The organism is Clostridium sp., assembly GCF_036781005.1.
Classification (GTDB): Bacteria; Bacillota; Clostridia; order Clostridiales; family Clostridiaceae; genus Clostridium_B.
In genome coordinates this window covers 1-57,671 of record NZ_DAIQBT010000013.1, presented here as the reverse complement: position 1 = coordinate 57,671, position 57,671 = coordinate 1, and the positions used below count along the sequence as shown (strand labels likewise).

The window sequence follows — 57,671 nt, the reverse complement described above, 5'->3', positions numbered from 1 at the left end:
ACAGGGGGCAGGATTTTTTATATATTATTTTAAAAGGAGAGATAAATATGGATTTTAAATATGCTCGTAGAATGGAGGGCTTAAATGCCTCTGAAATTAGAGAACTTTTAAAGATTACTCAACAACCGGAAGTTATATCCTTCGCAGGAGGGCTTCCAGCACCGGAACTTTTTCCAATTGATGAGATAAAAGAAGCAAACAGACTCGTACTTGAAGAGGATGGAAAAAACGCACTTCAATATTCAACTACAGAAGGATATGATCCTTTAAGAAAATGGGCTGCAGATAGAATGAATAAAATGTTGGGCACTTCCTTTGATTATGAAAATATATTGATTACACATGGTTCACAGCAGGCATTGGATCTTTCAGGAAAAGTCTTTTTAGATGAAGGAGATGTTGTACTATGTGAAAGTCCTACATACCTTGCGGCAATTAGCGCTTTTAAGGCATATGGATGTGGGTTTGTCGAAGTACCTACGGATGAAGATGGTATGGTTATAAGTGAACTTGAAAGAATACTTAAAACTACTGAAAGAGTTAAACTAATATACGTTATTCCTAATTTTCAAAATCCTACAGGGAGAACCTGGAGTATTGAAAAACGTAAGGAATTATCTGAACTTGCTACAAAGTACAATGTAATTGTTATTGAGGATAACCCTTATGGAGAGCTTCGTTATGAAGGGGAACAATTACCATCTGCAAAATCATTTGATAAAAGTGGAAATGTATTATGTCTTGGCACTTTTTCAAAAATATTTTGTCCAGGCTATAGAATTGGATGGATTGCAGGAGATAAGGAGATTATAAAAAAGTATGTATTGGTAAAACAGTCTACTGACCTTCAATGTAACACTATTGCCCAAAGGGATATTGCAAAGTATCTTGAATTATATGATATTGATAAGCATATAGAGGAAATTCTTAAGGTTTATAAGAAAAGACGTGACCTAGCTATAAATACAATAGAAGCAGAATTTCCAAAAGAAGTTACATTTACAAGACCTCATGGTGGATTGTTTATGTGGGTTGAACTTCCAGAAGAAATAAATGCAAGAGATGTACTTAAAAAGTGTCTTGAAAAGAATGTTGCATTTGTTCCGGGGGGTTCCTTCTTTCCAAATGGTGGAAAAGAAAATAATTTCAGAATCAACTATTCAAGTATGTCAGAGGATAAGATTGTTCAAGGAATAAAGTGTATAGGTGAAGTTTTAAAGGAATTTATTAATGGGTAACTTGTTAGGTTAGTTCTTCAATTGTAGGAGTGCTGATATACCTGGACTTTAATTTCTTTGCAAGCTATTTGTTAATATGTTAATATATAAAATATATTTTTGCTGAAGAATATTTTTATCCAAACGCTACCATTGCTAATACTCCCATCTTCTTCAAAGTGGGAGATAAGCACTGTTACACGCCTGGATAAGTTCTTCTTATAATATCGTTAAGATTTTAACATTTGAAAATAAGTTAAATGATCAAAATAGAGACGGAGGTACTTTAAATGGGTTTTAAATCAGATATACAAATAGCACAGGAGTGCAGTATGGAAAATATAAAAGATATTGCAGGGAAATTAAATATTTCTGAAGATGATATTGAATTATATGGAAAGTATAAAGCTAAAATTGACTACAATCTTTTAAAAACCACTAAAGGCAAAAATGGGAAACTTATATTATGTACAGCCATAAATCCAACACCCGCGGGAGAGGGTAAGACTACTACATCAATTGGGGTGGCAGATGCCCTGTCAAGGCTTGGTAAATCTGTAGTTGTTGCATTAAGAGAGCCTTCCATGGGACCTGTATTTGGAATAAAGGGAGGAGCTGCTGGTGGGGGATATGCCCAGGTAGTACCTATGGAAGATATAAATTTACATTTTACAGGGGACATACATGCCATGACTGCTGCTAATAATTTACTGGCAGCTCTCATAGACAATCATATATATCAGGGAAATAAACTAAACATAGATTCTAGAAGAATTGCATGGAAAAGATGTATGGATATGAATGATAGGCAGCTTAGATTTGTAGTGGACGGATTAGGAGGAAAGGTAAATGGAATACCACGGGAAGATGGTTTTGATATAACTGTTGCCTCAGAAATAATGGCTATATTTTGTCTGTCAACAGACATAAATGATTTAAAAGAGAGGATTTCAAAGATAATTGTGGGATATGATAGAGAGGGAAATCCTGTAACTGCCCATGACCTAAAAGCTGAAGGAGCCATGGCAGCACTGCTTAAAGATGCGTTGAAGCCTAATTTGGTTCAGACGCTGGAGGGAACGCCGGCTTTTGTACATGGAGGACCCTTTGCCAACATAGCTCATGGATGTAATTCTATAATGGCGACTAGAATGGCAATGCATTTTGGAGATTATGTAGTTACAGAGGCAGGCTTTGGTGCGGATCTGGGTGCAGAAAAATTTCTGGATATCAAATGCAGAATGGCAGGATTGAAGCCGGATGCGGTAATAATAGTTGCTACGGTAAGGGCGCTTAAATATAATGGGGGAATGGCAAAGACAGAATTAAATAATGAAAACTTGGCAGCGCTTGAAAAAGGTATTCCTAATTTGTTAAAACACGTAGAAAATATAACTAAGGTATTTAAGTTGCCTGCAGTGGTGGCACTAAATGTATTTCCTACAGATACAGAAGCTGAACTTAAACTGGTAGAAGAAAAGTGCAGAGAATTTGGAGTGAATGTAAGGTTATCGGAAGTTTGGGCAAAAGGTGGAGAAGGTGGAATAGAATTGGCAAAAGAAGTTTTAAGGCTTATAGATGAAGGAAAAAATGATTTTAATTTTGCCTATGATGAAAAATTGCCAATCAGAGATAAAATAAGAGCTATAGCCCAAAAGATATATGGTGCAGATGATGTTACTTTTACCAATCAGGCAGAAAAGGAAATAGATGAACTTGAAAAATTAGGTTTTGGAAAAACACCAGTTTGTATAGCTAAAACGCAATATTCCCTTACAGATGATCAAAATAAACTTGGAAGACCAGAGGGATTTACAATTACAGTAAGACAGGTAAGTGTTTCTGCAGGGGCAGGTTTTGTAGTGGCTTTAACTGGTTCAATAATGAAAATGCCGGGGCTTCCTAGGGTTCCAGCTGCGGAAAAAATAGATGTGGATGAAAATGGAATAATAAGTGGGCTGTTTTAAATAGCTGGAGAGGAAATATTATGAATTTAAAAGGTAAAAGTTGTGTGGATTTTGTGGAAGTATTAGGTTCAAAGGATGCAGTTCCGGGAGGAGGAAGCGTTTCTGCACTTGCAGGGTCTTTAGGGGCTGCCCTGGGAAGTATGGTATGCAATCTTACTTTAGGAAAGAAGAAATATGCAGAATATGAGGAAAAATTAGAATTTATATTACAAAAGACTTATAAACTGCAGAGGGAACTTTTAAACATGGTGGATGAAGATGCAAAATGTTTTCTTCCTCTTTCCCAAGCTTATGGAATGCCAAAAAATACAAAAGAGGAAAAGGCCATAAAAGAAAAGGTTTTACAAAAATGTTTGAAAGATGCCTGCGGGGTACCTGTAAATATTATTAAAAAAGCGTATGATACCATTAAGCTTCATGAAATTTTGGTAGACGGTTGTTCCGAACTTGTAATAAGCGATATAGGGGTAGGAGTTCAATGTTTAAGGGCAGCAATAGTTGGCGCTAAGCTTAATGTAATAATAAATTTATCTTCTATAAATGATAAAGAGTATGTTTATAGGGTAAAATCTGAAATAGAACCCTTAGTTAGAGAAGGTATTGAAATAGCAGATAGGGTATATGGAAAAGTAGTTGAGATACTTTCTGTGTAGCAATATATCTAAATGCAATAGCGGTAATATATTTTGAGTATAAAGGAGAACGTAAGTATGGGTCTAGTAATTAAAGGCAAGCCTGTGGCAGATGCCATAAGTGAAGCTTTAATTAAAGAAGTGGATGATTTAAAAATACAGGGTATTATTCCTAAACTGGTTATAGTAAGAGTTGGAGCCAAAGCAAGTGACCTTGCTTATGAGAGGGGAATATTGAAAAGGTGTTATGCAGTTGGAGTAGAAACTTGTGTAAAAGAATTTCCAGAGTATATATCACAAAGAGAATTTATAAGGGAATTAAGAGGATTAAATGAAGATAGAAGTGTAAATGCCATAATGGTATTCAGACCTTTGCCTGAGCATTTGGATGAAAATATCATAAAGTATGTAATTACACCTGAAAAAGATATAGATTGCTTTAATCCTATAAATCTGGCTAAGGTTATGGCAGGGGAAGGCACTGGTTTTGCACCTTGTACGCCAAGTGCAGTGATGGAAATACTCAGATTCTATAATATTCCTGTAGAGGGTAAGATGTCTGTGGTAGTTGGAAGAAGTATGGTAGTTGGGAAGCCAATGTCTATGATGCTTTTGAATAAAAATTCTACAGTTACAATTTGTCATTCAAAAACCTCTCACCTAGATAAAATTTGTTTCCAGGCGGATATATTGATTATATGCATTGGAAAGGCTGAATTCATAGATTCAAAATATATTAAGGAGGGAGCTGTAGTTATAGATGTAGGGATAAATGTGGATGAATATGGGAATTTTTGTGGGGATGTGAACATAAAAAGTTGTCAATGGAAAGATATAATAGTGACACCTGTTCCGGGAGGAGTGGGGGCAGTTACCTCATCCATATTGGCACAACATGTTGTAAGAGCATGTAAAGGGCAAAATAATTTGTAATAATTAATTATATATGATAAGGAGAGTCGTATTTTAAGATATAATAATCTTAAATGGACTCTTTTTTTATGATATCCATCCTTGGGATAAATTTAGGATGACTGGAGGTTTTGTGTTTGGGAAAGTATGATCTTGTGATAATAGGAGGGGGACCGGCAGGATTGGCCGCAGCCACGGCTGCTAAAGAAGAAGGTGTAGATAATATTTTGATACTTGAAAGGGAAAATCAGCTTGGGGGAAAATTGAATCAATGTATACACAGTGGCTTTGGATTTACTACATTAGGTGAGGAACTGACAGGACCGGAGTATGTAGGAAAGTTCATAGAAAAAGTGGAAAATTTAAATATATCATATAAATTAAATACTATGGTACTTAATTTAACCAGAAATAAAATAATAACTGCTGTCAATGAGGAAGAAGGTATTAGCGAAATAAAGGCAAGAGCCATAATTTTATCTATGGGATGTAAAGAAAGTCCTTGGGGTATTATGAATATATCCAGCAGTAAATGTGCAGGTGTACTTACAGCGGGATTGGCTCAAAGATTTATAAACATAGAAGGCCACATGCCGGGAAAGGAAGTTGTAATACTTGGCTCTGGGAATATAGCTCTTATAGTTGCACGAAGAATAATTTTAGAAGGTGGAAAGGTGAAGGCAGTTGTGGAGCCGTTAAATTACTGCAGTGGACTTAAAAAGAATATAGTGCAGTGCCTTTATGATTTTAAGATTCCTTTAAAGTTGAATCATACTATAGTGGATATAAAAGGAAAAAACAGAGTGGAAGGGGTAACTATTTCTCAGATAGATAGACATAAAAAAATTGTTAAAGATAGTGAGGAGCATATATTCTGTGATACGGTAGTTTTATCTGCAGGACTATTTCCTGAAAATGAACTATTGAGAAAGGCAGGAGTGAAAGTATCCAATATAACTGGAGGACCTTTGGTGGATGAAAGTCTGGCTACAATTGTAGATGGGATATTTACCTGTGGAAATGTACTCTATATTCACGATATAGTTGATAATATTGTTTTGGAAAGTATAAATGCAGGTAAAAATGCAGCAGCTTATATAAAAGGTAAAAAATTTAATGGTAGTAAAATAAAAATTTTGCCTCTTCAAGGTATTAAGTATACTATTCCTCAATATATAAATGTGGAAAATGTAGCTGAGAGCATAAATATTATGGTTGCTGTAACAAATGTATTTAGAGACAAATTCATATCCCTGTATTTTGATGGTGTGAGGAAGATGCATATTAAAAAGAAAATACTTACTCCTTCAGAATTGGAACAGGTTAAGTTTACTAAAGAATTATTAGAAAATCATTCTGGATGCAGACAAATAAGTATAAGCATACAAAAGGATTGATGTAACTTTTATATTAGGAGGATATTTTATGTACAAAGATCTATTGGAAAAATTGATAAAGGAGTTTGGTGATTTTACACAGTTGAAACTTGAAAATATACCGGATATAGATTTATATATGGATCAGGTTACAACTCTTATGGAAGAAAAATTAGCACATTTAAAGAGAACAGAAGGAGAAAGCACTCTCACTAAGACTATGATAAATAATTATACTAAATCGGGAATACTTATGCCTCCTAAAAAGAAAAAATATTCTAAACAACATATTATATTGATAGTATTGACATATTATTTAAAACAGATTTTATCTATAGGGGATATACAAAAATTATTTTCTCCTATAGTAACTTCTATAATAAAAGGGGAAGATCGCAGGGAGGAGTTGAATGGAATATATAAACATTTCCTAAAAATTGAAGAAAGTGAAATAGAAAATTTTATAAAGAATTTTCAACATGAAATTGAAGTAGAAAATATTCTTGAAATTGAAGGGAATGATGAGAAACTAAATGCTGAAAGTAAGTTTCAGTTAGAGGGTGAGAAGGATATAATTCATCTTATACTAGTTGTAATTATGTTGGTTGTAAAGGCAAATATAGAAAAGAGGATGGCTGAAAAGATAATTGATAATTTTTTTACAAAGTAAAAATATACATAAATTTATTTATAAGTTTTAAAATAAATTTATGTATATTTCATCATTATTTAAATAATTTATTAAAGCATTTTTTACATAGTATGGTTTTACCTTTATTGGCAGATATTATATCATATTTGGATACTTTTTTTCCACAGATTTCACAGTGACATTTTATATATTCGCTACTGTAATTTAACACTTTCACTGGTTTTCTCAGCTTGTTTTTTTTATTAGGGGGAGGAGAATAATTTATAGGTTCTTTTAATACAGGATTTTCTGAAATTTTATACTCTATGTTATATAAACTTTCTCCAAATAGTTCTAATTCAAAGCGAGGATTGTCCTTATCATAGAATTCTTCTATAATTATTTTTCTTATTTGTGCATCATTTACTATTAATCCACTTTTTTCAATCCCATCAAATATACTTTTGGTTATATTATTTGTATCTGGATGTCTTTTTTTGCTTTTATAATATACCTTAAGTACTGCTATTAGAGATTCAGACAACACAAGTCCAGGATTTTGATTTCTACATTCGTAGGCTATCTGCTCCTCATACAGAGCATATCTATCATGATATTTACCTGAGTTATAGGGTAGTATAGCTCTTCCACGTATATTGAATAATTTAAAATTTGATTTTGATATGGGGGAACCACTGATAATTACTTTTGCGTAGGGGTTATTCATTTTTTTATCTCCAGTATTTATAGATTAAATATTTTTTATTAAAAGATCGTATTGTTTAAATATATCATAATTTTAGCTTTCATAGGATATTTTAATCTATTATCTTGTATTTTTAATAAACTAATACTAAAATAAGTACAGTTAAATAACATTTAAGAAAGGTATAAAATTATGGATAAAGATTTAAAAATACTTGCCATTGAAAGCAGCTGTGATGAAACTTCTGCCGCTGTGGTGCTTAATGGAAGATGGGTATTGTCCAATATAATATCTTCACAGATAGATATTCATAAAAAATTCGGAGGAGTAGTACCTGAAGTAGCCTCCAGAAAGCATATAGAAGTTATAAGTGTAGTAGTAGAACAGGCTTTGGAGGAGGCTAAAATAACACTGAAAGATATAGATGCTATAGGAGTTACTTATGGACCCGGCCTTGTGGGAGCGCTTCTTGTGGGGCTGCAATATGCAAAGGCATTATCCTATGCTTTAGAAAAACCTTTAATAGGGGTTAATCACATAGAAGGACATATAAGTGCTAATTTTATACAATATAAGGATTTAAAGCCGCCTTTTGTATGTCTTGTAGTATCCGGAGGCCATACCTATTTAGTGCATATGAAAGATTACGGGAAATTTGAGGTATTGGGACAGACAAGAGATGATGCTGCAGGAGAAGCGTACGATAAAATTGCAAGAGCCTTAGGTCTTGGGTATCCTGGAGGACCTAAAATTGACAGTATAGCAAAAGAAGGAAATCCAGATGCTATTAAATTTCCAAGAGCAAATTTTCATGATAATAAATCCTTGGATTTTTCTTTTAGTGGTTTAAAATCTTCAGTACTTAACTATTTGAATCAAAAAGATATGAAAAAAGAAGATATAAATAAGGCAGATGTAGCTGCTTCTTTTCAAAAAGCTGTAGTTAGTTTTTTAGTAGACAATTCATTAAAGGCATGTAAATTTAAAAATGCAAATAAAATAGCAGTGGCAGGAGGGGTAGCCTCAAATACTTGTCTTAGGGAAACCTTTAAAAGGGAGGCAATTAAAAACAAAGTAGATGTTTTATTTCCTGAACCGGTACTTTGTACCGATAATGCAGCTATGATAGGCAGTGCAGCTTACTTTGAATATATGAAAGGAAATAGAAGTCCCTTAAATTTAAATGCAATTCCAAATTTAAAGCTGGGGGAAAGATAATATATACTTTTGAGTCAAATTCCACTTAAATCTTTGAATCACTTTATCGAAATAATTCAAAAAAATGTAACATATGTGACACTAAATTAAAGGGCATATATGTTATTATTATTACTATATTTACATATAATATAGAGTAGCATAATTATTATATATAATACACTATTTACAAAAGCAATTTTAAGATATATAATAATTTGTGTTGAGATTGATTTTTTATATAAAAAAAAGTTGCAAATATTACTTTGTTTTATAACTTTAGTTTATGATAAATAACCATATAAGTATGTTTACACATACTATCATGTGTATAACACAGGGATATTTTAGGATAATTAGTTATACTTAATATATGCAAGGATAAAAACAATAAAATTCAATTGAAATAATTTTAATACTTATATATAATAGTACTATATTGTTTGAATTTAATACTAGTTGTTAATAAATATGCAAACTATATTTTTTATAAAAGGGGATGATTGATTTGGCAAATAAATTTAAAAGAGTTTTAGTGGCCAATAGAGGAGAAATCGCTATAAGAATATTTAGGGCATGTGAAGAATTAGGTATAACTACCGTTGCGATATATTCAAAGGAAGATAAAAGAGCCCTCTTTAGAACTAAAGCAGATGAATCTTATCTATTAAGTAGTGACAAAGGCCCTATTGAGGCATATTTAGATATTGATGAAATAATAGATATAGCCTTAAAGAAAAAGATTGATGCAATACATCCAGGCTATGGTTTTTTAGCGGAAAATCCTGAACTGGCAAAAAAATGTGAACAAGCAGGTATTGAATTTATAGGACCTACTTCGTCTATGATGGAAATGCTTGGAGACAAGATAAAATCCAAAATTGCTGCTAAAAAAGCAGGAGTTCCCACAATACCTGGAATACAGGAACCTATAAGAACAGAAGAACAAGCTGTTGAATTTGCAAGATATTGTGGATATCCTGTTATGGTTAAAGCAGCTGCTGGCGGCGGCGGCAGGGGAATGAGAATAGTAAGGGAAGAAAAGGATCTTTTAGAATCTTATAATAGTGCCAAAAGTGAATCTATGAAGGCCTTTGGTTCAGAAGATATATTTATTGAAAAATATATTGAAAGTCCAAAACATATAGAAGTTCAGATTCTCGGGGACAAACATGGCAATGTAGTTCATTTATATGAAAGGGATTGTTCCATACAAAGAAGGCATCAGAAAGTAATAGAATTTACACCTTCTATAGCATTATCAGATGAAAAAAGAAAAGAGATATGTGAAGATGCCTTAAAGATTGCAAGAAGTGTAGGATATAGAAGTGCAGGTACTTTGGAGTTTTTGGTGGATAAACATAATAACCATTATTTTATAGAAATGAATACTAGAATTCAAGTTGAACACACAGTAACTGAAATGGTTACAGGAATAGATTTAGTTCAAAGTCAGATATTGGTTGCAGAAGGATATGAATTGGATTCCAAAGAGATAGGGATAAAGTCTCAAGATGATATAAAGATGAATGGCTATGCTATTCAATGTAGAATTACCACAGAGGATCCATTAAATAATTTTGCTCCAGATACTGGAAGAATTGATATGTATAGGACTGGTTCCGGTTTTGGTATAAGACTTGACGGAGGTAATGGATTTACAGGAGCCGTCATAAGTCCTTATTATGACAGTTTGCTTGTAAAAAATATATCCTGGGCAAGGACTTTTGAAGATGCCATAAGAAAATCAATACGTTCTATAAAAGAAACTATTATATCTGGAGTGAAAACCAACAGTGACTTCTTAATCAATGTTTTAAAACATGAAAGATTTATAAAAGGAGAATGTGATACTAATTTTATTGCAGATACTCCAGAACTCTTTAATATAACTCCAAAACTTGATCCAGAACTTAGTATAATGAAGTATATAGGAGAAAAAGTAGTAAATGAAACTCGTGGTAAAAAGCCTTCCTTCAATGTACCTGTAGTTCCTAAGGTGGACGAAAGTCTCAGACCAAAAGGTACAAAGCAGATATTGGATGAACAAGGATCACAGGGGTTGGTTAATTGGATAAAGTCTCAAAATAAACTTTTGGTTACGGATACTACTATGAGGGATGCCCATCAATCACTTATGGCAACCAGGGTTAGAACTAGGGATATGGAAAAAATAGCAGCAGCTCAATCTGTTTTAGCCGGAGATATATTTTCTATGGAAATGTGGGGAGGAGCAACTTTCGATGTAGCATATAGATTCTTGAAAGAATGTCCATGGGAAAGAGTTGAAAAACTCAGAGAAAAAATACCTAATGTATTATTCCAGATGCTTTTAAGAGGAGCTAATGCAGTGGGATATAAAAATTATCCAGACAATGTTATAAGAGACTATATAACAGAATCTGCAAAAGTGGGTATTGATGTATTTAGGATATTTGACTCCTTGAATTGGCTCAAGGGAATGGAAGTTGCAATAGATCAGGTATTAAAAGAAGGCAAAATAGCAGAAGCATGCATGTGTTATACAGGAGATATACTAGACAGCAGCAGAGGAAAATATACTCTTAAATATTATGTAAATTTAGCTAAAGAAATAGAAAAGACAGGAACTCATATTTTAGGTATAAAAGATATGTCTGGATTGTTGAAACCTTATGCAGCATATGAGCTTATAAAAGCACTTAAAGACGAGATATCAATACCAGTACATCTTCATACTCATGATACCACAGGTAATGGAGTTGCAACTGTACTTATGGCTACTCAAGCAGGTGTTGACATAGCGGATCTTGCATTTAACAGTATGTCAGGTCTTACCAGCCAACCAGCGTTGAATTCTGTGGTTGCGGCACTTAAAAATACAGAAAGAGATACAGGGCTGGATGCAGACAATCTCCAGAAAATAGCTAATTACTGGGAAGATGTCAGACCCGTATATAGTCAATTTGAATCAGGACTTAAGTCAAGTACTGCAGAAATATACAAGTATGAAATTCCAGGAGGACAGTATTCCAACTTGAAACCACAAGTTGAAAGTTTTGGACTTGGAGATAGATTTGAAGATATAAAGGAAATGTATAAAAAGGTAAATACTTTAGTAGGAGATATAGTTAAGGTTACACCTTCTTCTAAAATGGTAGGAGATTTGGCTATATTTATGGTGCAAAACAATTTAGATGAAAATACTATATATGAAAAAGGAAAGACTTTGAATTTCCCTGATTCTACAGTTTCATATTTCCAGGGAATGATGGGTCAACCTATGGGAGGATTTCCAAAAGAATTACAAAAGCTAGTATTGAAGGGAGAAAAACCTTTAGAGGGGAGACCAGGGGAATTCCTTCCTCCAGAAGATTTTGAAAAAATAGAAGAATATTTGACTAAAAAGTTTAAGAGAAAGTTTAATAAAAAAGAGATTTTAAGTTATGCTCTCTATTCTGATGTATTTGAGGATTACTTGAAGTTTATAAATGAATATGGTGACCTCAGCCGTATGGAAAGTGATGTATTCTTCTATGGACTAACTGAAGGAGAAATGTGTGAAGTTGAAATAGGAGAAGGAAAAAGCTTATTTATGCAGCTTCTAGATATTACTAAAGTTAATGCTGAAGGGTGTAGATTTCTGGTATTTGAAGTTAATGGAAATAAGAGAGATATACAAATTAAAGATAAGCATGCCTTTGAAGGAGGTTCAGCAGTTCAACAAGCTGAAGCAGTTATGGCCGATGAGGACAATGAGAAGGAAATTGGAGCGAGTATACCTGGAAGCGTTATTAAAGTGCTTGTGAAGGCAGGAGATGAAATTGAAGAAGGGCAGACTTTAATCGTAATAGAAGCAATGAAAATGGAGACCAATGTTACTGCAACTGTTTCAGGTGTTGTAGAAGGAGTCTTTGTAAAAGAAGGTCAAAGGGTTAAAACTGGTGAACTTTTAGTTAAGTTAAAGTAAACTGGTTTCAAAATAAAAGTTTTATGATTTAACCAAAAACAATTTTTATTCTAAAATAACTGTAATATTTATTAATTATATAAGTATGCACTATTCAAAATTTTTTATCTTAAAAAATTTTGAATAGTGCTATTTTTTATAGTTTATTATTTGAAATAGATAACTTCACTAACTTAACCAGTTATGTTAAAATATATTAACAATCAAAGTATATAATTAGTCAGAAGTGAGGTGCAGAGTATATGGAAAATATAGGTTTGGTTTTGGAAGGAGGAGGTATGCGAGGGCTATATACCACAGGCGTATTGGATTTTTTCATGGAAAAAGATTTGTATTTTCCATATGTTATAGGGGTATCTATGGGGGCTTGTAATGGGCTTTCATATGTATCTAGGCAGAAGGGCAGAAATAAAAATATAAATATAAATTATGTAAATGATCCAAGATACTTAAGTTATAAAAATCTAATAATAAAAAAAGAACTGTTTGGTTCAGAATTTATATTTGATGAGCTGCCTAATAAATTAGAAATATTTGATATAGAAACTTTTACCAAGGCAAAGGAGAAATTTGTAGTTGCTGTTACAGATTGTGATAAAGGCGAAGCTGTGTATTTTGAAAAGAGTGAATGCAAGGATAAAGATGTATATGATGTAGTGAAAGCTTCAAGCAGCCTGCCTTTTATGGCACCTGTTGTGAAGTTCCAGGGATTAAATCTATTGGATGGAGGAGTGGCGGATCCTATACCTATAAAAAAATCTATAAAGGATGGAAATAATAAAAATGTGATTATTTTAACCAGAAATGAGGGATATGTTAAGAAACCTTTTAAGATGAAATTTCTGGCACGAAAAATATATTCGCAGCATAAAGGACTGGCAGACGCCATAGTGTATAGGCATAAAAAATATAACAGTACCCTGAATTATATAGAAAAGCTGGAGAAGGAAGGTAGAGCTTTTGTTATAAGACCTGGTGAAATTTTAAAGGTTAGAAGAATAGAAAAAGATAAAAATAAACTTATAGAATTATATAATCAAGGTTATAGAGAAGCATCACAGTGCTATGATAAATTACAAGAATGGATTAAACAATAAAAGTAAAGTATATAAATATAAGTTGTGATTTTAGTTAATGATATTAGTAAAATATATAAGATTATAGGAGAGATTTTGTGATATGGATTTAGGGAAAATATATAATGGTTTTAAGCTATTAGAGAAAAAGAATATAAAAGAAATAAACTCCATAGGAATGCTTTTTTATCATGAAAAAAGCGGAGCAAGGTTATTTTTTTTGAAAAATGAAGACGAAAACAAAGTGTTCTCAGTGAGTTTTAGAACTCCTCCTGATGACAGCACTGGAGTTGCACACATACTTGAACATTCTGTGCTTTGTGGTTCTAGAAAGTTTGCTGTAAAGGAACCTTTTGTAGAATTGATAAAAGGTTCTCTAAATACATTTTTAAATGCAATGACCTTTCCAGACAAGACTATGTACCCTGTAGCCAGTGTGAATAATAAGGATTTTTTGAATCTTATGGATGTGTATTTAGATGCGGTTTTTTATCCTAATATATATAAGTATCCAGAAATTATGATGCAAGAGGGATGGCATTATGAACTAGATAGTAAAGATAAGGAAATAACTTATAAAGGGGTAGTTTATAACGAGATGAAGGGAGCTTTCTCATCTCCAGAATCCATATTGTTTAGAAAGATATCAGAATCATTGTATCCAGATACTCAATACGGGGTGGAATCAGGAGGAGATCCAGATATAATACCGCAGTTAACTCAACAACAATTTTTGGCTTTTCATAGTAAGTATTATCATCCTTCTAATAGTTATATATATTTATATGGGGATATGGATATACTTGAAAAATTAGAATTTATAGATAGAGAATATTTAAGTAATTTTAATAAAAGACAAATAGATTCCACTATATTGGAGCAGGTTCCCTTTGATTTACAAAAGGAAATGACTATAAAATACCCAATTTCAAGTGGTGAAAAGGAAGAAGATAAAACTTTTCTAAGTATAAATTATTCAGTAGGAAAAGTTATAGATAATGAATTATATCTAGGCTTTGACATACTTGAACATTTGCTTTTAGAGACGCCTTCTTCCCCACTTAAAAAGGCTTTAATTGATGCGAATATAGGAAAAGATGTATTTGGAATATTTGAGGCTAGTATGCTTCAGCCCATTTTTAGCGTAATAGTTAAAAATTCTAATCAGGACAAAAAGAATGATTTTAAAGAATTGGTGGAGAAAACTTTAGAATGTATTGTAAATAAAGGCATTGATAGGAAGCTTATAGAATCTTCCATCAATATAAAAGAATTTCAGCTCAGGGAAGCGGATTATAAGGGATATCCTAAAGGGTTAATATATGGAATGAAGTGTATGGATAGCTGGCTGTATGATGGAGAACCTTGGACACATCTTTCCTACGAGGAGGTATTAAATAAGATAAAATCTCAAGTGGATAATAATTATTTTGAGAATCTTATAAGTAAATATATTTTAAAGAATGCCCATAGTTCCATGTTAATAGTTGAACCTGAAAAGGGGCTGGCGGAGAAAAAAGAAGCACAATTAAAGAAAAAGTTGAAAGATTTCAAGGAAAGTATTTCATCTAATGATATAGATAATATAATCAAGAATACTTTAAAGTTGAAAGAAAGGCAAAATATAAAAGACAGTAAAGAGGATTTGATGAAAATACCTCTTCTTGAAATATCGGATATAGATCCCCATTCTAAAAAATTAGAAATTATAGAGAGGGAAGAAAATAAGATAAAAGTATTGTTTTATCCCGTATTTACTAATGGCATATATTATATAAATTTATATTTTGATACTCAGGGAGTAAAAGAAGATTTAATACCATATTTATCACTTTTAAGTACGGTACTTGGAAAGGTTAGTACTAAAAATTATAATTATGAGGATTTGACAAAAGAAATAAATATATATACAGGTGGAATAGGTTATTCACCGCAGATATTTGGAGAAAATAACAGCAGCAGGGAATTTTATCCCAAATTTATAGTTAAGTCTAAAGTGTTGGTTAATAATCTGGAAAAATTAATTCTGCTATTAAATGACATAATAAATCATACCAGATTCGATGAAAAAAAGAGGCTAAAAGAAATAATTCAAGAGACTAAATCCAGAATGGAAATGACTATGTTTCAAAGAGGTCATATAGTGGTTGCAAATCATGTTTGTTCCTATTTCTCACCTATGAGTAGATATGAGGATATATTAGGAGGATTGGAATTCTATAATTTTATATGCCAGCTGGAAAAAAATTTTGAAGACAGGGTAGAGGATATAACAGTAAAGTTAAAAGAAGTTTCTAGTGAGGTATTTAATAAGAGAAATTTGATTATAAATTTAACTTGTGAAGAAAAGGATTATGATATTTTTCAGAGTAAAGTAGATAAACTGATTTCCGAATTAAAAGATAAAGAGGTAACCAAGGTAAGATATAAATTTGATTTACAGGCTAAAAATGAAGGTCTCATGACTTCTTCAAAAGTTCAATATGTAGCTAAGGCTTACAATTATATGGAGCTTGGATATAACTATACTGGGAAGCTCTTGGTTTTAAAAGCAATAGCTAATTATGAATATTTGTGGAATCAAGTAAGAGTTCAAGGGGGAGCTTATGGAAGTTTTGCTTCTTTTCAAAAGAATGGTAATGCATTTTTTACCTCCTATAGAGATCCTAATTTGAAACATACTGTTGAAGTTTATGATAATGCAGCGGAATATTTTAAAAATTTTAAAGCAGATAGCAGGCAAATGACTAAATATATAATAGGAACTATATCTGATTTGGATTTTCCTCTATCGCCTTCCATGAAGGGAGAACGTGCTGCTGAATATAATATAAAGCATATAACTTATGAAGATTTGCAAAGAGAAAGGGAAGAAATACTAAATACTAAAGAAGAAGATATAATTTCTTTTGCAGAGTTGATTCATAGTGTTATGGATAAGGACAATATATGTGTAATGGGAAATGAAGACATACTAAGGGATAATAAAGATATATTTAAAAATTTAGTAAATTTATTTGAGTAGTTATTAAAATATGTAGTAACTTTAATTTAGAGGTTAAATTCCACAGTGTAATAATTTGATTTATACTGTGGATTAAGTTTTTGTATTATATGGAGTGTTTTTAATGTATAAGTAAGCGTAATTCATTTCGCATTTTTAATGCTAAAATTTAGTTGAAAAATAATGGTTTATGATTTAATATATAGAGTATATAAAGAATATGGTGGTGAAACCATGAAAAGGATATTGTTAGTAAACGATTGTAAGCTTGAAAGTATTATTATGAAAGATAAGTTAGTAAATATGGGTTATCAGGTAGAAACTTGCAATGAGTATGGTGTCTTTTCAAAAATTAGCAGATTTAATCCAGAAGTTGTCATAGTGAATTTTGTAATGAAAGAAATTACTGGAGACAAGCTTGCGGAAAAAATAAAAATCAAAAAACCCAACATGGTCTGTATACTTTCCTCCTGTGATAAAATAAATTTTAAACATTTTAGTGAAAAAGGAGTAGATGAAGTTATAAATACACCTATAGAGGAAAAAGAACTTTCTATGCTGATAAATAAAACCATATCAAAGTGTCAGGCAAAGGATATTGAGCCTGAAGATGTTAAAATTGAACATAAAGAAGATAGTGAGATTCAACAAGGTGATGTATTAACCATATTGAAAAAGGTAATTTTGTTTTGTCCTCATTGTGGAGGAAAATTAAGAAATGAAAGTGATTCTTTTACATTTTGTCCATACTGTGGTGAAAAACTATAATAGAAAATTTTTGTAGAGAGCCTTAGAATACAGTTCTAAGGCTCTCTATATTTATTCTAAAACATTTCTTCCCAAGTGTCATATAAATCATCCAGTTTATTTTGTACAGTTAAAATTTCCGTATGTATTTTACTGCTCTTATCAGGGTCTGAATAAACTTCTTCCAGACATAGTTTTTGTTGTAGTTCTAATATATAATCTTCCAATTTTGATATTTGTTCTTCTGTAGTTTTTATGAGAAGGTTTTTTTTACGTTGTTCTTTTTCCTCATCTTTTTTTCTTTTCTTATCATATTTGATTTGAGTCTTTGTTTTTGAGATACTTATTTCTTCTTGGAATCTCAGGGGGTTTTTTTTCTTTTCTGTGTAATAGGTATAATTACCTACATATTCTTTTATTTCATTTTTATTTAATTCATATATTCTATTTATTGATTTATTTAAAAAATATCTGTCATGAGATATTACAAGTACAGTACCATCATAGTCCAATAAAGCTTCCTCTAAGGCTTCACGAGAAGCTATATCTAAGTGATTTGTAGGCTCATCCAGAAGTAAAAAATTAGATTTAGACAGCATTAGTTTTAATAGATTTATCCTACATTTTTCACCGCCACTTAAAGAAGAAATTTTTTTAAATACATCTTCTCCTGTAAATAGGAAACTGGCTAATGCATTCCTGATTTCAGTAGTAGTAAATTTTGGGAATTTATCCCATATTTCATCTATAATAGTTTTTTCAGGATCCAAATCGGATTGTTCCTGATCATAATACCCTATTATAGTGTTTTTACCAAGTTTGCAAATCCCAGAATTAGACTTTATTTCTCCCATAATTATTTTAAAGAGAGTGGTCTTACCACAGCCATTTTTGCCTACAATGGCTGTTTTATCACCTTTTTTTACTTGAAAATTTAAATTCTCAAATAATAGCTTTTCATTAAATTTTTTGCTTAGGTTTTCTACATATAGTACATCGTTACCACTATTTATTTGAGTCTTGAATATTATATTTTTTATTTTTACATCTTTATCAGGAGGAGGAAGTCTATCCATTCTATCCAGCATTTTTTGACGGCTTTCTGCTGCCCTTATGCTTTTTTCTCTATTGAAGGATCTATATTTTTCTATAATTTCTTCCTGCTTTTTTATTTCCATCTGTTGTATGTTATATGCTTTTAATTGAATTTCATAGTTCTTTTCTTTAAGTTTTAAAGAGGTTGTATAATTCCCATTGTAAAAATTTATGTGACCATTTATAAGTTCCATAGTTGACTGTGTTATAGTATCTAAAAAATATCTATCATGGGATATTATAATTATAGTGCCCTTGTAGGATTTTAGATAGTCTTCAAGCCATTCTATAGCTTCAAGATCCAGGTGATTTGTGGGTTCGTCCAGTAAAAGTATATCTGGTTTTGTCAAAAGTAACTTACAAAGGGCAACTCTTGTTTTCTTACCTCCACTTAGTATCTTTATAGAACTGTAGAATTCATCCATAGAGAATCCTAAGCCTGTTAAAATTTTATTTATTTCTGCTTTGTATGTATACCCCTCTCTATTCTTGTAAAGTTCTGAATAGGTAGTGTAGTCATTAATCAATTTGTTTCTATAGTTTTCATCCTCGGAATTATAAGGTTGATTCATTAAAATTTCTAATTTGTTTAATTTATTCTCTAAGTCAGTTATGTCTTGGAATACAGTTAGCATTTCGTCATATATGGTATTTGAAGAGTCTAATGATAAATGCTGAGTTAGATATCCTATTGTTTTAGTTTTATCTATAAACATATCTCCACCATCTGGAGTTAGCTTATTAGTTAAGATTTCAAACAGAGTAGATTTTCCTGCTCCATTTGGACCTATTAGTGCTACACGATCTCCTTCATTTATATTGAAAGTTACATTTTCTAATATGACATCTGTTCCATAACTCTTATGAATATTTTTACAGCTTAAAATAATCATAGTAATAACACCTTCCTCAATTTAATATTTTACTATGTAAAATGACTTTTTTGTAGATTTTATTTTAAATATAGAGAGTATTTATTGATATAATAGAAATCATTGATATAATAGATATAATATAAATATTGAAAAACCTTAATAAAAAATATAAAATAATAAAAAATAGGAGATTAACATATGTTATAATTGAGATAATACTATATAGCAATAGAATTGAATTATAAACTTATAGTTAGTATAATTATTTTGATATGTAAATTTTAGTATGTAATTAAAACATATAGTTATGGATATGAGGTGCGGTATGGATAAGAAAAAAGGTATATCAATGTCTGTTATAAAGAGGCTGCCTAAATATCACAGGTATTTAGGCAATCTAATGAGAAATGATGTAGATAGAATATCTTCAAAGGAGTTAAGTGAAAAGATAGGATTTACAGCTTCACAAATAAGGCAGGATTTAAACTGTTTCGGAGATTTCGGTCAACAAGGATATGGGTACAATGTAAGTGAATTGTACAGTCAGATGTGCAATATACTTGGACTTACAAAGGTATATAAAACGGTCATAATAGGTGCAGGGAATATAGGGCAAGCTATATCTAATTATATCGGTTTTGAAAAATTAGGCTTTGAATTGAGGGCTATATTTGACATAAATCCCAAACTCATAGGTATCAGTATTAGGGATATTGAAATAAGAGATATAGATTATCTGGGTGATTATCTAAGAGAAAATGGTATAGATATAGGCATAATATGTGTTCCTAGTAATAATGGCCAGAAGGTTTGTAATATTTTAGTTAAAAATGGAGTAAAAGGTATATGGAATTTTGCCCCAGTAGATCTTATTGTACCAGAGGATGTGAAGGTAGAAAATGTTCATTTAAGTGATAGTTTATTGACTCTAAGCTGTCTTCTGAACGATATAGAATAATCCTTATAGCTGTATATTTCTATGGTCGATTTTAAAATGAAATATTAGATAAAATTTATTTAATATTTTATATTAATTTATATTGAAATATATAAGGTTAAGGTATATAATAATAAGTGAAGTGAAAACTTCAATTATTTTTAAGTGTATTTGTGATATTATTAACAATACTTTGTTAATGTTACTTTTAAGAGGTTTAGGAGGGAGGAGTAATATGGAATTTAAAAATATCATTCTTGAAAAGGATGGAAATGTAGCTCTGCTGACAATAAATAGGCCTAAGGCAATGAATGCATTGAATTCGGACACTTTAAAAGAAATAGATGCAGCAATAGATAATATTGCTGAAGATGAAAATGTATACGCTGTGATACTTACAGGTGCAGGCAAGGCTTTTGTAGCAGGAGCAGATATAACTGAAATGAAAGACTTAAATACAGTTGAAGGAAGAAAATTTGGAGTGCTTGGTAATAAAGTATTTAGAAAACTAGAAAAATTAGATAAGCCAGTTATAGCAGCTGTGAATGGATTTGCACTGGGCGGTGGCTGTGAATTGTCTTTATCTTGTGATATAAGGATAGCTTCATCAAAGGCTAAATTTGGCCAACCAGAGGTTGGTCTTGGGATTACTCCAGGTTTTGGAGGTACTCAAAGGCTTCCAAGGACAGTAGGTGCAGGCATGGCCAAAGAACTTATATATACCGCTCAAATAATAAATGCAGAAGAAGCTCTAAGAATAGGATTAGTAAATAAAGTAGTTGAACCAGATAAATTACTAGAGGAAGTTAAAAATATAGCAAATACTATAGCTGCTAATGCACCTATAGCTGTTAAATTGTGTAAAGCTGCTATAAATCAAGGACTTCAGTGCGACATAGATACAGCTGTAGCGTATGAAGCAGAAGTATTTGGGGAATGTTTTGCTACAGAGGATCAAGAAGAAGGAATGACAGCATTTGTAGAAAAGAGAGACAAGGCTTTTAAAAATAAGTAATTTTACTGTGAATCAGATAAACGGCTTAAATACAAAGTTTAAGTTGTAATGACAACTCATTTTCAATAAAATTATGATCTTTATTTCGCTTAAAGGTTTACAAATAAAGATTATAAGAATAACAAATAAAAGCTATATGCTATATTTAGTATGAAAACTATTTAGGAGGTAAAAATAAATGGATTTTACGTTAACAAGGGAACAACAATTTGTAGAACAAATGGTAAGTGAATTTGCAGAAAATGAAGTTAAACCTCTAGCTGCTGAAGTAGATGAAACAGAAAGGTTTCCTCAAGAAACAGTAGATAAAATGGCTAGATATGGAATGTTGGGTATACCATTTCCAGTTGAATATGGTGGAACAGGTGGAGACACTTTATCCTACATCTTAACTGTAGAAGGTCTTTCAAAGGTATGCGCTACAACAGGTGTTATAGTTTCAGCACATACTTCACTTTGTGCAACACCTATTTATCAATTTGGTACAGAAGAACAAAAACAAAAATATTTAATTCCACTTGCAAAGGGAGAAAAACTTGGAGCATTTGGTTTAACTGAACCTAATGCAGGTACTGATGCATCTGGACAGCAGACAACAGCTGTTTTAGATGGAGATAATTATATATTAAATGGACAAAAAATATTCATTACAAATGGTGGAGCAGCAGATACTTTTGTTGTATTTGCAATGACAGATAGAAGTAAAGGAAATCATGGAATAACAGGATTTATAGTTGAAAAAGGAATGCCTGGTTTCTCCATAGGAAAACTTGAAGATAAGATGGGAATAAGAGGCTCATCGACTACAGAACTTATATTTGAAAATTGTAAAGTTCCAAAAGAAAATATGTTAGGAAAAGAAGGAAAAGGCTTTGGTATAGCAATGAAAACTCTTGATGGAGGAAGAATTGGTATAGCATCTCAGGCATTAGGTATAGCAGAAGGTGCTTTAGCTGAAGCTATTGCATACATGAAAGAAAGAAAACAATTTGGAAAATCCCTCAATAAATTTCAAGGATTATCATGGTATGTTGCTGAATTAGATACTAAAATACAAGCTGCAAAATACCTTGTTTATAAAGCAGCAGTAAATAAGGATAAAGGAGTTCCTTATTCAGTTGATGCTGCAAGAGCTAAATTAGCCGCAGCTACTGTAGCTATGGAAACTACAACAAAAGTTGTACAACTCTTTGGTGGATATGGATATACTAAAGATTATCCAGTAGAAAGAATGATGAGAGATGCTAAGATAACTGAAATATATGAAGGAACTTCAGAAGTACAAAAGATGGTTATTTCAGCAAATTTATTTAAATAAATAGGAGGAGTTCATAATGAAGATAGTTGTTTGCTTAAAGCAGGTACCAGATACAAACGAAGTTAAAATAGATCCAAAAACAGGAACATTGATAAGAGAAGGTGTTCCATCAATAATAAATCCAGATGACAAGAATGCCCTTGAAGAATCAATTGCTTTAAAAGAAAAAGTAGGAGGCACAGTTACAGTAGTAAGTATGGGACCTCCACAGGCACAAGATGCACTTAGAGAAGCTTTAGCTATGGGAGCTGACGAGGCAATATTGGTTTCAGATAGAGCTTTTGCAGGAGCAGATACTCAAGCTACTTCCTATGCATTAGCAGGAGCACTTAAAAATTTAGAATATGATTTAATATTTGCAGGGAGACAAGCTATAGATGGAGATACTGCACAGGTTGGACCTCAAATAGCAGAAAAATTGGGAATACCTCAGATAACATATGTAGAAAAAGTTGATGTAGATGGAGATGGAAAAACTTTAACAGTTCAAAGAGCTTGGGAAGATGGATATGAAGTAGCAAAAATTAAAACTCCATGTATGTTAACTGCTATAAAAGAATTAAATGAACCAAGATATATGAGTATGAATGGTATATTTGAAGTTTTCAACAAAGAAGTTAAAGTATGGAGTGCTGATGACTTAGATGTAGATAAGAGTATGCTCGGACTTAATGGTTCCTGCACAAAGGTTAAAAGATCACATACAAAAGAAGCAAAGGGAGCAGGAGAAATTGTTAATAAACCAGTAAAAGAAGCAGTAACATATTCAATTTCAAAATTAAGAGAAAAACACGTCATTTAATATATAGGAGGGGTTTAGAATGAACTTAGCAGAGTACAAAGGTGTATGGGTATTTGCTGAACAAAGAGATGGAGAACTACAAAAAGTAGCACTTCAATTGGTTGGAAAAGGAAGAGAATTAGCAGACACTTTAGGAGTAGAATTAACTGCTGTATTGCTTGGTAGTGAAGTAGATGATTTAGCAAAAGAATTAGTTGCACATGGAGCAGATAATGTTTTATATGCAGATAGTCCTCTTTTGAAACATTATACTACAGATGCTTACACTAAAGTAATAACTGAACTTATTGCAGAAAGAAAACCAGAAATATTACTTATCGGAGCTACATTTATCGGAAGAGATTTAGGACCAAGAGTTGCAGGTAGAGTTGGTACAGGTCTTACAGCAGACTGTACAGGACTTGATATAGAAGAGAAAACAAAGAATTTGATGATGACAAGACCTGCTTTTGGTGGAAACTTAATGGCAACTATAGCTTGCGAAAAAACAAGACCTCAGATGTCAACAGTAAGGCCAGGAGTTTTTGATGCACTTCCAAGAGATGCTTCAAAAGCTGGAAAAGTGGAAAAAATAGCTGCAAATGTTGCAAAAAGTGATATCAGAGTTGAGGTAGTTGAAGTAGTTAAATCTGCTAAAGATACTATAGATATTTCAGAAGCAGATGTAATTGTATCAGGTGGAAGAGGACTTGGAGGTCCAGATGGATTTAAAGTTCTTAAAGAGTTAGCAGATTTATTAGGTGGAACTATAGGTGGATCCCGTGCAACTATAGATGCTGGTTGGATAGATAAGAGTTATCAGGTTGGACAAACTGGTAAAACAGTAAGACCAAACCTTTATGTTGCATGCGGAATATCAGGTGCAATACAGCATTTAGCAGGTATGCAGGATAGTGGATTTATCGTAGCTATCAATAAAGATGAAAACGCTCCAATAATGCAAGTAGCAGACCTTGCTATTGTAGGAGATTTATATAAGGTTGTTCCAGAATTTGTAGCTCAAGTTAAAGCTTTAAATATTTAATTGATTCTATAAATATAAATATTTATAATCTATAAATAGTATTTCTATATGTTAGGAACCTCCCTGCAGTATAAATAAGTATTGCAGCGGAGGAAACTATATGAACAAATGCTTATATTTTAAGCATACTAATTTTAATTATTTCATTACTAAAGTTCAATCATATTAAATTTTTAAGGAGGAGTGACATATATGAGTATTAAAAGTGTAGCAGTTTTAGGTAGTGGAACTATGTCTCGTGGAATTGTGCAGGCCTTTGCAGAAGCAGGTATAGATGTAATTATACGTGGAAGAACTGAAGGTAGTATTGGAAAAGGTTTGGCAGCAGTAAAAAAAGCTTATGACAAAAAAGTATCAAAGGGAAAGATGTCTCAGGAAGATGCTGATAAAATAGTTGGAAGAGTAAGTACAACAACTGAACTTGAAAAATTAGCTGATTGTGACCTTATAATTGAAGCAGCATCAGAAGATATGAATATAAAGAAAGATTATTTTGGAAAATTAGAAGAAATATGCAAACCTGAAACAATTTTTGCGACTAATACTTCTTCATTATCCATAACTGAAGTGGGAACAGCTACAAAAAGACAGGATAAATTTATAGGAATGCATTTCTTTAATCCAGCAAATGTTATGAAATTGGTTGAGATTATAAGAGGAATGGCTACTTCACAAGAAACCTTTGATATTATAAAAGAAGTTTCTGTTAAAATAGGAAAAACTCCTGTAGAAGTTGCAGAAGCTCCAGGATTTGTTGTAAATAGAATATTAATTCCAATGATAAATGAAGGAATAGGAATTTTAGCAGAAGGAATAGCTGCAGCAGAAGATATAGATACAGCTATGAAATTAGGTGCTAATCACCCAATGGGTCCTTTGGCATTAGGAGACCTTATCGGACTTGATGTATGTCTTGCTATTATGGATGTACTTTATAATGAAACAGGAGATTCAAAATACAGAGCTCATCCATTACTTAGAAAATATGTAAGAGCAGGATGGCTTGGAAGAAAGTCTGGAAAGGGATTCTTTACTTATTAAAATTATATGATTTAGATAGATATAATTGTATTTTAGGTAATATTTAAATTATAATAATTAAAAAGAATTTTGGGCTAATTAATGATTAGTCTAAAATCTTTTTTTAATTATATAGTTTTTTATAATAGTGAAATTATTTTTATGATATGATATAATACAACAAAGGACTTATGTTTAAAATTAGATTTAAGTCTTGAAGTTAAACGTTTTATAGTAGTTATTAGTTTTTTCAGATGGGGTGAATGGAATGTATAAAATTGTAGACAAACAGGCTCTTGCACCTAAGATATATTCAATGGATATAGAGGCGCCAAGAGTGGCTAAGTCCTGTCTTCCAGGGCAATTCATTATAGTTATAATAGACGATAAGGGTGAAAGAATACCTCTTACTATTTGTGACTATGATGCAGAAAAAGGAACAGTAAAAATAGTATTTCAAACAATGGGTGTGTCAACACAAAAGTTGGCAAAATATGAAAAAGGAGACTGTATTAGAGACTTCGTAGGACCTTTGGGAATGCACTCAGAATTTGTAGATGAAGACTTAGAAGAACTTAAGAAAAAGAACATTATATTTGTAGCAGGAGGAGTGGGAACAGCACCAGTGTATCCGCAAGTTAAATGGTTGAGTCAGCATGGTGTAAAAGCTGATGCCATAGTAGGCTGCAAATCCAAGGAACATTTAATTTTAGAGGATGAAATGAAAGCTGTTACAGATAATTTATATATAGCTACTGATGATGGAAGCTATGGATATAAAGGATTTGTTTCAGACAAACTTAAAGAACTTTTAGACGACAAAGAAGGAAAACAGTATGATTGTGTAGTTGCTATAGGACCAATGATTATGATGAAGTTTTTATGCAAACTTACAAAAGAATATGATTTAAAAACTATAGTAAGTCTAAACCCAATAATGGTAGATGGAACTGGTATGTGTGGAGCTTGTAGGGTTACAGTAGGTGGAGAGGTTAAGTTTGGATGTGTAGACGGACCGGAATTTGACGGACATCTGGTTGACTTTGATGAAGCTATGAGAAGACAAGCTATGTATAAGACTGAGGAAGGAAAGAAAATTCTTCAAGCAGAAGAAGGAGACACTCATCATGCTAAGGGATGTAATTGCGGAGGTGACAAATAATGGCTGTAGATAGAATGAAAAAAGTACCAATAACAGAACAGGATCCAAAAGTTAGAGCAACTAATTTTGATGAAGTATGTCTTGGGTATACTGAAGAAGAAGCAGTACAGGAAGCGTCAAGATGTTTAAATTGTAAAAAACCAATGTGTGTTACAAAATGTCCTGTTTCAATAAGTATACCACAGTTTATTGAACAAGTTAAAAATAGGGATTTTGAAGCGGCAGCTAAAATTATAGCAAAATCCAGTGCACTTCCTGCAGTCTGTGGAAGAGTATGTCCACAGGAAAGTCAATGTGAGTCAAAATGTGTGCTTGGAATAAAGGGAGAGGCTATTGCAATAGGAAAACTTGAGAGATTTGTAGCTGACTGGTCCAGGGAAAATAATGTAGATCTTTCAGCTAAGGAGCCATCAAAAGGTAAGAAAGTAGCGGTTATAGGAAGTGGTCCATCAGGACTTACCTGTGCAGGAGATCTAGCAAAACTTGGATATGATGTTACTATATTTGAAGCACTTCATGAAGCAGGTGGAGTTTTAGTTTATGGAATCCCAGAATTCAGACTTCCAAAGGATACTGTAGTAAAACATGAAGTAGAAAATGTAAAAAAATTAGGCGTTAAAATAGAAACAGATGTAATAATAGGAAGAACCATTACTATAGATGCCCTTGTAGAAGATGAAGGCTTTGATGCTGTATTTATAGGTTCCGGTGCAGGACTTCCAATGTTTATGAATATACCAGGAGAAAATTTAAATGGTGTATTCTCAGCTAATGAATTTTTAACTAGAAGTAATCTTATGAAAGCATTTAAAGACGATTATGCTACACCAATAAAAGTTGGTAAGAAAGTTGCAGTAATAGGCGGAGGAAACGTTGCTATGGACGCAGCTAGAACAGCACTTAGATTAGGATCAGAATCATATATAGTATACAGAAGATCAGCAGAGGAAGTTCCAGCAAGGGCAGAAGAAGTTCACCATGCTAGAGAAGAAGGAGTACAATTCCATCTTTTAACTAACCCTATAGAAATATTAGGTGATGATAAGGGTTGGGTTAAAGGTATGCGTTGTATAAAGATGGAACTTGGAGAACCAGATGCATCAGGTAGAAGAAGACCGGTTCCAATAAAGGGTTCAGAATTTGAGTTAGATGTAGACACAGTAATAATGTCTCTTGGAACATCACCAAATCCATTAATAGCATCTACAACAAAAGGGCTTGAAATGAATAAACGTAAATGTTTAATAGCAGAGGAAGAAACTGGATTAACTACAAGAGAAGGGGTATATGCAGGAGGAGACTCAGTAACTGGAGCTGCTACTGTTATACTTGCTATGGGAGCAGGCAAAAAGGCTGCCAAGGCTATAGATGAATATTTAAGCAAGAAATAGTTTCTTTTCTATAAAAGCTGTATTAGGGTTATTACCTGATGCAGCTTTTTATATTGCCATTTTGACGGAATGGTAATGTTGATTATATTTGCATTATTATATAAAATTTATTTCGATTTAAGAATCATTTAATGAAATTATAAGATAGTTAGTGTATAATGATATTAAAAATTTATAGGGAGTAATTATATGGATTTTAATTATATAGAAAATTTACAAAACGGGATCATAGTAAAGAATGTGAGGAATTTTGAATTGCCCCATATATTTGATTGTGGACAATGCTTTAGATGGAACAGACAAAAAAATAGGAATTACATAGGAATAGCTTTTGGAAAAGTTATAGAAGTAGAAAAAAAAGAGAATGATGTCTTCATATATAATACCTGTGAAAAAGATTTTAAAGAAATATGGTGCGGGTATTTTGACTTGTATAGGGACTATGGGTATATAAAGGATATTTTGAGTAGGGATCCCGTTTTAAAAAAATCTGTGGAATTTGGAGGAGGCATTAGGTTATTAAAACAGGAACCTTTAGAGCTAATTATATCTTTTATAATATCTGCTAATAACAGAATTCCCATGATAAAGAAAGCTATAGAGAATATAAGTGAAAAATGGGGTGAACCTATAAAGTTTAAAGATAAAGTTTATTATGCATTTCCAAAATTAGATAGACTGAAAGAAGCTACACTAGAGGAAATAGAAGGCTGTGGAACAGGTTTCAGGGCAAAATATATTGTAGATACTGTATCAAAAATTTGTAGTAATAGTACAAAATCTATAGAAAGTTATAATGAGGCATATGATATTGATTGGATTAAAATGCAGGAGGATGAAATCTGTCATAAGGAGTTACAGAAATTTATGGGAATAGGCCCTAAGGTGGCAGACTGTATCATGTTGTTTTCTATGCAAAAGTATTCTGCATTTCCTGTAGATGTGTGGGTTAAAAGGGCTATGAGTCATTTTTATTTGGCACCAGATGTATCTTTGAAGAAGATAAGGGATTTTGGCATAAATAAGTTCGGTAAATTATCAGGGTTTGCCCAGCAATATTTATTTTATTATGCCAGGGAAAACAACATAAAAGTTTAATTAGTTTAAAAATTACGCAAATAAGTATTTTATATTAGGTTAAAATATATATTGAGAGTTTTGTTATGGACAATAAATTAAGTGTAGATTTCATTAAAATACTAAATTGATTAAGAGGATAAGATTATATGTTAAAGCATGTTGAAAAAAATTTCAAATATTATAAGCCTTGTTTATTGGGGTTAATTGTATTCTCCATACTTATTATTTTAACCTATGCTTATTATAATGAATACATATACCTTTTTACAGAGCCTGCTAAATTAAAGGATATAGTAATGTCCTATGGCAAATATAGTGTAGTGGTATTTATACTAATTCAAGTTTTGCAGGTAGTTGTGTTTTTTATACCCGGGGAGATTATTCAGATTGCAGGGGGATATATATATGGAGCTTTTTTAGGAAGTATAGTGTCTATTATAGGTATAATTATAGGGAATATAATTGCCTATGGGGTGTCTAGGTACTATGGAAGGCCCTTTGTAAATAGAATAATATCCAATAAAAATTTAACGTTCTTTCAAAAGATATTGGATTTGGGAAGTATTAATTTTGTAGTGTTCATACTATATTTAATTCCAGGAATACCTAAAGATATTTTAGCTTATATATGTGGTATATCCAAAATTAAATTTAGAAACTTTATAGCTTGCTCTTTATTAGGCAGGTTACCAGCTATAGTATTGTCTGCTTATTTTGGAGCTAAAATATATTCCGGCAACAAAATAATAATTATAAGTATAGTTTTAGTGGTAGTATTATTATTTATTGTGGGAATTTTTAAGGGAGAAAAACTATTAATCAAATTTTTTAAAAACAAAGCATCTCAAAGTGGCGATTAATTTCAATATAACACTTTCTATTCTTTTCCTATATAAAATATTATCAATTGAAATTTCAATATATAATCATATAAATAGTTAGATTATGTATATATAAGTTAAATTGGAAAATACTAATAATACATAACCTACATGAAATTATTAGTAATAGGGTGAAATAGGGATATATTTAGAGTATAACCTATATTTTTTTGCTTAAATAGTTGAATAAGTGGGAAATTTAAATTTGAAAATATAAATACTATTCATTATTATAATAATTGTATTAGCACTCATAATTAATGAGTGCTAACAATAAAGTTAAAAATAATTTTAAATAAATTCAAAGTATTTTTAAGGAGGGGTTTAGATGAAAATTAGACCACTTGGAGACAGAGTTGTAATTAAAAAAATTGAAGCAGAGGAAACTACAAAGAGTGGTATCGTTTTGCCGGGAAGTGCCAAGGAGAAACCACAAGAAGCAGAAATTGTGGCAGTAGGACCTGGTGGAATGATAGATGGAAAAGAAGTTAAAATGGAAGTTAAAGTAGGAGATAGAGTATTGTTCTCCAAATATGCTGGAAATGAAATAAAAATGGATGGAGTGGAATACACTATTTTAAGACAGGATGATATACTTGCTATAATTGAATAGTAAATTATAGTATAATCTTAAAAACAAATAAGTATTTTAGATAACGGAAGTTGTAAGGAGGGTTTTTTATGGCAAAAAGTATTTTATTCAGTGAAGATGCTAGAAAAAAAATGCAAGAAGGCGTAGATAAATTAGCAAATACAGTAAAAGTTACTCTTGGACCTAAGGGTAGAAATGTAGTACTTGACAAGAAATTTGGTTCTCCACTTATAACAAATGATGGAGTTACAATAGCAAAGGAAATAGAATTAGAAGAGCCTTATGAAAATATGGGAGCACAACTTGTAAAGGAAGTTGCTACAAAGACTAATGATGTAGCAGGAGATGGAACAACTACAGCTACATTACTTGCTCAGGCTATAATAAGAGAAGGATTAAAAAATGTTACAGCTGGAGCAAATCCTATGCTTATAAGGCAGGGCATAAAAATAGCGGTAGATAAGGCTGTAGAAGAAATAAAGAAGGTTTCAAGAAGTGTAAAAGGTAAGGAAGATATAGCAAGAATTGCAGCTATATCAGCTTCTGATGAAGAAATAGGCAAATTGATAGCTGATGCGATGGAGAAGGTTGGAAACGAAGGAGTTATAACTGTTGAAGAATCAAAGACCATGGGAACAGAATTAGATGTGGTTGAAGGTATGGAATTTGACAGAGGCTATTTAAGTGCATATATGGTAACTGATACAGAAAAAATGGAAGCCGTATTAGATGATCCTTATATTTTGATTACAGATAAAAAAATATCTACTATTCAGGATATACTTCCATTGCTTGAAAAGATGGTACAACAGGGTAAGAAATTACTTATAATAGCTGAGGATGTTGAAGGAGAAGCACTTACAACTTTAGTTGTTAATAAATTAAGGGGAACATTTACTTGTGTTGCAGTAAAGGCACCAGGCTTTGGTGACAGAAGAAAGGAAATGCTCCAGGACATAGCCATACTCACTGATGGTAAGGTAATATCAGAAGAATTAGGAAGAGATTTAAAGGAAGTTTCATTAGAAGATCTTGGAAGAGCAGAATCAGTAAAAATTGATAAAGAAAATACTACTATAGTAAATGGAAGAGGAGATAAAAAATCTATAGAAGATAGAGTATCTCAAATTAAAGCACAGATAGAAGAAACTACTTCAGAATTTGACAAGGAAAAATTGCAGGAAAGACTTGCAAAGCTTTCAGGTGGAGTAGCTGTGATAAAGGTTGGAGCAGCAACAGAAACTGAATTAAAAGAAAAGAAAATGAGAATAGAAGATGCCCTTGCTGCTACAAAAGCAGGTGTTGAAGAGGGTATGGGACCAGGAGGAGGAACTGCATATGTAAATGCAATTCCAGAGGTTTCAAAACTTACTTCAGATGTAGCTGATGTAAAAGTTGGTATAGATATAATAACAAAGGCATTGGAAGAACCAGTTAGACAGATAGCAGCTAATGCAGGAGTTGAAGGTTCTGTAATAATTGAAAAAGTTAAAAAGAGTGAATCAGGCGTAGGATATGATGTATTGACTGATAAATATGTAAATATGATAGACAATGGAATTGTAGATCCTACTAAAGTAACAAGATCAGCACTTCAAAATGCAGCTTCTGTTGCAGCTACATTCTTAACCACAGAAGCAGCAGTAGTGGATATACCAGAAAAGAATAATGCAGCAGGATTACCAGGAGCACCAGGAATGGGCGGAATGGACGGAATGTATTAAAAAAATTATATAACTAAAAAATAACTCGGTATTTAATAGATATCGAGTTATTTTTTATTTCAAGAATATTATAAATTCACGTTGACAAAAACTAAAAAATTGAATAAAATAGTGTAAATAGTTAATAAGATAGAGAGAAATATATTAAAATTCGTAAAAAATTAAATAAATTCTTTATTCAATTCATATATCCTGAATGTGGTAGGGAAATGTCTGTAGGAAACCATAAATTTCTGAATATTATTGGAATTATTATGGTATGGTCATATTAATTTTCTTTAAATGAATTTAATATGTTTTTTTTATTACGTTATCCTTTTTAGGGGAAGAACTTATCCAGGCGTGTAGCAGTGCTTATCTTCCACTTTGAAGAAGATGGGAGTATTAGCAATGGCAGCGTTTGGATAAAATAATTTAGAATAGGAGTGATTTTAAGTGGCAAAGATTTTAAAAGAAGCATATACTTTTGATGATGTGCTTTTGGTACCGAATAAATCCGAAGTTTTACCGGGAGAAGTTCTATTAAATACTAATTTAACTAAAAGTATAAAGTTGAATATACCTCTTATTAGCGCTAGTATGGATACAGTTACAGATTCAAAAATGGCTATTGCTATGGCAAGGGAAGGTGGCCTTGGAATAATACATAAGAATATGTCTATAGAACATCAGGCTATGGAAGTGGACAAGGTAAAAAGGCAGGAAAATGGTGTAATTACAGATCCTTTTTATTTGTCACCGGATAATAGTATAAATGATGCACTGGCACTTATGAGTAAGTACAGAATATCAGGAATTCCAATTACTGTAGACTACAAACTGGTAGGTATAATTACAAACAGAGATATAATCTTTGAAACAGATTATGATAGGAAGATATCAGAAGTTATGACCTGTAAAAATCTTATAACAGCTCCAGAAAATACTACTATTGAAGAAGCAAAGGAAATATTAAAGACTCATAAAATAGAAAAGCTTCCATTAGTGGATGGTAACAATAATTTAAGAGGGCTTATAACTATAAAGGATATAGAAAAAGTAAAAAAATTTCCTAACGGAGCAAAGGATGTAAAAGGAAGACTTTTATGTGGTGCTGCAGTGGGGGTAACCAAGGATATGATGGATAGGGTAAATGCTCTAGTTAAGGTAGGAGTGGATGTAATAACTGTAGATACATCCCATGGACATTCACAGGGGGTGCTGGATGGAGTTAAATTTATAAAAGAAAAATATCCTGATATACAGATTATTGCAGGAAATGTTGCAACTGCAGAGGCTACTAGAGATTTAATTAAAGCGGGTGCAGATGCAGTTAAAGTAGGAATAGGACCTGGCTCTATATGTACCACGAGAATAATATCGGGAGTAGGAGTACCACAGCTTACTGCAGTAATGGATTGTGTAGAAGAAGCTGATAAGTATGGTGTTCCAATTATTGCAGATGGAGGAATAAAATATTCAGGAGATATAGTAAAAGCATTGGCAGCAGGAGCAAAGGTAGTTATGATGGGATCTATGTTTGCAGGTTGTGAGGAAGCACCAGGTGAAACAGAGATATATAAAGGAAGAAGTTATAAGGTATATAGAGGAATGGGATCTTTGGCTGCCATGGCTTGTGGAAGTAAAGACAGATATTTCCAGGAAGGAAACAAAAAATTGGTTCCAGAAGGTGTTGAAGGCAGGGTACCTTACAAAGGACCTTTAGCAGATACTATATTTCAGCTTTTAGGAGGAATACGTTCAGGTATGGGATTATTAGGTGCACCTACCTTAAAGGACTTATATGAGAAAGCTACTTTTGTAGTTCAGTCTTCTGCAGGACTGAGAGAAAGTCATCCTCATGATATATCTATGACTAGAGAAGCTCCTAATTATAGTATTGCACAGTGATATATTGTATAATGAGATAAAGAATTATTTCTTAGTATTTGTGGCTTTTAATAGTTTTGAATATAAGAATAAACTATAATTGATCTTCACAAAATATAAGATAAGTCTGAGAAAAGCAGTCAAGTAAATTTTACATTGGGAGGATGCTAATGGAAAGAGAATTAGTTATTGTAGTTGATTTTGGCGGACAATATAATCAACTGATAGCAAGAAGAGTGAGAGAAAATAATGTATATTGTGAAATACTTCCTTATACCTATGGCGTAGGTAAAATAAAAGAAAAAAATCCCAGAGGAATAATATTTACAGGAGGACCCAATAGTGTATATGACGAAAATGCTCCTAAGATAAGTGAAGATATATTTCAAATAGGAGTACCGATTTTAGGTATATGTTATGGACATCAACTTATATGCACTGAATTAGGTGGAAAAGTTGAAAGTGCACAGGTAAGGGAATATGGAAAAACAGATGTGGTTCTTAATAATAGTAGTGTTTTATTTTCCGATATAGATAAAAATGAGAGTTGTTGGATGAGTCATACGGATTTTGTATCATATCCTCCAGAAGGATTTAAAATAATAGGAAAATCAGGAGAAAGTCCTGTAGCTGCTGTAGAGAATATTGATAAAAAAATATATGGGGTTCAATTTCATCCAGAAGTTGAACATACCCCTTTCGGAAAAAAAATGCTTTCTAATTTTTTATTTAATATATGTAATTTAAAAGGAGATTGGTCTATGTCTTCTTTTGTAGATGAAAAGATAAAATCAATAAGAGAAGAAGTTGGAGATAGAAGGGTGATATGTGCTATGTCCGGCGGAGTAGACTCTTCAGTAGCAGCAATGATTGTACATAAAGCTATAGGAAAGCAGCTTACCTGTATATTTGTGGATCATGGCCTTTTAAGAAAAGATGAAGGGGATCAGGTAGAGAATGTATTTAAAAAACAATTTAATATGAATTTTATAAGAGTAAATTCAAAAGAAAGATTTTTAAAAAAATTAAAAGATGTATCCGATCCTGAAAAGAAGAGAAAAATAATAGGGGAAGAATTTATAAGAGTATTTGAAGAAGAAGCTAAAAAATTAGGAGAAATAGCTTTCTTGGTTCAAGGAACCATATACCCGGATGTAGTAGAAAGTGGATTTGGAACGTCTGCTACTATAAAAAGTCATCACAATGTAGGCGGATTACCTGAGGACATGGATTTTAAACTTATAGAACCACTAAGGGAACTCTTTAAAGATGAAGTTAGAGCAGTTGGAGAAGAACTTGGCATACCTCATAAATTAGTGTGGAGACAACCGTTTCCAGGGCCGGGACTTGCTATAAGAGTTTTAGGAGATGTTACAGAGGAGAAGCTTCAAATAACTAGAGATGCAGATGCAATATTTAGAGAAGAAATAGCAAATGCTAATTTAGATGAAACTATATGGCAATATTTTGCCTGTCTTCCCAATATACGTTCTGTAGGAGTAATGGGAGATGAAAGAACTTATTGTTATACTATTGCATTAAGGGCTGTTATATCCACAGATGCTATGACTTCTGACTGGGCTAGAATACCTTATGAAGTTTTAGATAAAGTTTCAAGAAGAATTGTTAATGAAGTTAAAGGAGTAAACAGGATTGTTTACGATATAACCTCAAAACCTCCTGCAACTATCGAGTGGGAGTAACATAGAATGCTTAAACCCTAGATATATCAATAAAATAAGTTAATAAAAGTGCTTATGAAAAGTGTTGTTAAATTGCTTTTTTTATAAGCATTTTTTAATGGCTTTTAATAAAAAAGGTTGAATATTATAAATAGTAATTTGTGTAACAAGGAGATTGGGAGCAATTATGATTAGGAATTTTAAAATAACGGATATTGATAAGATAATGCAAATATGGCTTCACACAAATATATTGACACATAATTTTATTGATAGTAGGTATTGGCGAGATAATTTTGAAACAGTCAAGAAAATGATGCCAAAGGCAACAGTTTATGTATACGAAGAGAATAATCATATACAAGCATTTAGTGGCTTAATGGAAGACTTTATAGCAGGAATATTTGTATCAAGTGATTTTCAATCAACAGGAGTTGGAAAGTTATTACTTGATTATTTAAAAAGTAAACATAATAAATTATTCTTATGTGTTTATAAAAAGAATAATTCTGCTCTACGCTTTTATTTAAGAGAAGGTTTTATAATTTTTAAGGAGAAAGTAGATGAAAATACTGGTGAAATAGAGTTAGTTATGAAATGGGAAGATATAAAATAGACTAGAAATAATATAGGGATTAATATCCGTAAGTAAATTATATGAATAAATTAATAATTAAATAAATTTTAGACATTTTAAACTCACACTAATGTTTTATATCTGAATATAATGATTAAGTAAATAATAAAATGGAAGATGATTAGATAATGATATGTCCTTTCTGTAATTTATGGGATGGATATTGGAGACAATATCGTATTAATACTGAAGCAGCTATACAAACTGCATTACAAAGGGTACCAGGACAAGTACTAAGAGTTGAAGTGGATACTGAGAATGGTTTATTGGTTTATGAAATTCATATTAGAAACACGAAAGGAGAGATATATGAGGTTACAATAGATGCTAATACAGGGGAAATACTTGAGGTGGATAGACATAACGATTAAAACTTAGAGCCTTATAAAGGCTCTTTTTTCATAATAAATTAAATAATTTATGGATTTAAATGGAATTTGATAAAGAATAACTTTTAAATTGATTTTATATTTTTATACTGATACAATTTTAATAAAGAAAAATATATACTAAAAAATCAGTTATAAAAATATATGGAAAAATTAATAATAGGAGCTGATAAATAGTGAAGAAAGTTAAAACATATCAAGCATGGCAAGGAGATATAAATGATTATTTACAAGTTGGGGATTTAGTTGATTTTCAAATGGTTTCATACTTCCTTCGTGTGCTACCTGTAGTATGTGAAAATGATATAATACAGGTGAGTAAGCCTATTAAAGCATATATTGACGGAGAAAGAGAATATGTATATCCAACTTTTATGCAGACTGAGGAAGGTTGGGCATATGCTGGAAATTGTTTAAAAGGAGAGACGAAAAATATAGAAATATAGGGAAAATGTTATAATGTATAAATAACAATGGGCTTCTAAATAAATTTAAAAGCTTCTCATGGCGTATTTGACATATATTTGAAATTTAGAGTCTGTTTTTGATAAATTTTTAACATTATAATTGCAATAAGTTCACAAGCGTAGTAAAATAAAAGTAGTAGACAAAGAGGAGGCACATAAAATGGATAAATTAGATCAAATATTGCAAATATTTAATACCATAAAAGAAGGAGAACCATATTTATATGGCAGTTATAAAGAATTTGGAGCAAATATAAAAGTATATGTGGGATTTAATAAGCACAAAAATAGTTTTTGTCAAATGATAAAGGAAAATGGAGTTATTAAGAGTACAAGAGATATTCAAATTAATAGGGCATTTTTCTTGTTGAAAGATATATTTGATGAAATAGATGATGTGAAGAAGAGTAATTGGCAAAAAAATTTTAAAGAGGAATATTAAATTTAAGAATATAGGCAATTGGTTAAAAATTTAACTAATTGCCTACGATAATTTTAAATTATATAAAACCAATTATAGTATTAAAGGTTTTGTTTGTTAAAGTAATTATCTTTTTTATTAACTAATCTTCATACATTCCTAAATTTATATTTACTTTAAACATTATATTTTCATCTTGGATTCTTCCACGGTATTTATAAATTCCAATTTTGTAGCTAATTGAAACCAATGTAATAGGCCAATTGACATATCAATGAAGCCATTATATTATAGTGTTAAGCATATGGGTTAAGATAATTAGAAGGAGAGAAAAGATAAATAGAATGGCTGACAGTGTGAAGTCATAAAAAAGACTTAAATGTTCATTAAAAGAAATAATAAAGTAAGATACGAATGAAAGTACATTATAATCTCTTCGTTGCTTGAAAGTTACAAATAAATGCAAAGGAAGGTGGAAGGTGAAAATCATGGAAGTAAAAGGCTCTGATGGATTCCAAAAATCACTAGAAGATGTAGCAAAGGAAATTGAAGAATTAGAAAATAAATTGGATGTGTCATTTGATAACTTGTTTAACGAAAGTTTTATGCAGAAATATACACTTTATGGTACTTGGAGTGAATTATTAAGTAAGAGTGGTTTTGGTGTAAAGAACAATGAGGATTTTAAAAAGATTCCAAATAAAAAATTAAATAGATATATTAGAAAAGTGACATCTTTTAAAAATTGGGAGGATATGTTTAATAAGGCTACCGAAATTTATATGTATGAACAAATAGGGATGTAGTTTTATTAGAAAATACTTAAGTTAAATCGTAGATCAACATAAGCTTCCAACCAAGGGGTAAATAGGAACGTGCCTAGGTTTGTGTAAAACAAACCTAGGTACGTTCCTTCTCTCTATGATTATAGTAATGCTTGTAGTTTTTTAAACAGTTCTCCATATTTTTTCTTTAAATTAATTATCTTAAAAGCATTATTGACAAAAATGTGTAATGTGCCCCCTTCTGCAATTTTTTTATTATTTTCTCCAATGACTAGATAGTTGAAAGCTGCTTTAACTGGTGTAAGTTCTCCTATCCAAGTTTTTATTATTAATTTATCTTCATATTTTGCACTTTGTATGTATTTACATTTACTTTCGATTAGGGGAAATAATACATTGTTTTCTTCTATTTCAGAATAACTTATACCAATACTTTTTATGAATTCTGTCCTGGCTTCTTCAAAGTATATATAATAATTAGAATGATGTACTATACCCATTTTATCAGTTTCTGCATATCTAACAGTTAATTTGGTTTCATGTATATACAACATTTTACACATCCTTTCTATAACAGACTTATAGTATATTATATCATTTATAATTATTAAAAAGTATTTAGATAAAAGTCTCTAGAAATATTTTTGTATATTTTATTAGAAACAAAGTGAAAATAAAAAAAGCAGTGCTGCCTTTTTTATGAATAATATTAAGAAAATAGAGAAATAACACAATTTTATATTATGCTTGTCTGGTATACCCTATTTATTATAAAACTAAAAATCGTACTTCATTAAAAGCATCATAATATCAAATATGATTTCTCCATGACTGAAATATTCTATCATATGCCCAAACAATTGTTTCGCTTTTTCACATGAGAGATATTTCCAAACACCACACCCTCTGCAATAATTAATGTTGGTTCACCTTTATGTTAATTAAAGTACTAATGGATGAGCTGGTTCCAGTTTTTTCGAGGGATTTTAACATGTATTGATACATTTATACTGCTCTTACTTATGATTCCATTTAAATTGTCTTTTTCTTATAAAAGGATGGTAAAATTCAGTCGAAACAGATGTGTATAAATAAACTGTATTGATTTCTATAAAATCTATTAGATATGTATTTAGTGTTATATTGTATTAATTTATTTGTTATAATTACAATGTAGGAAAGATTTTTAAAAGGTGGGGATAATTAAATGATTAAAATTCCAGAAAAAATAAATATGGCAAATTTGCCAACCAAAATAGAAAAGATGGAAAGGCTATCTAAAAAATTAGGTGGACCCAATATATATATAAAGCGGGATGATCAGACTGGAACAGAGATATCTGGTAATAAAATAAGAAAATTAGAATTTTCTGTAAAAGAAGCTCAGAATAGCTGAAATTTATTTTATCTCTCAAGAAGAGTATGAAAATAAAAGAATGCAGGTTATGGAAGGAGTTAAAACTAGTATGGAAAATAAGGGATTTAAACCTTACATTATTCCAGAAGGTGCGTCAAATGGTATAGGGGGCTTGGGCTATTATAAGGCTATAGAGGAAATAATGCTTCAGGAAAAAGAAATGAAAGTGCATTTTGATGGAATTGTTATTGCTACAGGTTCTGGGGGAACCTATTCAGGATTACTGCTAGGCAGTAAAATACTAAATTATGATACTAAAATCTATGGAGTTAATGTGTGTCATGATGAGAAGTATTTTAAGGGCAGGATTTATGAAATATTACATAATAGCATGAGTTATATGAATGTGAATTTAAATTTTTCAAAGGATGAAATAAATATTATAGATGGATATGTGGGAAAAGGGTATGCTCTGAGCAGTGAATGGGAACTAGAATTTATAAAAGAACTTGCAAAGCTGGAGGGAATTATCTTAGATCCTGTATATACAGGAAAGGCAATGTATGGATTAACAGAGGAAATTAAAAAAGGTAAATTTAGTGAACATGAAAATCTGCTTTTTATCCATACTGGAGGAATGTTTGGAATATTTCCTCAAAAATCTCATTTCACCCTTTAGTCTGTCATACATATTTAAATATGTGAAGTAATAGGCAGCGTCTGGATAAAACTATAAAGCTATGAAAGTGGGTTATTGTAAGATGAATCGCTATAAAGCAACAATAATATTGATTATAGTCACCCTTGGATATTTAATAACACATCCATTTTGTAAAACTTTTTGGGGTGGATTGATAAGTAATGCTTTTTGTGCTTCTATGATTGGAGGCTTTGCAGATTGGTATGGTATTACTGCGCTGTTTAGGAAACCTCTTGGCATTCCTTTTAAAACAGAGATAATACCTAAAAACAGAGAAAAAATACTTAATGGTCTGGTTAGTATGGTTACAGAGGAGCTATTATCCAAGGATTATTTAAAAAATTTTTTATCAGAATATGATACCTCCAAACTTATTTTGAAATTTTTATCTGAATGCAATGGGGATAAGGATATTAAAAAGGTAGTAGAGTTAATAATAGAAGAAAGCTTAATTGGAAATAATTCAGGGGATTTTCACAGTTCAAATTTATTTATGGATAGATTAATGGAATTTAATTTATGGAAAGCCCTGAGTTCTTCACTGCAGGTTTCTCTTGCAAAAGGTTACGGAGATAAATTTATTAATTTTATAATTGAAGAAATACAAGCAATTATGAAGACGGAAAAGGTAAGCAAAATGCTGGAGAAACTTGTTGACAAAACAAAGGCCTCCTATGAAAAAGGCACTAGAAGAAGGGCAATAGCAAATACAGTGGTATTAGATTTTATACTTAATTTATCTCCAGATAAAATTGCTGTGATAATTCAAAAAGAAACGGTTCAATACTTGAGTAATATGAAAAATGTGGATAATCAGGAGAGAGTTAAATTTAAGAAGTGGATTGCAGCTAAACTGGATAGCATAATTTATGATGAAAGCATTAAGGAAAAATTTGAAAATTTTAAAATGAATAGATTCAAAGATATAAGTGTTGATAATTATAAAGAGGAACAATTTGAAGAAAGTAAAATAATAAAAGGTATTACTAGTAAAATAGAAGATGAGATTCATAATTTTATCTATAAACTTGAAGATAATGAGGATATGCGAAAAAAAGTAGATAGTTGTCTAAAGAAAATATTGAATAAAATTATCGATGATTTTCATGACAATATAGATAAGATTATAAGAGAAAATTTAGATAAATATTCAAATGACATGCTGATAGAATTAATTGAGTCAAAGGCGGGAAACGATCTTCAGCTGATTAGAATCAATGGTTCTGTAGTGGGTGGTCTGGTAGGAATTTTGTTTTTTCTTTTAAATAATGTGTTTTGAATGTTTTTTGTATGTCTTAAAATGGGAGAAATAAAATGAAAAACAAGAAAATAGCAGATATGCTTTTAATAATTTTATTTATTGCTTTTTGTATAAGCATTATTATGAAAATACATTTTCATAATAATTTTTATGTGAGAATGATAGGCTTTGTCATAGAAGCGGCCTTAGTGGGAGGAATTGCTGACTGGTTTGCTGTAACTGCACTTTTTAAAAAGCCTCTGGGGTTTTCATGGCATACTGCTGTGATACCTAGGAATAGAGTTAAAGTGGTGGAACAAATAGCCAGTGTGGTAGAAAATGAACTTTTAAGCAAGAAAATATTAAAAGAAAAAATAGATAAATTAAATGTTACTGAAGGTATAATTAAGTTTATTGACAGTAGTATTAAAAATAAAACCGCTTTTTACAATCAGTCAAAAGATCTGATAGAACATATTATAGGAAAGGTTGACTCCAGTAGTTTGGCATCATTTGTTGAAAAAAATTTTAGAGGTAAATTGAGACAGTTTAATTTATCTCTATGGATTGCCCATGGGCTTGAGTTTGCCTTGGAAGATAAACATTGCAAAGTAATATTTAAGTCCATGGTGGAAGAATTGATTTTAAAAATAGATGATGAAAAAGTTAATAAAGAAATCAGTAAAATTATAGATAAGATTATGAAAGATAATGTAAATAAGATAAAAGGATTCAAAAAAATTCTTATGGAATTTGCTTTGGGGGTTGGAAAAGGAACTAATACTATAAATGTAGATGATATTGCTTCTTCAATTCAGGAACAGATAATAGAAATGCTTTATGGATTAAAGGATGAAAATCAATCGACCTATGTTGAATTTTTAAATAAAATTGAAATTTTAATAGGAAAACTTAAATGTGATGAAGAATTAATAAATAGCATTGAAAAATGGAAACAAAAAACTATAGAAAAAATTGAAGTACAACATGAATTGGAAAAAATAATAACAGGTATTTCTTATGTTTTAAAAAATGAATATGATGAAAAAATTGAATCCCATGTCAGTGATATAATGCCTTTAATTGAATGGGTAAAAGATGAACTTTATAATTACTGGAATAATGTTAAAAGTGACGGTAAGTTCAAAGATACAGTAAATGGGTATATAAAAGAATTGATTTATCATATGGTTAAGTCAAGCTATGGTGTTATTGGAATTATTATAAAAAAGGTGCTAAATAACATGACAGATGAATCGTTGAATGATTTTATTCAGTTAAAGGCGGGCAATGAGTTAAATTGGATACGTATTAATGGCTGTATAACTGGAGCAGTGTTTGGCCTTATAGTATTTATTTTTATAAATCAGGTATATATGCCTTTGGTTACAAAAATATTTCATTTATAATGTTTTTCACAAAGTATACGTTAAGTATAAACATGACAATATAGTCCTTAACAGTTTGTTATTGATAATATTGTCATTATTTTTCTAGTAGGAGGGGGATATTGAATATGTCAGTAGTTGTAGGTATTGATTTAGGTACTACCAATTCAGTTATTTCTTGTGTGAAAAGAGGAAAGGTGGAGACTATACTTTTAGATGGGAAAAATACTTTTCCTTCTGTAGTATCAGTTAACAATGGCAGAATTATTACAGGGTATCCAGCAAAAGCAAAGCTTGTAATGGATCCTTTAAATACAGTAGGTTCCACAAAGAGGGATATGGGAAAAGATATTACTTATGTTATAGGAAAACAAAGAATGACTCCCCAGGATATAGCCTGTGAAATATTAAAGGCCATAAAGGAAAAAGCGGAGTTTACTCTGGGAGATGAAATTACCCAGGCAGTGATAACTACACCGGCATATTTTACATCAGAACAGAGGAAAGCAACAAAAAATGCGGCCAGGAAAGCAGGGTTTGACGTGCTCAGGTTAATGGCAGAACCTTCTGCTGCGGCAGTAAGTTATGGCATAAATCAAAATAGAGATCAGATTATAATGGTATATGACTTAGGAGGAGGAACCTTTGATGTCTCCATAATGAAAGTAAAGGGAAATAAATTTGAAGCCATTGCCCTTGATGGGGATTCAAAACTTGGGGGAGATGATTTCGATGAAAAAATATGCAGTGTTTTATACAATAGAATAAAAGAAGATACTGAAATTAATATTGAAGCCAGCAAGGAAAGGGAACATATGGCTGCAAGACAAAAAATAAAAGAGGCTGCTGAAAATGCAAAAATAGAACTGTCTTCAAAAGAAAATACGTCAATTATAATACCTAATATTTTAAGGGATTATCATTTGGATTATGAATTGTCAAGGGAGGAATATTACCATTTGATAGAACCACTTATTGGTAAAACCATAGAAAAAGTAAAAAGTGTATTAAAAGATGCCAATATGACCGCAGAAGATATTGACAGGTTAATTTTAGTTGGAGGAGCTACCAAGACTCCAATAATTAGAGAGATCCTGAAAAAAGAAGTGAGAGATCCCTTTACTGCCCCTAATGTAGATGAAGTAGTGTCAAATGGAGCTGCTATACTGGCTTTAAGCCTTTCTGATTCTATAGCCAGTGAAGAGAGTAGTACTGTTACAGATATATTTCAGGATGATTTTATATTGGATGAGAAGGTGAATTTTACTTATGGAGTAGCTCTTTTAAATAATGAAAACATACTGGAATTTTGTCCTGTTGTTTATAAAAATACCCTATTGCCCTGCAGGGCAGGTATTATTGCCTATACCGTGGAGGAGTATCAAAAAACCGTTACATTCAGGGTTTTTAGAGGAGAGCATAAGAAATTGGAGGAGGATGAAGAAATAGGACAATTAAAAATTTCTATTACAAGACCTCAAAAAGAAGAAGTGGCAGTAGGGGCCATTTTTGAGATGGATGATGATAATATAATCCACTTTACTGGAGTAGAATTGATGGAAAATAGTGATACAATACCTATTATACGTAGTGCTTATGAGAATAGGGGGGAACTTAACTTAAATTTAGTTGAGAAGTTAATTAGAAGTGAAAAAATCAAGTGTAAAAAAATTGATATAAATGCCAGATTATAATTTTGAGGGAGGGAAGTAAAAGTGGCAGGACTGGAAATAAAGTATAGTAAATACAAGTTAGGAATAGATTTGGGTACTTCAACTTCAGTGGTTTCAGTATACCAAAATGGCAAAACTAGGGTTCTTAAAGTAAATGGAAAAGAGTGTATGCCCTCTGTAGTATCATTTATTGACAAGAATACAAAACTTGTAGGAGAAGAGGCCAAGGGGAGAGCTATGATTGATCCTTCCAATACTGTAAGTTCTATTAAAAGACATATGGGGGAAGAAGGATATAAACTTTCTATTTTTGAAGAAGACTATAGTTCAGAACAGATAGCCTCTGAAATACTTTCAAAACTTGTGGAGACAGCCTATGAACAGAAAGATTTTGAACCGGAGGGAAGTTTATCTGATGTGGTAATATGTGTACCGGCAAATTTTACAGATAATGCAAAAGTAGCCACTAGGAAGGCGGCGGAAATGGCAGGTCTGAATGTACTGGCTCTTTTGGAAGAACCCATAGCTGCAGCTATTATGTATGGGGCAGATTCAAATAGGGATCAAAATGTTTTGGTATATGACTTGGGAGGGGGAACCTTTGATGTCTGTGTACTTAAGGTTCAAACCAAGAAAAATAATATGGATAAGGATAAATATGAAATTTTGTCTAAAGAAGGGATATCAAAACTTGGAGGAGACGATTTTGATAGAAGTATCATGGAAATTATAAATGAGGATTTTAAACTTAAAAATAAGGGTATTGATCTTCTCGACATGGAAAAAGATCAAGGTATCAGCAAGAAAAAAATGAAGGCTGCAGTGCAGAAACTGAAGGAAATTGCGGAAAGTGTAAAAATTGAATTGAGTTTTAAAAATAGTGCTAGTGTACTCTTTCCTAATATAATACAGACAGGAGAAGGGGAACTTTTGCACCTAGACATGGAAATTACAAGAGATACTTTTGAACAAGCTATTTCTCCGCTCATTGATAAAACCTATGAAACTGTAAAAACAGCACTTCAGGGTGCAAAACTTTCCATAGATGATATTGATAAAGTAATACTAGTGGGAGGATCTTCTTTAGTGCCTTTAGTGAAAAATAAGATTAAAGAAATCTTTAAAGTAGAGCCCTATAGCGATTTTAACCCGGTTACTATAGTAGCAGAAGGGGCGGCAATATTTGCAGCTTCTATGGGAACCCCTTATGAGGGAGATGTGTTTAATATTGTAACTTATAATCTGGGCATTATGACAGAGGGTATGGAATTTTCAAATATAATAGAAAAAGGTACTGAAATTCCTAAAAAAGGTTCTGTAATCAGGGAAAAAGAATATAAAACTCAAAAGGATGAACAGACAGAAGTTATTATATATGTATATCAGTCTTCAGAGGATATAGCTTTTATAAATGAAAAAGATGATGAAGGCAGGGAAAAGGCTTTATTTATAGGAGAGTTCAAATTAAGCAATATTCCTCCTGCACCAAAGGGAAAACAGAGAATAACTGTCAAGTTTGAAGTGAATGAAGAAAATATTGTAAAGGTAACTGCCACTGCTTTAGGCACGGATTCCAAGGAAGAAATAATTTTAAATGTAGTTAAGAAGTAAGAAATTTAGGATTGTTTGTTGTACTTTTTATCTATTTAACATTTAATGGAGGGGGGATAATTACATGCCTTATGACAGCCAAAATAGACCAGTGATTGGAATTGACCTTGGAACAACTTTCAGTTCTATTTCATTTTGGACGGGACAGGGGGTTCAAACATATTCTCCAAGAGGGAGCAATATGTTCCAATCAGTAGTTTACTTTGATGAAAGAAGCAAGGAGTTTATTTATGACAGGGTGGCCTTTAATAGTGGAATTTTTGAACCTTCAAATGTTTGTATTGGTGTAAAGCGGTTAATGGATAATAAAGATATAAAAATAAGGTTTGGGGATAGACAATTCTCTCCTATAGATATTTCTGCAATGATATTGAAATATGTATATAAAAGTGTACAGGATATGTTTCCAGAGGGAGTATATAACGCCTCTGGAGTCGTAGTTACTGTGCCTTATTATTTTAAAGCCAATCAACTGGAAAATACTTCACAGGCAGCTAAGAAAGCAGGATTGAATCTTGTGGGCATGATTCAGGAACCTATAGCTGCCGCTCTGGCCTATGGGTGTCTTCACAGTGGCGATAACATAAAAAGAGAAGAGACTATACTTGTTTTTGACTTGGGAGGAGGAACCTTTGATCTGACAATTTTTAAAGTGAAAGAAGATAGTGAAAATGTGGTTTTTGAAGTACTTGGAATTGGAGGAGATGACAGACTAGGTGGCATGGATTTTGACAAAGCTTTTTTAAAACATATCATAAAGGCTGAGGGTATTGATTTTAAGTCAGAAGTTAATGAAAGATTGAGAAAAAGGGGCAAACAGTCACTTATGGCAGAAGCTATAAAAGCTAAAGAAACACTAAGTTTTACGGATAATGCTTATATGGCAGTTTTAAATGTTATACCAGGAGTGAATGTAGATAGAAATTTTACGAGAGATGAGTTTGAGGAAGTTATAGAAAGCTACTATGAGAGGATAAAGAATATAGTTAAAAATACAATAAACAAGGCAAATATAACACCAGAGGCTATAAGTAAAGTTATCAAAGTAGGAGGCTCCAGTAAAATTCCTATGTTTGACAATTTATTGAATGATATAGTTGGAAAAGACAAAATCTACTCAGATGTTGACCCAAGTTTATGTGTCTCTCAAGGGGCAGCTATATATGCAGCATACCTTACAGGTAATTTAAATACCAGAAAAAAAATAACTATTATTCCTGTTACTGCACATTCTTTAGGAATTGAGGATGCAAAGGGTAAATTTATAGTTCTCATTCATGAAAATAGAAAAACTCCTGCTAGAAGAACTCTCACTTTTTATACGGATCAGGATAATTGTACGGATATAGATGTACAGGTTTATCAAGGCAGTTGCAGAGTTGCAAAGGAAAATGCCCATGTAGGTACAGTACATGTTTCAGGCCTTATTCCCGCACCTAAGCGTACTCTTGAGATAAATATAACTTTTGAAGTAAAGGAAAACCAAATTGTTATTGTAACTGTGGAGCAGAGGGAAAGCAAAATAAAAAAAACAGAAGTTTTAAAGTTATATTAAAATTTAAAGTTATAAGTGAAGGGGATGTAAGTTTTGTATCATGATTATCAGCATCATCTGATTATAGGCATTGATTTTGGAACCATATACAACTCTGTGTCCAAATGGAATGGAAAAAAGGCAGAGATATATGGCAAAATGGGGGAATATATAGTGCCTTCTGCAGTTTGTTTCAATGAGGGAAGATTTCATGTGGGGAATGCTGCATTGGCAAAAGAAGCATTTTATCCTGAAAACTGTATTTCAGGAATTAAAGGAATCATAGCCTGTGGAAAGAAAGCTGTATTCTTGGGGAATAAAGAATTTTCCTTAAGAGATATATGTTCTGTAATTTTTAAATATATTTATAATAATATCAAAACTACTGTGCCAGAAGATAAATTTAAATGTGAAGGAGCTGTTATCTCAGTACCTTGTTACTTTGATAATGAAAAGCGTAATATCATAAAAGAGGGTGCAAAGCTTGCTGGTATTGAATTTGTTGGAATTATTGAAGAGCCTGTGGCAGCAGCCCTGGCCTATGGTATGTATCTGCGTAAAAATAAAAAAAGAGAAGAAAATGTACTTGTGTTTGATTTAGGGGGAGGAAGTTTTCAAGTAGCTGTTATAAAGGTATTAGAGAAAAAAGATGAAATTCAGTTCAATGTGTTGGCTTCAGAGGGAAATGGAAGATTAGGAGGACTGGATTTTGATGAAGAACTTTATAATTATATAGTGAAAAAGGAAAGTCTTGATTTCAGTAATTATGAATATAAAACTGCTAATCTATGCAGAAAAAATTTAATGGAAGAGATAGTTAAGGCAAAGGAACTACTTTCCTATGATAGTGAGATAGCATATATAAAGATATATAATGTGCCTCCGGGGGAATTTTTAGATACAACCCTCACACTAGAAGAATTGAATAAATGTATTGAACATCATATAGAGATGATAAAAAATATTATGGAAAAGGTTATTGTTTTATCGGGAATTTCTGTGAGACACATTCATAAGATAATCAAGGCAGGGGGTTCCAGTAAAATTAAAGCAGTAGACAGTGTTATAAAGGATGTGCTGGGAGAAATAGAAACATGTCAATATATGGACTACAAGGAAGTTGTATCAAATGGGGCGGCTATTTATGCTGCTTATAAAACAAAGAATTTGTTACTGGATAAGCCCATTTCCATTTTAAAAGATTCAATGAAAAAATCTCTTTATTTTATATGGATGATTGATTGTTCGGGATCTATGAGTATTCATAATAGACTTAATTATGTAAAAGAAGGAATGATGGGTGCTGTATCACAAATAGAAGAAAAGTGCAGTTTGCATGATATTATTGTGAACTTTGGAGTTATAAAATTTGCTGATACTGCCGCATGGAGCGTAGAAGTAGGGGGAAAAATAAATGATAGTATTTATGGGGACATAAATCCAGGAGGAATAACTTCTCTTGGCAGTGCAATTAATATGCTTTCCAGTAAACTAACTGAGATTAAACTGGATTATAAAACTTTAACCCCTATAATATTTTTGATAACTGATGGAATGCCTACAGATAACTATGAGGAATCAGTGGAGGGATTACTGGCCCACTCTATTGGAAAAAGTGCTTATAAGGAGGTTATTGCATTAGGCAGGGATGTGTGTGAAGAGTATATGTGTAAATTTATTGATGATGCATGGAGAAAACCTAAGAGAGTATTACAAAAAGAACATATAGTTGAAAGCATATGTTCTCAGGCGTTAAACAGTGTAGAATATGTAAATGGTAAATTTATAGGAAAATATAGTGAGCATGGGAAATTTCAAGAAGGATTTTCAGAGAAGAAAATAAAAGGAGGACTTTTCCTTAAAACATCTGAAAATAAGTAACAGACTTCAAGGGAGGAATTTTAATGGCAGGTCTAGCTAATTTTATAAAGGGCATATTCAGTAGTGATGTTAGTACTGTAATTTTTTTTATAGAAGTTATAATGTTTTCAGTTGATATAATTCTATATAGCATAGTTTATAGAGGACTGAAAAATATAGACGAAGGTATATGCAAAAAATCTTTTTTTGGAGTAGAAGATATAGTAGAGGGATATAGTGTTATGGTAAATAGAGCAGAGTATATAAATACCAGATCCTATATAGAAGCTTACTTTTCAGATTATAGATATTTATCACATAACAGATTATTCAACAAGTTAAATATTCCTGTAGTAAATATTATAAGTGTAATTCATATGACCATATCCCTGTTTATTCTCATGGGGGTTCTGGGGACATTTACGGGTCTTACCATATCTTTAAATTCTATTAGAACAGGAGAGTTTACTGTAGATAACATAAGTCCCATATTATCAGGCATGGGGGTTGCTTTTTATGCCAGTATAGTGGGCATTGCATTTTCGTTGATACTCACATTTATTACAAGAGTATTTGATGCTGAACAGCTGCTTATGAATATTATGGTAAAGCTTGAGGATTACATGGACAATAATCTGCGTAAAAATAATTTTAATGAATTCTTTGGAAAGATGGAGACAGCAATTAAAAAATTATCTGATTCCAATGATAAAACTATAAATGAATTTGGAAAAGCCTCCAGAGAAATTATAAGTAAGTCTTTAGAAACCATGAAAAAGGTTTATGAATTTGTGGAAAAGCTTTCTGATTTTCCACAGGAATTTGAAAAATCTATGGAATACATGACAGCTTTTAATAGAAAGTTAAAGGAATCTGTAGAAGGATTTGATTTGATTTTTAAAGGTTTCGGTAAACTTGCAGGTACTTTCAATAAAAGTATAAATAGTTTAGAAAAAAAATTTGACATTTTAGATGATTGTGTCAGGGATATTAATAAAGGTCAAAAAAAGGTGGAAAGAAGTTATATAGACTTATGTGAAAGGATAGATAACTTAATCTATGATTTTCGTGCTTCCCTTGATAAGTTAGGAAATTATGAGAAAGGATTTTTAGAAGAAATTGAGAGTTTTTATGAGGATATAAAAATTAAATATTATGAATTTAAAACATATATGGTAGCTTATAATGAACAAAAAAGTGAAGTATTTGGACAGATATACAAGGACATGAAAGAGTACCAGAGCAAGCATGACGCAATTTTAAATAATATAGCTGACAAGATAGAGTATTTTAGTGAAGCTTATAAAAAGTAACCATAGAATATGGAGGGAAATAATTTGATGTTTGGCAGGTATAGCAGAATAATAAAAACTCCAAAGGATGATGGAAATATATGGCGTATATTTACAGATCTTTTAAGCACTGTATTATTATTTATATTATTATTTTTCATCTATACCAATGCTGTAAAACACATCCAGTTGGATAAGCAGCAGGAACAATTGAAAAATCTCAGGCTTCAGGTGGAAAAAATAATAGGGGTAAGACAAAGTATTATTGAGGATATAAGAAAATCTTTTCAAAGTGCGGGACTGGATATCAATATAGATAAGAATACAGGAGATATTGTGTTTAGCAGTGATGTGCTTTTTCAATTCAACAAGGCAGATATAAGACCGGAATTCAAAGAAAGTCTTGATAAATTTATACCTCAATATGTAAGCGTACTCACTTCACCTAAGTATATAAGCTCAGTTTCGGAAATAGTTATTGAAGGACATACTGATAATATAGGTGACTATAATTATAATATGGATTTATCACAAAAAAGGGCAAACAGCATAGTAAACTATATATTAAATAATAACTTTAAAAATTTGGACAGTTACAACAAGGAAATTTTAAGGAATATTATTACTGCAAATGGAAGATCTAAAAGTCAAACCATTAAAAATTCTGATGGAAGCATAAATCAAGAAAAATCACGAAGAGTAATATTTAAATTCAGATTAAAAGATGAGGAGTCCATTAAACAAATAGATAGTATTCTCTCAAAATAATTTTGATATGCTCTTAGGTAAGAGGTGAATCTTGAATGAAAAAAGACGTGGAAATAGTATTGAAAAATTTAATTGAAGAGTATGGTATGGAACTTTGCAGCAATAAAATAAAGCTTCTGGGGTTGTTAATGGATTTATGTAGCCGGAATGAGAAAGAAGTTAGAATTTTAATTAAGCTTTTGGATACAGAGGTTATGTGTGGAATTTTAAAGGGCGCTAAAAAAGAGATACATAAAAATGATTGTGACCAATTAGTAAATGAGTTACATAATTATCATGGTTTTACAAAAGAAGAGGTTTTATGGGCCTTGGAAACCTGGCTTAAATCCATAAATTTTCAATACTCTAAGGCTGTAGAAGATAATTATTTATTGAAATTGAAAAAAGATAGAAAGATTAAGCCTAGAATAACTATAAATATAAAATATGCTTTTATTTGTTTGATTATTGGAATAATTGTTTTTTGTGCAGGAATTTTTTTTATACCAAATAGAACTACAAATCAGCACTTGTCAATAAATATAGGAGATTATATTGAATTTGGAAAATATAATGGCACACCCATATTGTGGAGGGTAATAAACAAAGATATGAACGGATATATGCTTTTCTCAGAAAAAATAATCTGCTTTAAAGCTTTTGATACCAGTGGAGATAAAACAGAGGACAGAGTGGATGAGGATAGGATAGGTTTTGGAAGTAATCATTGGGGGAACTCCGTCCTAAGGCAGTGGCTTAATTCCTGTGATAAAGAAGTAAACTATACAAGTCAATTGCCAGATAAGGATCATGTATCCTGTAATTTTTATGATAAACAACCGGGATTTTTATATAATTTTACCTATAAGGAGAGAAATAGTATAAAAGAAATAACCCATAAGTGTATATTGGCTGCTGTGGATAGAGAGGTAATGGATGGAGGACTAGAATTATATAAATACAATACAGAACTTGAAAATTGCATATCAAATTATGATTCCAGCTATTATGAAAATGTTACGGATAAGGTTTTTTTACTTTCCACAAAAGAATTAAAAAGCTTTGTTTACGATAGAACAGGGCAGTATGAAAAAAGTTCCCTGAGAGATAATAGTATTTCTTGGTACTGGCTGCGTACTCCTTCAGCAGAGTATTCCGATATTGTACGGGCTGTGGGAGAAGGTGGCATATATGGTGATAATGCAAATGACGGTACAGGTGGAGTAGCACCTGGTCTATATTTAAAAAGTGAAATAACTCCAATTGAAGGTGAGGGCACTTCCAATAGTCCTTATAGGATTATAAAGTAATCTTTAAGCATTTATTTTATGTTTTTAATGGTGACTTTGCCATTATTTTTGCATTGAGTTGTACTATTTCTTAAAGTACAATTTTTGTATATAATTTAAATATTTTTTAATAATTGGAGGTTTTTTAGTGAAGATAAAGAAGATACTGGTATTTTTAATTACATTTATTATCACTGCAGCACCTGTTACATTTAATACTAAGGCTGCTTCTTCCATTTCACGAAGAGAAGCACAGGAACGAGCTTATGAAATGGCTTATATTACATGGAAATATGATAAAAGTTTAAATGGCAATACTACGGATTATATAGAGTTACCGGCATATTTAAAAGATAAAACTATCTCGGAGGAAGTAGGTATACCATATAATTATGGGGGATCTGACAGCATTGGAAGGAGTTCTAACAGGCTGTGGAGTAATTTTTTGGATGCTCTTACCAAAAGAGCAGTTGCAGGAAATATAAAATTTCAGGGAGGTTATAAAGGGGAAACTGCAGGTATAGATGCTGCAAGCTTCATTCAAGATTCCCTTGAGATTCCAGGTACAAAACTTACCACAAACAGTATAGTCAAGTATCTAACTGCCATAGATTTCAATAGTTTAACGAATATGGACATACTTTTATCTAAGGGCAGGCACATAGCTTTCTTTCAATCCTGGGTTTATAATGATCTAGGAGAAATAGTAGGGGCAACCACCCTTGAAGCTACTATTGACAATGATGATAATACAGGACAAAAGGTTAAGGAATACTATAGATCTAAAGACTATATAACCAATAATTTTAAGCCTTACAGATATAGTTATATAAATAATGATTATATAGAAAATAATGCACTTAATCCCAAACTTGAAGCTCCTCTATACGGACAAGCTATTGACAGAAATGGGAATAATATTACTCTTAAATGGAATTTTCATAGTGAAAACAGTGGACAGTATCAAACTTCCTATAGAATCAGATTTTACAGCGGGGATTTAAATAGTATTTCTGATTCGTCAGGAGCACTGGTTAAACAAGTTTATGAAGACTCTCAGTCTAAAGAAGTAAATATAAATTTTAATGATATGCCGGAGGGAAGCTATTATTTTATCTTAGAAGTTAAAAGTAATAAAGGTTACTGGAGTAGTCCTATAACAGCTCCTTTTCAGTTTACAGGAGATACCGAAAAATTTCCTTCCAAAATAAACAGGATTGTAAGGTATGGTGGAAATAACAGATATGAAACTTCAAAGATAATAGCGGAAAACCAGTTTAAAAATTTTAGCTTAGAAAATATAGTTATAACAAATGGTAATGATTTTGCAGATGGCCTGGCTGGAGTTACTCTAGCTAGAAAACTTAATTCTCCTCTGCTTCTTGTGGACAATAATCCCTCAGATGAAGGAAGTCAAATTACGCTTCAGTATATAATGAAAAATGTTAATAGAGACGCAAAAATATATTTGCTGGGAGGAGAAGGGGTTTTAAGTAACTCTTACGCAGAATATCTAGTAAAAAATGGTTATTTTAAAAGTAATATAGTGAGGATTGGAGGCTCCAACAGACTTGAAACTAGTGTTGATATTGCCAAAGAGATTAATATTTCAAAAAATAGTCCTGTTATAATAGCTAGCGATTCCTCCTTTGCAGATGCACTGAGTATATCATCCAAGGCAGCTTCGGAACGCATACCTATTCTGTTGACTTCTAAGGATGAATTAAGTCAGGAAGTTATAGATTATATGGAAGATGTAAAACCCTCCAAAGTGTATATATTAGGAGAAACTGGAGTTATTTCAAAAAACGTAGAAGATAGTATTGGTAAAATTACTAATTTAGATAATGATAAAGTCATCAGGCTGGGTGGAGAAAATAGATATATAACTTGTGAGAAGATAAATAAATATTTTTATGGAAATCAGTGGACAAAGGTCTATTTGGCTAATGGAGAAGATTTTGCTGATTCATTAAGTGGAAGTGCAGCCGCTGCAGTAAACAGTGGCTCACCTTTAATTTTGGTATCAGAGTCATCCTATGGTACAGCAGGAAAAATAATAAAAAATCTTTCAAGAGATAAAAAAATCACACTTAATGTATTTGGGGGAGATAAAGTAATAACGGAATATCTTATTTCCAAGATAAATAATGCAGCGGTGAGTTTGGAAGAATAGATTTATGAGGGGTAGTTGGGAAGCTACCCCCTTTAATATTTATTCATAAAACTTTCATAAACAATACAATTATTTATAAAAATTTTTATTTTTCAGAACGAAAGATAAAGTATTAAAGGATTAAAATCTATGGAAACTATGTATGATAAAACCTCTAAAGGAAGTGAAGCTGTAAATCATGTATCACAGATTGTTATGGATATGAATTCAGCAGTTTCAGAAATAGGCCTAATAAAAAATACCATAAATGATATATCAGAACAGACTAATTTGCTTGCATTGAATGCTGCTATAGAATCTTCCAGGGCTGGTGAGGCAGGAAGAGGTTTTGTAGTAGTATCAGATGCTATGAAGAAGGTGTTGAATGAAATGAACAGGTTTAATATATCAAGTGATTCTTAAGGTTAGTTGTAAGAAAGATATTTATTTATCTGGATTTTAAATAATAAATATATTTCTGACATAAAAAGTTGTTTTGGTGTATAAATTAACCATAATGAAGAGATATTTATGAATTTTAGACCAAAATGATATGGAGGATGTATTATGACATACAATTATAAAAATGTAAAAAAGGATTTAATTCTCATACTTATAATGGGAAGCATTTACATGGTCTTGGAGGGAATATGGCGGGGATGGACACATATATCCATGCTTGTAGTAGGTGGAGTATCAGCTTTTTTTATTGGGAGGTTAAATGAAGGAACTATTTTTTCTAATCGTAGAATGTGGGAACAATGTTTAATAGGTACTCTTATAATTTTAATATTAGAATTTGTTTCAGGAGTAATTTTAAATATATGGCTTCAACTTGGAATATGGGATTATTCAAATACATGGGGGAATGTTTTAGGACAGATATGTATTCCCTATGCTTTAATATGGTTTTTCTTAGTCCCATTTAACATATATGTAGATGATTATTTAAGGTATAAGTTTTTCGGAGAAAAAAAACCAGAGAACCTTATAAAAAATTACAAACAGTTATTTTTCATAAGGTAATAAAATTTGTAACTATTTATGAAAAGGATGAATATAATATATGGAAAGCAATTTAAACTTAATGAGAATATAAAGTATAATAAACTTTTAGATAAAAAGCCCTGATTTATATCAGGACTTTTATCGTGTAACACCTTTTTTGTATCATTTAGGATATTTTTTTAGTTGTTGTTTTTTATTTTTTAATTTTAAATTGAAATCCAAATATTTTCTATAGGAGTAGTAACAGAAACCCATTCCGAGGAGTTCTGCCGATATTAAGATTAATGATAGCTGTAGTATGGAAATAATTTTATTTTTAGTGAAGTAATAATAGCAGGTGGGTATACAACAGATAACTCCTATTATTATGAATACTGATATAAAAGCCAGTTTAGTATCTTTTTGTTTTATATAATATATATATATAAAAGTAGATTTAGAAATTGTCCCGATAACACCTCCAATTATTAAAGATATTATTAAAGTGGCTATAGCTTCACCATTTATATTTGCAGCGGTTATTTGAACCATTCCCACAAATAATCCTATAAGTACAGATATTGATAAATTAAATAAAAAGTCCTTTAAATGCTCTTTCATACTCTCACCTCAAAATCCCAGAAATCTTTTGAAATCATTTAAATATTTTCGTGTAACATAAATTTCTTCATCTATATCCATGATTTTTAATATAAGTTTACTGTTAAACCATGAAATAATTCGATCCACTTTTTCTATATTTACAATAAAACATTTGCTTACTCTTATGAATTCCTTATTCTCCAGCTTCTTTTCCAGTTCATAGAGTTTTTCTTTTACTTTGTATTTTTTATCTTTTGTTCTGCAAAATACATTATTACCCATGGCTTCGAAATAATAAATATTATTATAAATTATTACTTTAAGTTCATCTTCCTGGCATCTTGCTGTTATTATATTTTTAACGTCTTCTTTACTGCGTATATTGTTGTCTAAATAATCAATTAAAAGGTTTAAAGTGGGAATATCAAAATATATGCCTATTTTCCCCGGTTCCAGGTGAAATCCTTTTTCAATAATGCATATTTTTGAATCTTTATTAATTGTTATTTTACGATTGGCAAGAACTTCTTCCAATATTTTTTTTATATTTTCCGAACAAATTAAATCCATATCCATATAAAATCCTCTTTTAATTCTAAGGTTAGTGTAAAGTTTTTTTACACTATTTTTATAAATTTTCTTTATATATCAAGGG

49 protein-coding genes are annotated in these 57,671 nt (G+C 31.5%); 44 read left to right on the top strand and 5 right to left on the bottom strand.

Annotation, left to right across the window (positions count from 1 at the left end):
• Positions 1–47: 47 nt before the first annotated feature.
• From V7Q02_RS07340 to V7Q02_RS07315, 6 genes are all read left to right on the top strand, one after another.
• Positions 48–1,238: an aminotransferase-like domain-containing protein gene (locus V7Q02_RS07340; RefSeq protein WP_333860375.1), complete on the top strand. Its 1,191-nt coding sequence runs from the start codon at positions 48–50 to the stop codon at positions 1,236–1,238.
• A 269-nt stretch (positions 1,239–1,507) separates the two neighbouring features.
• Positions 1,508–3,184, top strand: a complete 1,677-nt coding sequence (locus V7Q02_RS07335; RefSeq protein WP_333860352.1) for a formate--tetrahydrofolate ligase — start codon at positions 1,508–1,510, stop codon at positions 3,182–3,184.
• Between the two features lie 20 nt (positions 3,185–3,204).
• Positions 3,205–3,837, top strand: coding sequence for a cyclodeaminase/cyclohydrolase family protein (locus V7Q02_RS07330; protein WP_333860351.1), 633 nt, complete (start codon positions 3,205–3,207; stop codon positions 3,835–3,837).
• Between the two features lie 57 nt (positions 3,838–3,894).
• Positions 3,895–4,749, top strand: coding sequence for a bifunctional 5,10-methylenetetrahydrofolate dehydrogenase/5,10-methenyltetrahydrofolate cyclohydrolase (locus V7Q02_RS07325; protein WP_333860350.1), 855 nt, complete (start codon positions 3,895–3,897; stop codon positions 4,747–4,749).
• A 116-nt stretch (positions 4,750–4,865) separates the two neighbouring features.
• A complete protein-coding gene (locus tag V7Q02_RS07320) occupies positions 4,866–6,125 on the top strand; it encodes an NAD(P)/FAD-dependent oxidoreductase (RefSeq protein WP_333860349.1) in 1,260 nt (419 codons plus the stop codon).
• A gap of 28 nt (positions 6,126–6,153) precedes the next feature.
• Positions 6,154–6,774 (top strand): DUF1836 domain-containing protein, encoded by a 621-nt coding sequence (locus V7Q02_RS07315; protein WP_333860348.1) that lies wholly within the window; start codon positions 6,154–6,156, stop codon positions 6,772–6,774.
• 55 nt (positions 6,775–6,829) lie between these two features.
• Here the strand turns inward: V7Q02_RS07315 and V7Q02_RS07310 are convergent, their stop codons facing one another.
• Entirely contained in the window at positions 6,830–7,462 is a 633-nt protein-coding gene (locus tag V7Q02_RS07310) for a RusA family crossover junction endodeoxyribonuclease (protein ID WP_333860347.1), read from the bottom strand.
• Positions 7,463–7,633: 171 nt separating this feature from the next.
• Between V7Q02_RS07310 and tsaD the strand changes: the two genes are divergently transcribed.
• The 5 genes from tsaD (at position 7,634) to V7Q02_RS07285 (ending at position 17,435) form a co-directional block, all read left to right on the top strand.
• On the top strand, positions 7,634–8,659 hold the full coding sequence (gene tsaD / locus V7Q02_RS07305; RefSeq protein WP_333860346.1) for a tRNA (adenosine(37)-N6)-threonylcarbamoyltransferase complex transferase subunit TsaD: 1,026 nt from the start codon (positions 7,634–7,636) through the stop codon (positions 8,657–8,659).
• A 478-nt stretch (positions 8,660–9,137) separates the two neighbouring features.
• Complete coding sequence (locus V7Q02_RS07300) at positions 9,138–12,587, top strand: pyruvate carboxylase (protein ID WP_333860345.1); 3,450 nt, start codon at positions 9,138–9,140, stop codon at positions 12,585–12,587.
• A gap of 242 nt (positions 12,588–12,829) precedes the next feature.
• The gene (locus V7Q02_RS07295) at positions 12,830–13,684 is read left to right on the top strand and encodes a patatin-like phospholipase family protein (protein WP_333860344.1); all 855 of its coding nucleotides are present in this window, start codon (positions 12,830–12,832) and stop codon (positions 13,682–13,684) included.
• 82 nt (positions 13,685–13,766) lie between these two features.
• Entirely contained in the window at positions 13,767–16,688 is a 2,922-nt protein-coding gene (locus tag V7Q02_RS07290) for an insulinase family protein (RefSeq protein WP_333860343.1), read from the top strand.
• A 213-nt stretch (positions 16,689–16,901) separates the two neighbouring features.
• Entirely contained in the window at positions 16,902–17,435 is a 534-nt protein-coding gene (locus V7Q02_RS07285; RefSeq protein ID WP_333860342.1) for a response regulator, read from the top strand.
• 56 nt (positions 17,436–17,491) lie between these two features.
• On the opposite strand, the gene V7Q02_RS07280 is transcribed toward V7Q02_RS07285, so the two are convergent.
• Positions 17,492–19,402, bottom strand: a complete 1,911-nt coding sequence (locus tag V7Q02_RS07280) for an ABC-F family ATP-binding cassette domain-containing protein (protein WP_333860341.1) — start codon at positions 19,400–19,402, stop codon at positions 17,492–17,494.
• 307 nt (positions 19,403–19,709) lie between these two features.
• On the opposite strand from V7Q02_RS07280, the gene V7Q02_RS07275 reads away from it, so the two are divergent.
• From V7Q02_RS07275 to V7Q02_RS07185, 19 genes are all read left to right on the top strand, one after another.
• Positions 19,710–20,342 (top strand): redox-sensing transcriptional repressor Rex, encoded by a 633-nt coding sequence (locus V7Q02_RS07275; RefSeq protein WP_333860340.1) that lies wholly within the window; start codon positions 19,710–19,712, stop codon positions 20,340–20,342.
• 214 nt (positions 20,343–20,556) lie between these two features.
• Complete coding sequence (locus V7Q02_RS07270) at positions 20,557–21,336, top strand: short-chain-enoyl-CoA hydratase (RefSeq protein WP_333860339.1); 780 nt, start codon at positions 20,557–20,559, stop codon at positions 21,334–21,336.
• Between the two features lie 178 nt (positions 21,337–21,514).
• On the top strand, positions 21,515–22,654 hold the full coding sequence (locus V7Q02_RS07265) for an acyl-CoA dehydrogenase (protein ID WP_333860338.1): 1,140 nt from the start codon (positions 21,515–21,517) through the stop codon (positions 22,652–22,654).
• 16 nt (positions 22,655–22,670) lie between these two features.
• Positions 22,671–23,456 carry an electron transfer flavoprotein subunit beta/FixA family protein gene (locus V7Q02_RS07260; RefSeq protein WP_333860337.1) on the top strand — a complete coding sequence of 262 codons (786 nt, stop codon included), beginning with the start codon at positions 22,671–22,673 and terminating at the stop codon, positions 23,454–23,456.
• 19 nt (positions 23,457–23,475) lie between these two features.
• On the top strand, positions 23,476–24,480 hold the full coding sequence (locus tag V7Q02_RS07255; RefSeq protein WP_333860336.1) for an electron transfer flavoprotein subunit alpha/FixB family protein: 1,005 nt from the start codon (positions 23,476–23,478) through the stop codon (positions 24,478–24,480).
• Positions 24,481–24,678: 198 nt separating this feature from the next.
• Complete coding sequence (locus V7Q02_RS07250) at positions 24,679–25,521, top strand: 3-hydroxybutyryl-CoA dehydrogenase (protein WP_333860374.1); 843 nt, start codon at positions 24,679–24,681, stop codon at positions 25,519–25,521.
• A gap of 247 nt (positions 25,522–25,768) precedes the next feature.
• Positions 25,769–26,662: a sulfide/dihydroorotate dehydrogenase-like FAD/NAD-binding protein gene (locus tag V7Q02_RS07245; RefSeq protein ID WP_333860335.1), complete on the top strand. Its 894-nt coding sequence runs from the start codon at positions 25,769–25,771 to the stop codon at positions 26,660–26,662.
• Positions 26,662–28,053, top strand: a complete 1,392-nt coding sequence (gltA, locus tag V7Q02_RS07240) for an NADPH-dependent glutamate synthase (protein WP_333860334.1) — start codon at positions 26,662–26,664, stop codon at positions 28,051–28,053. The genes V7Q02_RS07245 and gltA overlap by 1 nt, the downstream gene beginning before the upstream one ends.
• A 189-nt stretch (positions 28,054–28,242) precedes the next feature.
• Positions 28,243–29,151 (top strand): DNA-3-methyladenine glycosylase family protein, encoded by a 909-nt coding sequence (locus V7Q02_RS07235; RefSeq protein ID WP_333860333.1) that lies wholly within the window; start codon positions 28,243–28,245, stop codon positions 29,149–29,151.
• A gap of 128 nt (positions 29,152–29,279) precedes the next feature.
• Positions 29,280–29,993: a TVP38/TMEM64 family protein gene (locus V7Q02_RS07230; protein WP_333860332.1), complete on the top strand. Its 714-nt coding sequence runs from the start codon at positions 29,280–29,282 to the stop codon at positions 29,991–29,993.
• Positions 29,994–30,342: 349 nt separating this feature from the next.
• On the top strand, positions 30,343–30,627 hold the full coding sequence (gene groES, locus V7Q02_RS07225; protein WP_333860331.1) for a co-chaperone GroES: 285 nt from the start codon (positions 30,343–30,345) through the stop codon (positions 30,625–30,627).
• Positions 30,628–30,695: 68 nt separating this feature from the next.
• Positions 30,696–32,330 carry a chaperonin GroEL gene (gene groL / locus V7Q02_RS07220; RefSeq protein WP_333860330.1) on the top strand — a complete coding sequence of 545 codons (1,635 nt, stop codon included), beginning with the start codon at positions 30,696–30,698 and terminating at the stop codon, positions 32,328–32,330.
• A gap of 435 nt (positions 32,331–32,765) precedes the next feature.
• Positions 32,766–34,220 (top strand): IMP dehydrogenase, encoded by a 1,455-nt coding sequence (guaB, locus tag V7Q02_RS07215; RefSeq protein WP_333860329.1) that lies wholly within the window; start codon positions 32,766–32,768, stop codon positions 34,218–34,220.
• Between the two features lie 149 nt (positions 34,221–34,369).
• Positions 34,370–35,902: a glutamine-hydrolyzing GMP synthase gene (gene guaA / locus V7Q02_RS07210; RefSeq protein ID WP_333860328.1), complete on the top strand. Its 1,533-nt coding sequence runs from the start codon at positions 34,370–34,372 to the stop codon at positions 35,900–35,902.
• A 166-nt stretch (positions 35,903–36,068) separates the two neighbouring features.
• Entirely contained in the window at positions 36,069–36,497 is a 429-nt protein-coding gene (locus V7Q02_RS07205; protein ID WP_333860327.1) for an N-acetyltransferase, read from the top strand.
• A gap of 149 nt (positions 36,498–36,646) precedes the next feature.
• Entirely contained in the window at positions 36,647–36,889 is a 243-nt protein-coding gene (locus V7Q02_RS07200; RefSeq protein ID WP_333860326.1) for a PepSY domain-containing protein, read from the top strand.
• A gap of 194 nt (positions 36,890–37,083) precedes the next feature.
• Positions 37,084–37,353: a hypothetical protein gene (locus tag V7Q02_RS07195; RefSeq protein WP_333860325.1), complete on the top strand. Its 270-nt coding sequence runs from the start codon at positions 37,084–37,086 to the stop codon at positions 37,351–37,353.
• Positions 37,354–37,534: 181 nt separating this feature from the next.
• Positions 37,535–37,816: a hypothetical protein gene (locus tag V7Q02_RS07190; RefSeq protein WP_333860324.1), complete on the top strand. Its 282-nt coding sequence runs from the start codon at positions 37,535–37,537 to the stop codon at positions 37,814–37,816.
• A gap of 467 nt (positions 37,817–38,283) precedes the next feature.
• Positions 38,284–38,601: a hypothetical protein gene (locus V7Q02_RS07185; RefSeq protein WP_333860373.1), complete on the top strand. Its 318-nt coding sequence runs from the start codon at positions 38,284–38,286 to the stop codon at positions 38,599–38,601.
• Between the two features lie 119 nt (positions 38,602–38,720).
• Here the strand turns inward: V7Q02_RS07185 and V7Q02_RS07180 are convergent, their stop codons facing one another.
• Positions 38,721–39,131, bottom strand: coding sequence for an acyl-CoA thioesterase (locus V7Q02_RS07180; RefSeq protein ID WP_333860372.1), 411 nt, complete (start codon positions 39,129–39,131; stop codon positions 38,721–38,723).
• Between the two features lie 656 nt (positions 39,132–39,787).
• On the opposite strand from V7Q02_RS07180, the gene V7Q02_RS07175 reads away from it, so the two are divergent.
• From V7Q02_RS07175 to V7Q02_RS07110, 14 genes are all read left to right on the top strand, one after another.
• Positions 39,788–39,976 carry a hypothetical protein gene (locus V7Q02_RS07175; RefSeq protein WP_333860323.1) on the top strand — a complete coding sequence of 63 codons (189 nt, stop codon included), beginning with the start codon at positions 39,788–39,790 and terminating at the stop codon, positions 39,974–39,976.
• Positions 39,977–40,025: 49 nt separating this feature from the next.
• Entirely contained in the window at positions 40,026–40,616 is a 591-nt protein-coding gene (locus V7Q02_RS07170; RefSeq protein WP_333860322.1) for a pyridoxal-phosphate dependent enzyme, read from the top strand.
• 61 nt (positions 40,617–40,677) lie between these two features.
• On the top strand, positions 40,678–41,916 hold the full coding sequence (locus V7Q02_RS07165; protein ID WP_333860321.1) for a DUF445 domain-containing protein: 1,239 nt from the start codon (positions 40,678–40,680) through the stop codon (positions 41,914–41,916).
• 35 nt (positions 41,917–41,951) lie between these two features.
• Positions 41,952–43,286 (top strand): DUF445 domain-containing protein, encoded by a 1,335-nt coding sequence (locus V7Q02_RS07160; RefSeq protein WP_333860320.1) that lies wholly within the window; start codon positions 41,952–41,954, stop codon positions 43,284–43,286.
• A 107-nt stretch (positions 43,287–43,393) separates the two neighbouring features.
• Positions 43,394–44,959, top strand: coding sequence for an Hsp70 family protein (locus tag V7Q02_RS07155; protein WP_333860319.1), 1,566 nt, complete (start codon positions 43,394–43,396; stop codon positions 44,957–44,959).
• Between the two features lie 21 nt (positions 44,960–44,980).
• A complete protein-coding gene (locus V7Q02_RS07150) occupies positions 44,981–46,549 on the top strand; it encodes an Hsp70 family protein (RefSeq protein WP_333860318.1) in 1,569 nt (522 codons plus the stop codon).
• Between the two features lie 64 nt (positions 46,550–46,613).
• Complete coding sequence (locus V7Q02_RS07145; RefSeq protein ID WP_333860317.1) at positions 46,614–48,104, top strand: Hsp70 family protein; 1,491 nt, start codon at positions 46,614–46,616, stop codon at positions 48,102–48,104.
• Between the two features lie 33 nt (positions 48,105–48,137).
• Positions 48,138–49,964 (top strand): Hsp70 family protein, encoded by a 1,827-nt coding sequence (locus V7Q02_RS07140; protein ID WP_333860316.1) that lies wholly within the window; start codon positions 48,138–48,140, stop codon positions 49,962–49,964.
• A 23-nt stretch (positions 49,965–49,987) separates the two neighbouring features.
• Positions 49,988–51,256: a MotA/TolQ/ExbB proton channel family protein gene (locus V7Q02_RS07135; RefSeq protein WP_333860315.1), complete on the top strand. Its 1,269-nt coding sequence runs from the start codon at positions 49,988–49,990 to the stop codon at positions 51,254–51,256.
• Between the two features lie 27 nt (positions 51,257–51,283).
• A complete protein-coding gene (locus V7Q02_RS07130; protein WP_333860314.1) occupies positions 51,284–52,003 on the top strand; it encodes an OmpA family protein in 720 nt (239 codons plus the stop codon).
• Between the two features lie 35 nt (positions 52,004–52,038).
• The gene (locus V7Q02_RS07125; RefSeq protein ID WP_333860313.1) at positions 52,039–53,292 is read left to right on the top strand and encodes a DUF6273 domain-containing protein; all 1,254 of its coding nucleotides are present in this window, start codon (positions 52,039–52,041) and stop codon (positions 53,290–53,292) included.
• Between the two features lie 127 nt (positions 53,293–53,419).
• Positions 53,420–55,447 (top strand): cell wall-binding repeat-containing protein, encoded by a 2,028-nt coding sequence (locus V7Q02_RS07120; RefSeq protein WP_333860312.1) that lies wholly within the window; start codon positions 53,420–53,422, stop codon positions 55,445–55,447.
• A gap of 138 nt (positions 55,448–55,585) precedes the next feature.
• Positions 55,586–55,849, top strand: a complete 264-nt coding sequence (locus V7Q02_RS07115) for a methyl-accepting chemotaxis protein (RefSeq protein ID WP_333860311.1) — start codon at positions 55,586–55,588, stop codon at positions 55,847–55,849.
• Positions 55,850–55,993: 144 nt separating this feature from the next.
• A complete protein-coding gene (locus tag V7Q02_RS07110; RefSeq protein WP_333860310.1) occupies positions 55,994–56,452 on the top strand; it encodes a putative ABC transporter permease in 459 nt (152 codons plus the stop codon).
• A 144-nt stretch (positions 56,453–56,596) separates the two neighbouring features.
• On the opposite strand, the gene V7Q02_RS07105 is transcribed toward V7Q02_RS07110, so the two are convergent.
• Together V7Q02_RS07105 and V7Q02_RS07100 are read right to left on the bottom strand one after the other, a co-directional pair.
• Positions 56,597–57,034, bottom strand: a complete 438-nt coding sequence (locus tag V7Q02_RS07105; RefSeq protein ID WP_333860309.1) for a hypothetical protein — start codon at positions 57,032–57,034, stop codon at positions 56,597–56,599.
• Positions 57,035–57,043: 9 nt separating this feature from the next.
• Complete coding sequence (locus V7Q02_RS07100; protein WP_333860308.1) at positions 57,044–57,592, bottom strand: LytTR family DNA-binding domain-containing protein; 549 nt, start codon at positions 57,590–57,592, stop codon at positions 57,044–57,046.
• Between the last annotated feature and the right edge of the window lie 79 nt (positions 57,593–57,671).

What these genes read in the sequence shown, in the direction of transcription:
- V7Q02_RS07340 (WP_333860375.1), top strand. Translation starts at nt 48, where the DNA reads ATGGATTTTAAATATGCTCGTAGAATGGAGGGCTTAAATGCCTCTGAA.
- V7Q02_RS07335 (WP_333860352.1), top strand. Translation starts at nt 1,508, where the DNA reads ATGGGTTTTAAATCAGATATACAAATAGCACAGGAGTGCAGTATGGAA.
- V7Q02_RS07330 (WP_333860351.1), top strand. Translation starts at nt 3,205, where the DNA reads ATGAATTTAAAAGGTAAAAGTTGTGTGGATTTTGTGGAAGTATTAGGT.
- V7Q02_RS07325 (WP_333860350.1), top strand. Translation starts at nt 3,895, where the DNA reads ATGGGTCTAGTAATTAAAGGCAAGCCTGTGGCAGATGCCATAAGTGAA.
- V7Q02_RS07315 (WP_333860348.1), top strand. Translation starts at nt 6,154, where the DNA reads ATGTACAAAGATCTATTGGAAAAATTGATAAAGGAGTTTGGTGATTTT.
- V7Q02_RS07310 (WP_333860347.1), bottom strand. Translation starts at nt 7,462, where the DNA reads ATGAATAACCCCTACGCAAAAGTAATTATCAGTGGTTCCCCCATATCA.
- tsaD (WP_333860346.1), top strand. Translation starts at nt 7,634, where the DNA reads ATGGATAAAGATTTAAAAATACTTGCCATTGAAAGCAGCTGTGATGAA.
- V7Q02_RS07300 (WP_333860345.1), top strand. Translation starts at nt 9,138, where the DNA reads ATGATTGATTTGGCAAATAAATTTAAAAGAGTTTTAGTGGCCAATAGA.
- V7Q02_RS07295 (WP_333860344.1), top strand. Translation starts at nt 12,830, where the DNA reads ATGGAAAATATAGGTTTGGTTTTGGAAGGAGGAGGTATGCGAGGGCTA.
- V7Q02_RS07290 (WP_333860343.1), top strand. Translation starts at nt 13,767, where the DNA reads ATGGATTTAGGGAAAATATATAATGGTTTTAAGCTATTAGAGAAAAAG.
- V7Q02_RS07285 (WP_333860342.1), top strand. Translation starts at nt 16,902, where the DNA reads ATGAAAAGGATATTGTTAGTAAACGATTGTAAGCTTGAAAGTATTATT.
- V7Q02_RS07280 (WP_333860341.1), bottom strand. Translation starts at nt 19,402, where the DNA reads ATGATTATTTTAAGCTGTAAAAATATTCATAAGAGTTATGGAACAGAT.
- V7Q02_RS07275 (WP_333860340.1), top strand. Translation starts at nt 19,710, where the DNA reads ATGGATAAGAAAAAAGGTATATCAATGTCTGTTATAAAGAGGCTGCCT.
- V7Q02_RS07270 (WP_333860339.1), top strand. Translation starts at nt 20,557, where the DNA reads ATGGAATTTAAAAATATCATTCTTGAAAAGGATGGAAATGTAGCTCTG.
- V7Q02_RS07265 (WP_333860338.1), top strand. Translation starts at nt 21,515, where the DNA reads ATGGATTTTACGTTAACAAGGGAACAACAATTTGTAGAACAAATGGTA.
- V7Q02_RS07260 (WP_333860337.1), top strand. Translation starts at nt 22,671, where the DNA reads ATGAAGATAGTTGTTTGCTTAAAGCAGGTACCAGATACAAACGAAGTT.
- V7Q02_RS07255 (WP_333860336.1), top strand. Translation starts at nt 23,476, where the DNA reads ATGAACTTAGCAGAGTACAAAGGTGTATGGGTATTTGCTGAACAAAGA.
- V7Q02_RS07245 (WP_333860335.1), top strand. Translation starts at nt 25,769, where the DNA reads ATGTATAAAATTGTAGACAAACAGGCTCTTGCACCTAAGATATATTCA.
- gltA (WP_333860334.1), top strand. Translation starts at nt 26,662, where the DNA reads ATGGCTGTAGATAGAATGAAAAAAGTACCAATAACAGAACAGGATCCA.
- V7Q02_RS07235 (WP_333860333.1), top strand. Translation starts at nt 28,243, where the DNA reads ATGGATTTTAATTATATAGAAAATTTACAAAACGGGATCATAGTAAAG.
- V7Q02_RS07230 (WP_333860332.1), top strand. Translation starts at nt 29,280, where the DNA reads ATGTTAAAGCATGTTGAAAAAAATTTCAAATATTATAAGCCTTGTTTA.
- groES (WP_333860331.1), top strand. Translation starts at nt 30,343, where the DNA reads ATGAAAATTAGACCACTTGGAGACAGAGTTGTAATTAAAAAAATTGAA.
- groL (WP_333860330.1), top strand. Translation starts at nt 30,696, where the DNA reads ATGGCAAAAAGTATTTTATTCAGTGAAGATGCTAGAAAAAAAATGCAA.
- guaA (WP_333860328.1), top strand. Translation starts at nt 34,370, where the DNA reads ATGGAAAGAGAATTAGTTATTGTAGTTGATTTTGGCGGACAATATAAT.
- V7Q02_RS07205 (WP_333860327.1), top strand. Translation starts at nt 36,069, where the DNA reads ATGATTAGGAATTTTAAAATAACGGATATTGATAAGATAATGCAAATA.
- V7Q02_RS07200 (WP_333860326.1), top strand. Translation starts at nt 36,647, where the DNA reads ATGATATGTCCTTTCTGTAATTTATGGGATGGATATTGGAGACAATAT.
- V7Q02_RS07190 (WP_333860324.1), top strand. Translation starts at nt 37,535, where the DNA reads ATGGATAAATTAGATCAAATATTGCAAATATTTAATACCATAAAAGAA.
- V7Q02_RS07185 (WP_333860373.1), top strand. Translation starts at nt 38,284, where the DNA reads ATGGAAGTAAAAGGCTCTGATGGATTCCAAAAATCACTAGAAGATGTA.
- V7Q02_RS07175 (WP_333860323.1), top strand. Translation starts at nt 39,788, where the DNA reads ATGATTAAAATTCCAGAAAAAATAAATATGGCAAATTTGCCAACCAAA.
- V7Q02_RS07170 (WP_333860322.1), top strand. Translation starts at nt 40,026, where the DNA reads ATGGAAGGAGTTAAAACTAGTATGGAAAATAAGGGATTTAAACCTTAC.
- V7Q02_RS07165 (WP_333860321.1), top strand. Translation starts at nt 40,678, where the DNA reads ATGAAAGTGGGTTATTGTAAGATGAATCGCTATAAAGCAACAATAATA.
- V7Q02_RS07160 (WP_333860320.1), top strand. Translation starts at nt 41,952, where the DNA reads ATGAAAAACAAGAAAATAGCAGATATGCTTTTAATAATTTTATTTATT.
- V7Q02_RS07155 (WP_333860319.1), top strand. Translation starts at nt 43,394, where the DNA reads ATGTCAGTAGTTGTAGGTATTGATTTAGGTACTACCAATTCAGTTATT.
- V7Q02_RS07145 (WP_333860317.1), top strand. Translation starts at nt 46,614, where the DNA reads ATGCCTTATGACAGCCAAAATAGACCAGTGATTGGAATTGACCTTGGA.
- V7Q02_RS07135 (WP_333860315.1), top strand. Translation starts at nt 49,988, where the DNA reads ATGGCAGGTCTAGCTAATTTTATAAAGGGCATATTCAGTAGTGATGTT.
- V7Q02_RS07130 (WP_333860314.1), top strand. Translation starts at nt 51,284, where the DNA reads ATGTTTGGCAGGTATAGCAGAATAATAAAAACTCCAAAGGATGATGGA.
- V7Q02_RS07125 (WP_333860313.1), top strand. Translation starts at nt 52,039, where the DNA reads ATGAAAAAAGACGTGGAAATAGTATTGAAAAATTTAATTGAAGAGTAT.
- V7Q02_RS07115 (WP_333860311.1), top strand. Translation starts at nt 55,586, where the DNA reads ATGTATGATAAAACCTCTAAAGGAAGTGAAGCTGTAAATCATGTATCA.
- V7Q02_RS07110 (WP_333860310.1), top strand. Translation starts at nt 55,994, where the DNA reads ATGACATACAATTATAAAAATGTAAAAAAGGATTTAATTCTCATACTT.
- V7Q02_RS07105 (WP_333860309.1), bottom strand. Translation starts at nt 57,034, where the DNA reads ATGAAAGAGCATTTAAAGGACTTTTTATTTAATTTATCAATATCTGTA.
- V7Q02_RS07100 (WP_333860308.1), bottom strand. Translation starts at nt 57,592, where the DNA reads ATGGATATGGATTTAATTTGTTCGGAAAATATAAAAAAAATATTGGAA.